This window comes from Pseudomonas sp. ICMP 8385 (assembly GCF_002699915.1).
GTDB classification, from domain to species: domain Bacteria; phylum Pseudomonadota; class Gammaproteobacteria; order Pseudomonadales; family Pseudomonadaceae; genus Aquipseudomonas; species Aquipseudomonas gessardii.
Genome location: NZ_LKBY01000104.1, coordinates 1 through 57,671, shown reverse-complemented (window position 1 = coordinate 57,671; position 57,671 = coordinate 1). Strand labels below are relative to the sequence as shown.

Annotated in this window: 44 protein-coding genes, 1 other RNA gene and 1 pseudogene (1 of these 46 running past the window's edge); 25 read left to right on the top strand and 21 right to left on the bottom strand. The window is 58.0% G+C overall.

The window, feature by feature from the left end; genetic code table 11:
* The 4 genes from glmM to rlmE form a co-directional block, all read right to left on the bottom strand.
* Positions 1–617, bottom strand: the beginning of a protein-coding gene (gene glmM / locus AO268_RS17745; RefSeq protein WP_076962743.1) for a phosphoglucosamine mutase. 721 nt of this gene lie to the left of the window's left edge; the window shows 617 of its 1,338 coding nt (coding positions 1–617); its start codon is at positions 615–617; its stop codon lies off the left edge, out of view.
* A 16-nt stretch (positions 618–633) separates the two neighbouring features.
* Positions 634–1,485: a dihydropteroate synthase gene (gene folP, locus AO268_RS17740; protein WP_099169415.1), complete on the bottom strand. Its 852-nt coding sequence runs from the start codon at positions 1,483–1,485 to the stop codon at positions 634–636.
* A gap of 8 nt (positions 1,486–1,493) precedes the next feature.
* Positions 1,494–3,404, bottom strand: a complete 1,911-nt coding sequence (gene ftsH, locus AO268_RS17735) for an ATP-dependent zinc metalloprotease FtsH (RefSeq protein WP_076962741.1) — start codon at positions 3,402–3,404, stop codon at positions 1,494–1,496.
* Positions 3,405–3,604: 200 nt separating this feature from the next.
* Positions 3,605–4,255: a 23S rRNA (uridine(2552)-2'-O)-methyltransferase RlmE gene (gene rlmE / locus AO268_RS17730; RefSeq protein WP_032862906.1), complete on the bottom strand. Its 651-nt coding sequence runs from the start codon at positions 4,253–4,255 to the stop codon at positions 3,605–3,607.
* Positions 4,256–4,360: 105 nt separating this feature from the next.
* On the opposite strand from rlmE, the gene AO268_RS17725 reads away from it, so the two are divergent.
* Complete coding sequence (locus AO268_RS17725) at positions 4,361–4,669, top strand: YhbY family RNA-binding protein (protein ID WP_029298992.1); 309 nt, start codon at positions 4,361–4,363, stop codon at positions 4,667–4,669.
* Positions 4,670–4,677: 8 nt separating this feature from the next.
* Here the strand turns inward: AO268_RS17725 and AO268_RS17720 are convergent, their stop codons facing one another.
* The 8 genes from AO268_RS17720 to grpE all read right to left on the bottom strand — a co-directional run bounded on the left by AO268_RS17720 (position 4,678) and on the right by grpE (position 15,154).
* Complete coding sequence (locus tag AO268_RS17720) at positions 4,678–5,082, bottom strand: MFS transporter (RefSeq protein ID WP_099169419.1); 405 nt, start codon at positions 5,080–5,082, stop codon at positions 4,678–4,680.
* A gap of 28 nt (positions 5,083–5,110) precedes the next feature.
* Positions 5,111–5,587: a transcription elongation factor GreA gene (gene greA / locus AO268_RS17715; RefSeq protein ID WP_032862903.1), complete on the bottom strand. Its 477-nt coding sequence runs from the start codon at positions 5,585–5,587 to the stop codon at positions 5,111–5,113.
* On the bottom strand, positions 5,584–8,805 hold the full coding sequence (gene carB, locus AO268_RS17710; protein ID WP_099169414.1) for a carbamoyl-phosphate synthase large subunit: 3,222 nt from the start codon (positions 8,803–8,805) through the stop codon (positions 5,584–5,586). The genes greA and carB overlap by 4 nt, the downstream gene beginning before the upstream one ends.
* A gap of 105 nt (positions 8,806–8,910) precedes the next feature.
* A complete protein-coding gene (gene carA / locus AO268_RS17705) occupies positions 8,911–10,047 on the bottom strand; it encodes a glutamine-hydrolyzing carbamoyl-phosphate synthase small subunit (protein ID WP_076962739.1) in 1,137 nt (378 codons plus the stop codon).
* 259 nt (positions 10,048–10,306) lie between these two features.
* Positions 10,307–11,113: a 4-hydroxy-tetrahydrodipicolinate reductase gene (gene dapB / locus AO268_RS17700; RefSeq protein WP_099169413.1), complete on the bottom strand. Its 807-nt coding sequence runs from the start codon at positions 11,111–11,113 to the stop codon at positions 10,307–10,309.
* A 10-nt stretch (positions 11,114–11,123) separates the two neighbouring features.
* A complete protein-coding gene (dnaJ, locus tag AO268_RS17695; RefSeq protein WP_076962737.1) occupies positions 11,124–12,248 on the bottom strand; it encodes a molecular chaperone DnaJ in 1,125 nt (374 codons plus the stop codon).
* A gap of 316 nt (positions 12,249–12,564) precedes the next feature.
* Positions 12,565–14,481, bottom strand: a complete 1,917-nt coding sequence (dnaK, locus tag AO268_RS17690; protein ID WP_099169412.1) for a molecular chaperone DnaK — start codon at positions 14,479–14,481, stop codon at positions 12,565–12,567.
* A 103-nt stretch (positions 14,482–14,584) separates the two neighbouring features.
* On the bottom strand, positions 14,585–15,154 hold the full coding sequence (grpE, locus tag AO268_RS17685) for a nucleotide exchange factor GrpE (RefSeq protein ID WP_038445951.1): 570 nt from the start codon (positions 15,152–15,154) through the stop codon (positions 14,585–14,587).
* 232 nt (positions 15,155–15,386) lie between these two features.
* Between grpE and recN the strand changes: the two genes are divergently transcribed.
* A complete protein-coding gene (gene recN, locus AO268_RS17680; protein ID WP_099169411.1) occupies positions 15,387–17,060 on the top strand; it encodes a DNA repair protein RecN in 1,674 nt (557 codons plus the stop codon).
* Positions 17,061–17,155: 95 nt separating this feature from the next.
* Here the strand turns inward: recN and fur are convergent, their stop codons facing one another.
* Complete coding sequence (fur, locus tag AO268_RS17675) at positions 17,156–17,560, bottom strand: ferric iron uptake transcriptional regulator (RefSeq protein WP_010562662.1); 405 nt, start codon at positions 17,558–17,560, stop codon at positions 17,156–17,158.
* Positions 17,561–17,658: 98 nt separating this feature from the next.
* Between fur and AO268_RS17670 the strand changes: the two genes are divergently transcribed.
* The gene (locus tag AO268_RS17670; protein ID WP_076962734.1) at positions 17,659–18,186 is read left to right on the top strand and encodes an outer membrane protein assembly factor BamE; all 528 of its coding nucleotides are present in this window, start codon (positions 17,659–17,661) and stop codon (positions 18,184–18,186) included.
* A 61-nt stretch (positions 18,187–18,247) separates the two neighbouring features.
* Here the strand turns inward: AO268_RS17670 and AO268_RS17665 are convergent, their stop codons facing one another.
* Positions 18,248–18,562: an RnfH family protein gene (locus AO268_RS17665; protein WP_176561389.1), complete on the bottom strand. Its 315-nt coding sequence runs from the start codon at positions 18,560–18,562 to the stop codon at positions 18,248–18,250.
* A complete protein-coding gene (locus AO268_RS17660) occupies positions 18,555–18,989 on the bottom strand; it encodes a type II toxin-antitoxin system RatA family toxin (RefSeq protein WP_032862891.1) in 435 nt (144 codons plus the stop codon). The genes AO268_RS17665 and AO268_RS17660 overlap by 8 nt, the downstream gene beginning before the upstream one ends.
* Before the next feature lie 168 nt (positions 18,990–19,157).
* On the opposite strand from AO268_RS17660, the gene smpB reads away from it, so the two are divergent.
* Positions 19,158–19,640 carry an SsrA-binding protein SmpB gene (gene smpB / locus AO268_RS17655; RefSeq protein WP_029299012.1) on the top strand — a complete coding sequence of 161 codons (483 nt, stop codon included), beginning with the start codon at positions 19,158–19,160 and terminating at the stop codon, positions 19,638–19,640.
* A gap of 64 nt (positions 19,641–19,704) precedes the next feature.
* Here smpB and AO268_RS17650 read toward each other — a convergent pair whose 3' ends face one another.
* Complete coding sequence (locus AO268_RS17650; RefSeq protein ID WP_076962733.1) at positions 19,705–20,472, bottom strand: FCD domain-containing protein; 768 nt, start codon at positions 20,470–20,472, stop codon at positions 19,705–19,707.
* A gap of 260 nt (positions 20,473–20,732) precedes the next feature.
* Between AO268_RS17650 and AO268_RS17645 the strand changes: the two genes are divergently transcribed.
* The 5 genes from AO268_RS17645 to AO268_RS17625 all read left to right on the top strand — a co-directional run bounded on the left by AO268_RS17645 (position 20,733) and on the right by AO268_RS17625 (position 27,714).
* Positions 20,733–22,427: a lactate permease LctP family transporter gene (locus AO268_RS17645; protein ID WP_099169410.1), complete on the top strand. Its 1,695-nt coding sequence runs from the start codon at positions 20,733–20,735 to the stop codon at positions 22,425–22,427.
* Between the two features lie 126 nt (positions 22,428–22,553).
* Positions 22,554–25,388 carry an FAD-binding and (Fe-S)-binding domain-containing protein gene (locus tag AO268_RS17640; RefSeq protein WP_099169409.1) on the top strand — a complete coding sequence of 945 codons (2,835 nt, stop codon included), beginning with the start codon at positions 22,554–22,556 and terminating at the stop codon, positions 25,386–25,388.
* Positions 25,389–25,489: 101 nt separating this feature from the next.
* Positions 25,490–25,774, top strand: coding sequence for a hypothetical protein (locus AO268_RS17635; protein WP_099169408.1), 285 nt, complete (start codon positions 25,490–25,492; stop codon positions 25,772–25,774).
* 102 nt (positions 25,775–25,876) lie between these two features.
* Positions 25,877–26,270: a transfer-messenger RNA gene (gene ssrA / locus AO268_RS17630) on the top strand.
* A 187-nt stretch (positions 26,271–26,457) separates the two neighbouring features.
* Positions 26,458–27,714 (top strand): integrase domain-containing protein, encoded by a 1,257-nt coding sequence (locus AO268_RS17625; protein WP_099169407.1) that lies wholly within the window; start codon positions 26,458–26,460, stop codon positions 27,712–27,714.
* A 174-nt stretch (positions 27,715–27,888) separates the two neighbouring features.
* On the opposite strand, the gene AO268_RS33235 is transcribed toward AO268_RS17625, so the two are convergent.
* The 5 genes from AO268_RS33235 to AO268_RS17600 all read right to left on the bottom strand — a co-directional run bounded on the left by AO268_RS33235 (position 27,889) and on the right by AO268_RS17600 (position 32,472).
* Positions 27,889–28,158: a hypothetical protein gene (locus tag AO268_RS33235; RefSeq protein WP_054896120.1), complete on the bottom strand. Its 270-nt coding sequence runs from the start codon at positions 28,156–28,158 to the stop codon at positions 27,889–27,891.
* Entirely contained in the window at positions 28,155–29,135 is a 981-nt protein-coding gene (locus AO268_RS17615; RefSeq protein WP_099169406.1) for an integrase domain-containing protein, read from the bottom strand. The genes AO268_RS33235 and AO268_RS17615 overlap by 4 nt, the downstream gene beginning before the upstream one ends.
* A complete protein-coding gene (locus AO268_RS17610; RefSeq protein ID WP_099169405.1) occupies positions 29,119–29,472 on the bottom strand; it encodes a hypothetical protein in 354 nt (117 codons plus the stop codon). Before AO268_RS17610 ends, AO268_RS17615 begins: the two co-directional genes overlap by 17 nt.
* On the bottom strand, positions 29,459–30,865 hold the full coding sequence (locus AO268_RS17605) for a YfjI family protein (protein WP_099169404.1): 1,407 nt from the start codon (positions 30,863–30,865) through the stop codon (positions 29,459–29,461). The genes AO268_RS17610 and AO268_RS17605 overlap by 14 nt, the downstream gene beginning before the upstream one ends.
* Positions 30,866–31,935: 1,070 nt before the next feature.
* Entirely contained in the window at positions 31,936–32,472 is a 537-nt protein-coding gene (locus AO268_RS17600; protein ID WP_099169403.1) for a LasR-specific antiactivator QslA, read from the bottom strand.
* Between the two features lie 530 nt (positions 32,473–33,002).
* On the opposite strand from AO268_RS17600, the gene AO268_RS17595 reads away from it, so the two are divergent.
* The 16 genes and pseudogenes from AO268_RS17595 to AO268_RS17520 all read left to right on the top strand — a co-directional run.
* Positions 33,003–33,335, top strand: a complete 333-nt coding sequence (locus AO268_RS17595; RefSeq protein ID WP_099169402.1) for a hypothetical protein — start codon at positions 33,003–33,005, stop codon at positions 33,333–33,335.
* 569 nt (positions 33,336–33,904) lie between these two features.
* The gene (locus AO268_RS17590; protein WP_099169401.1) at positions 33,905–34,288 is read left to right on the top strand and encodes a hypothetical protein; all 384 of its coding nucleotides are present in this window, start codon (positions 33,905–33,907) and stop codon (positions 34,286–34,288) included.
* Between the two features lie 59 nt (positions 34,289–34,347).
* The gene (locus AO268_RS32435; RefSeq protein ID WP_141562826.1) at positions 34,348–35,844 is read left to right on the top strand and encodes a hypothetical protein; all 1,497 of its coding nucleotides are present in this window, start codon (positions 34,348–34,350) and stop codon (positions 35,842–35,844) included.
* A gap of 677 nt (positions 35,845–36,521) precedes the next feature.
* A complete protein-coding gene (locus tag AO268_RS17580) occupies positions 36,522–39,017 on the top strand; it encodes a type I restriction-modification system subunit M (RefSeq protein WP_099169399.1) in 2,496 nt (831 codons plus the stop codon).
* A complete protein-coding gene (locus tag AO268_RS17575; RefSeq protein ID WP_099169398.1) occupies positions 39,010–40,296 on the top strand; it encodes a restriction endonuclease subunit S in 1,287 nt (428 codons plus the stop codon). Before AO268_RS17580 ends, AO268_RS17575 begins: the two co-directional genes overlap by 8 nt.
* 1 nt (position 40,297) lies before the next feature.
* A complete protein-coding gene (locus tag AO268_RS17570) occupies positions 40,298–41,950 on the top strand; it encodes an ATP-binding protein (protein WP_099169397.1) in 1,653 nt (550 codons plus the stop codon).
* A 77-nt stretch (positions 41,951–42,027) separates the two neighbouring features.
* Positions 42,028–45,354 (top strand): type I restriction endonuclease subunit R, encoded by a 3,327-nt coding sequence (locus AO268_RS17565; RefSeq protein WP_099169396.1) that lies wholly within the window; start codon positions 42,028–42,030, stop codon positions 45,352–45,354.
* Complete coding sequence (locus AO268_RS17560; protein ID WP_099169395.1) at positions 45,351–46,052, top strand: M48 family metallopeptidase; 702 nt, start codon at positions 45,351–45,353, stop codon at positions 46,050–46,052. The genes AO268_RS17565 and AO268_RS17560 overlap by 4 nt, the downstream gene beginning before the upstream one ends.
* A gap of 5 nt (positions 46,053–46,057) precedes the next feature.
* Positions 46,058–48,436, top strand: coding sequence for an McrB family protein (locus AO268_RS17555; RefSeq protein ID WP_099169394.1), 2,379 nt, complete (start codon positions 46,058–46,060; stop codon positions 48,434–48,436).
* Between the two features lie 13 nt (positions 48,437–48,449).
* Positions 48,450–49,781, top strand: a complete 1,332-nt coding sequence (locus AO268_RS17550) for an McrC family protein (RefSeq protein WP_099169393.1) — start codon at positions 48,450–48,452, stop codon at positions 49,779–49,781.
* A 456-nt stretch (positions 49,782–50,237) separates the two neighbouring features.
* Positions 50,238–50,756: an RNA polymerase sigma factor gene (locus AO268_RS17545; RefSeq protein ID WP_099169392.1), complete on the top strand. Its 519-nt coding sequence runs from the start codon at positions 50,238–50,240 to the stop codon at positions 50,754–50,756.
* Positions 50,753–51,724, top strand: coding sequence for a FecR family protein (locus AO268_RS17540; protein ID WP_099169391.1), 972 nt, complete (start codon positions 50,753–50,755; stop codon positions 51,722–51,724). The genes AO268_RS17545 and AO268_RS17540 overlap by 4 nt, the downstream gene beginning before the upstream one ends.
* 104 nt (positions 51,725–51,828) lie before the next feature.
* Positions 51,829–54,261 (top strand): TonB-dependent siderophore receptor, encoded by a 2,433-nt coding sequence (locus AO268_RS17535; RefSeq protein WP_099169390.1) that lies wholly within the window; start codon positions 51,829–51,831, stop codon positions 54,259–54,261.
* A 136-nt stretch (positions 54,262–54,397) separates the two neighbouring features.
* Positions 54,398–55,741, top strand: a complete 1,344-nt coding sequence (locus AO268_RS17530) for a GntT/GntP/DsdX family permease (protein ID WP_076962711.1) — start codon at positions 54,398–54,400, stop codon at positions 55,739–55,741.
* Between the two features lie 26 nt (positions 55,742–55,767).
* Positions 55,768–57,123 (top strand): D-serine ammonia-lyase, encoded by a 1,356-nt coding sequence (locus tag AO268_RS17525; RefSeq protein ID WP_099169389.1) that lies wholly within the window; start codon positions 55,768–55,770, stop codon positions 57,121–57,123.
* Positions 57,124–57,156: 33 nt separating this feature from the next.
* Positions 57,157–57,579: pseudogene (locus tag AO268_RS17520) on the top strand (LysR family transcriptional regulator); the annotation flags it as partial.
* Positions 57,580–57,671: the final 92 nt, after the last annotated feature.

Below are 57,671 nucleotides of genomic sequence, written 5' to 3'. Positions count from 1 at the left end.
TGGGCCGACAGCACGGTCACCTCGGCGCCCAGTTCCTTGAACACGCTGGGGGCAACCTTGTAGGTCGCGCCGTGGGCACAGTCGATGACCACCTTGAGCCCGGCAAAATTGGTGCTGGTAGGCACGCTGCTTTTGCAAAACTCGATATAACGCCCCGAAGCGTCGTTGATCCGCGAAACCTTGCCCAGCTTGCTCGACTCGACGACCGTCATCGGCGCATCCAGCAGCTCTTCGATCATGTGTTCGATCGCGTCCGGCAGCTTGGTGCCCTGGCCCGAGAAGAACTTGATGCCATTGTCATCATGGGGATTGTGCGAAGCGCTGATCACAATACCGGCTTCAGCGTGAAAGGTACGCGTCAGGTAAGCGATCGCCGGCGTCGGCATCGGCCCCAGCAACATCACATCCGCCCCGGCAGCGGAAAGGCCCGCCTCCAGCGCAGACTCGAACATATAGCCTGAAATCCGCGTGTCCTTGCCGACCAGGATGCGGCATGCACCCATACTGCGGAAGGCCATGCCGGCCGCCCAGCCCAGCTTGAGCATAAAATCCGGAGTGATCGGGAACTCGCCGACCCGACCACGAATACCGTCGGTGCCAAAATATTTTTTAGTCATAAGTGCTCCATCATTCTTATTCGGCTGATTCTACCGCTTCGATCATCCGTACGACGTCAACCGTCTCGGCCACATCATGCACCCGCAGAATGCGCGCGCCCTTGGCAACGGCCAGCGCCGCCAGGGCCAGGCCGCCATGCAGGCGCTCACCCACGGGACGATTCAGGGCCATGCCTATCATGCTCTTGCGCGACACCCCAACCAACAGGGGGCGACCAAGGGCATGCAGCGATTCCATATGTTTGAACAGGCTCAGGTTGTGCTGCAGGGTCTTGGCAAAACCAAACCCCGGATCCAGGATGATCCGCTCAGGCGCGATTCCCGCCGCGGCGCATTGGGCCATGCGCCCTGCAAGAAATTCCGTCACGTCTTCAACCAGGTTGTCGTAGTGCGGAGCGTCCTGCATCGTCCCCGGCTCGCCGAGCATATGCATCAGGCACACAGGCAACCCGGTGGCCGCGGCAGCATCCAGCGCACCGTCGCGCTGCAGTGAGCGCACGTCATTGATCAACCCGGCCCCAAGCCGCGCTGTTTCGCGCATGACAGCCGGCGTCGAGGTGTCTACCGAAATGATGACATCCAGCTCACGGTGGATCCGCTCGACAATCGGTGCAACACGCTCCATCTCCTCCAACGGGGAAACAGCACGCGCGCCAGGCCGGGTCGATTCGCCACCGACATCGATGATGGTCGCACCCGCAGCCACCATCGCTTGGGCATGGCGCATGGCCGCATCCCGCTGGCTGAAGCGACCACCGTCAGAAAAGGAGTCAGGGGTAATATTAAGAATGCCCATAACGTGAGTACGGGCCAAATCAAGAACCCGGCTGCCGCAAGGCAACCGGGTAGAGGGCAACACAGAAGTCATTTCAAGCCTTAAAGGTCGGCAGCCGGGCCGCCGATTGGGGTTTCCGGGCGTTCGTTCTGTACCACAGGCGGCGTGCCTGAAGTACCCGAACCGCCTTCCCAATCACGAGGCTCGCGAGGCGTACGGCCAGCCATGATGTCGTCGATCTGCTCGGCATCGATGGTCTCGTACTTCATCAAGGCGTCAGCCATGGCGTCGAGCTTGTCACGGTTATCGGTAAGGATCTGCTTAGCCGTGCCGTAGCACTGGTCAATGATGCTGCGCACTTCAGAGTCGATCAGCTTGGCCGTCTCGCCAGAGAAGCTGGCACCTTGACCGCCACCGCCACGCCCCAGGAACACTTCGCCTTCTTCCTCGGCATACATCAGCGGCCCGAGCTTTTCCGACAGCCCCCACTTGGTGACCATATTCCGGGCAATCTGGCTGGCACGCATGATGTCGTTGGAAGCACCGGTGGTCACACCGTCAAAGCCCAGGGTCATCTCTTCAGCGATACGGCCGCCGTACAGCGAGCAGATCTGGCTGATCAGGGCGCGCTTGGAGAGGCTGTAGCGATCCTCTTCCGGCAGGAACATGGTGACACCCAGCGCCCGGCCACGCGGAATGATCGACACCTTGTAGACCGGGTCATGCTCAGGCACGACGCGACCGACAATGGCATGACCAGCTTCGTGGTAAGCGGTGTTCTGCTTCTCTTTCTCGGACATAACCATGGATTTGCGCTCGGCGCCCATCATGATCTTGTCCTTGGCCAGCTCGAATTCCTTCATCTCGACAATACGCTTACCGGTACGGGCCGCGAACAGCGAGGCCTCGTTCACCAGGTTGGCCAGGTCGGCACCGGAGAACCCAGGGGTCCCACGGGCAATCACGCCTGGAGCCACGTCATCGCCCATTGGCACTTTGCGCATATGGACCTTGAGAATCTGCTCACGGCCACGAATATCTGGCAAGCCCACCACCACCTGGCGGTCGAAACGACCCGGACGCAGCAGCGCCGGGTCAAGTACGTCAGGACGGTTGGTGGCGGCAATCACGATGATGCCGTCGTTCATTTCAAAGCCGTCCATCTCCACCAGCAACTGGTTGAGAGTCTGCTCACGCTCGTCGTGACCACCGCCCATGCCAGCACCACGATGGCGACCAACGGCGTCGATTTCGTCGATAAAGATGATGCACGGCGCGTGCTTCTTGGCCTGCTCGAACATGTCACGCACACGGCTGGCACCCACGCCGACGAACATCTCGACGAAGTCGGAACCGGAAATGGTGAAGAACGGCACCTTGGCTTCGCCGGCAATCGCCTTGGCCAGCAAGGTTTTACCAGTACCCGGAGGACCAACCATCAGTACACCGCGAGGAATACGACCACCCAGGCGCTGGAACTTGCCCGGATCACGCAGGAACTCGACCAGTTCGCCGACTTCTTCCTTGGCTTCGTCGCAACCGGCAACGTCAGCCAGGGTGGTCTTGACCTGATCTTCGGAAAGCAGGCGTGCCTTGCTCTTGCCGAAGCTCATCGGCCCGCCCTTGCCCCCCGCACCGCCTTGCATCTGGCGCATGAAGAACATGAACACGGCAATAATCACCAGGATCGGGAAACTGGCCACCAGGAGCTGGGTCCAGATGCTCTGTTGCTCAGGCTGCTTGCCCTCGACGACCACCTTGTTGTCCACCAGGTCGCCGATCAGACCGTTGTCCTGGATCGCCGGACGAATGGTCTTGAAGCTGTCGCCATCAGTGCGCTTGCCGGTGATCACGTAGCCATCAACCGCCACGCGCTCGACCTTGCCATCCTTAACTTGCTGGATGAAGTCGGAATAGTTGAGGGTCTGCGGCTCGTTAGGGCTGGAGAAGTTGTTCATCACCGTCACCAGGACAGCCGCGATGATCAACCACAGGATCAGATTCTTTGCCATATCGTTCAATTAACTACCCTCTGAAGCAAGCTCCGCTACTGGCGCGCGCTTCGCATGATATTCACCGGCCTAACTTACTACATTACCTACAACTCTGGCAGGCGCCGTCTGTAACCCTTTGTGAAACTTTGACTACACAATATTCGTAAAGCTTCGTGACGAAAGCGATTTAAAAAAACCTATCGCCTACCTCGAATTTCTCAAAAACGCTCTTCGCTCGCAGCGCCCTCGACACCGCGGAAGCCGCGGCACAACAAATACTGCTCCCTGGATCTGTCCCGGGAGGAGTCAGGCTTGCGCGTCTGCACCTTGTCGAACAACTTGCGAATGTTCTTGTGGTACTCGTCAAAACCTTCGCCCTGGAAGACCTTCACAAGGAAATCTCCACCCGGACGCAAAACCCGACCTGCCAAATCCAGCGCCAATTCACAGAGGAACATCGCGCGCGGCATATCAACGGCCGGTAATCCACTCATATTGGGGGCCATGTCGGAAATCACAAGGTCTACTTGCGAATTTCCTACCGCCTCAAGGATCTGCGCAAGTACGGCGTCCTGGGTGAAGTCACCATGAACAAAGGTCACATCCGGGATACTGTCCATTTCCAGGATGTCGGACGCGATCAGACGCCCCTGCCCACCAATCAGACGACTGGTCACCTGGGACCAACCACCCGGGGCGGCACCCAGGTCAATAACGCTCATGCCCGGGCGGATCAACTTGTCCTTGTCCTGGATCTCCAGCAGCTTATAACTGGCCCGTGAACGATAGCCGTCCTTCTGCGCCTTTTTGACGTAAGGATCGTTGAAATGCTCTTGCAGCCACTTAAGGCTAGTTTTGGAACGGGCCACAGGCCACCTCGAAAATAAAACGGGTCGTGATTAACTGGGCGGTCCCGGACTCGCTCGGGTAAACTGGCCGCCGCTTTTTACAAGATCAGACGCAGGGGTCAGATTATGCCGCTCACTCAAGAGCAGAAGAAACAGTACAAATCCATTGGCCACCATCTGAAACCAGTTCTGATTGTGGCAGACAACGGTTTGACTGAAGGTGTGTTAGCCGAACTTGAACGCGCATTAGGCGATCACGAGCTGATCAAGATCAAGGTCAACATCCTTGATCGCGAAGCACGCCTGGCCGCCATTGCAGAACTGTGCAAGGTGGGCAAGGCGGACCTGGTTCAGGTCATCGGCAAGATGGCGCTGCTGTATCGCAAGAATTTCAGCGCCAACAAGCAACTGTCGAACGTTCATCGCTTCAAATGATTCAAGGGTCACGGGCGTGCTTCGCGCGCCCCGCCACTCCATCCCGGCGCCGGCTGTACCACCAGCACCAAGCCAGAAAACCCTAGCACAAGATAGCTGAACAGCTGCCAGCGCAACGCTTCCGGCAGCAGCATGCGCACCACGCAATACATTGCGCACGCATACAGCGCCATCAACAGCAGTTGCCCACGCATATCCCGCCGCAAACTTCCCAAGCCTTCGGCCTTGACCAGCACCAATGCCTGGAGCGTCACGCACGCCGCCGCAAATCCCACCAGCAGCGCACTCAATAATCCGCCGATCTCATCGATCAGCAACGGGGCCAGGCCAATCATGCCCAGCACCGGCAATACACCCAGATGCAACAGCCACAGCCCGCCGACCCAGAGCATCTGGGCCAGCTGCCAAAGCACGGCGCCCACGCGAAGCGGGCGCCGCCGTTCAGATGTGACGAACTTCGACAATCTCGTACTCGATCACGCCACCCGGCGTCTTGACGGCCACCACATCCCCTTCTTCCTTGGCGATCAAGGCGCGGGCCAGCGGCGAACCGACGGAGATCTTGCCGAGCTTGAAGTCAGCCTCGTCCTCACCCACGATGTGGTAAGTCACGCTTTCATCCGTCTCGACGTTGGCGATTTCCACCGTCGTGCCGAAAATCACCTTGCCGGTCTTGGGGATGGTCGTGACATCGATGATCACCGCATTCTGCATGCGCCCCTCGATATCACGGATCCGCGCCTCGACCATACCCTGCTGCTCACGGGCAGCGTGGTATTCGGCGTTTTCCTTCAAGTCACCCAACTCACGGGCCGTACCGATGTCCTGGCTCAGCTTTGGACGTACGACCTTGGTCAGGTGAGCGTGCTCCTCTTCCAGGGCCTTGGCGCCCTGGACAGTCATAGGGTATTTGATCATGCCTTCAATCCTGCGTGTAGATCCTGCAAGCGACGCACGGTCTTTTCCGGACCGAACTTGAGCGCTTCACAGATGGCTTCGCCAGCAGCAATGGTGGTGGTGCAGTAGATCTTGTGCTGCAAAGCGTTACGACGAATGGAGTAGGAGTCCGCGATCGACTGACGACCTTCAGTGGTGTTGATGATCAGGGTGACTTCGTCATTCTTGATCATATCGACCACGTGTGGACGGCCTTCCGTTACCTTGTTCACGCGACGCACTTTCAGGCCAGCCGCTTCAATCAGCTTGGCGGTCCCGGCAGTGGCCACGACTTCAAAGCCCAAGTTGATCAGATCACGGGCCACACCTGCAACCAGCGGCTTGTCATCATCACGCACGCTGATAAACGCAGTACCGCCGGTCGGCAGCACTTCGCTGGCGCCCATCTGGGCCTTGGCGAATGCTTCGCCGAAGGTATCGCCCACACCCATCACTTCACCGGTGGACTTCATCTCCGGGCCCAGGATCGGGTCCACGCCAGGGAATTTGGCGAATGGGAACACCGCCTCTTTCACACTGTAGAAGTTCGGAATGATTTCCTTGGTGAAGCCGATTTCCTTCAAGGTCTTACCGGCCATCACGCGGGCGGCAATCATCGCCAGGGACACGCCGATGCACTTGGAAACAAACGGTACGGTACGCGAAGCACGTGGGTTAACTTCGATGACGTAGATGTCTTCGCCTTGCAGCGCCAACTGTACGTTCATCAGGCCGACCACACCCAGTTCCAGGGCCATTTTCTTGACCTGCTCGCGCATCTCGTCCTGGATGTGCAGCGGCAGCGAGTACGGCGGCAGGGAGCACGCGGAGTCACCGGAGTGAACACCCGCCTGCTCGATGTGCTGCATGATCGCGCCGATCACCACGTCGGTGCCGTCGCAGACCGCATCCACGTCCATCTCGATGGCGCAGTTGAGGAAGTGATCCAGCAGCACCGGGCTGTCGTTGGACACTTTCACCGCATCACGCAGGTAGCGCTTGAGTTCGTCTTCTTCGTAGACGATCTCCATCGCCCGGCCGCCCAGCACGTAGGACGGACGCACCACCAGCGGGTAGCCGATTTTGCTGGCTGCACGGATGGCTTCGTCTTCGCTGCGCACGGTAGCGTTTGGCGGCTGGCGCAGGTTCAGGCGCTCGACCATTTGCTGGAAGCGCTCACGGTCTTCGGCACGGTCGATGGCGTCAGGGCTGGTACCGATGATCGGCACGCCGGCCGCTTCCAGGGCACGCGCCAGTTTCAGCGGGGTTTGCCCACCGTACTGCACGATCACGCCTTTGGGCTTCTCGACGCGACAGATTTCCAGCACGTCTTCCAGGGTTACCGGCTCGAAGTACAGGCGGTCGGAGGTGTCGTAGTCAGTGGAAACAGTTTCCGGGTTGCAGTTGACCATGATGGTCTCGTACCCGTCTTCGCGCAGGGCGAGGGCGGCGTGTACGCAGCAGTAGTCGAACTCGATACCCTGGCCGATACGGTTTGGACCACCGCCGAGGATGATGATCTTGTCGCGGCCCGACGGCGCGGCTTCGCACTCTTGCTCGTAGGTGGAATACAGGTACGCGGTGTCGGTGGCGAACTCTGCGGCACACGTGTCAACGCGCTTGTAGACCGGGAAGATATCCAGCTTGTGGCGGTGGGTGCGCAGGTTCTTCTCGGTCACGCCCAGCAGCTTGGCCAGACGCTGGTCGGAGAAGCCTTTGCGCTTGAGGCGGAACATCAGGTCGCGGTCGATCGAGGAAAGACCCAGGGTCTTGACCTTCTCTTCTTCCTTGATCAGATCTTCGATCTGCACCAGGAACCACGGATCAATCATGTTCATGCCGAAGATGTCTTCGACGGTCATGCCCGCGCGGAAGGCATCAGCCACGTACCAGATACGCTCGGCGCCCGGCACCGTCAGCTCGCGCTTGAGGATGCTCATGCTTTCCGGGCTGCTCAGGTCGAGTTTCTCGTCCAGGCCGCAAACGCCCACTTCCAGGCCGCGCAGGGCTTTCTGCAGGGACTCCTGGAAGGTCCGGCCGATGGCCATGACTTCACCGACCGACTTCATCTGAGTGGTCAGGCGGGCGTCGGCTTTCGGGAACTTCTCGAAAGCGAAGCGTGGCAGCTTAGTGACGACGTAGTCGATCGACGGCTCGAAGGACGCCGGCGTAGCACCGCCAGTGATTTCGTTTTGCAGCTCGTCCAAGGTGTAACCGATCGCCAGCTTGGCAGCGATGCGTGCAATCGGGAAGCCGGTAGCTTTTGATGCCAGCGCCGAAGAACGCGATACACGCGGATTCATCTCGATCACGACCATGCGGCCGGTGTCCGGGCAGATACCGAACTGAACGTTGGAACCGCCGGTTTCAACGCCGATCTCACGCAGTACCGCCAACGAGGCGTTACGCATGATCTGGTATTCCTTGTCCGTCAGGGTTTGCGCAGGAGCCACGGTGATCGAGTCACCGGTGTGCACACCCATCGGGTCGAAGTTTTCGATCGAGCAGACGATGATGCAGTTGTCCTTTTTATCGCGGACAACTTCCATCTCGTACTCTTTCCAGCCGATCAGGGATTCGTCGATCAGCAGCTCTTTGGTCGGCGACAGATCCAGACCGCGCGCGCAGATTTCCTCGAACTCTTCACGGTTGTAAGCGATACCACCGCCGGTGCCGCCCATGGTGAAGGACGGACGGATAATGCACGGGAAGCCCAGTTTTTCGAGAACCGCGTTGGCCTCTTCCATACTGTGGGCGATACCCGAGCGCGGGCAATCGAGGCCGATCGACTTCATGGCCTTGTCGAAACGCGAACGGTCTTCAGCCTTGTCGATGGTGTCGGCATTGGCGCCGATCATTTCTACGCCAAACTTTTCCAGGACGCCTTCGCGCTCCAGGTCCAGGGCGCAGTTCAATGCAGTCTGGCCACCCATGGTCGGCAGCAGTGCGTCTGGACGCTCTTTCTCGATGATCTTGGCAACGGTCTGCCATTTGATCGGTTCGATGTAGGTGGCGTCGGCCATGTCCGGGTCGGTCATGATGGTGGCCGGGTTGGAGTTCACCAGGATGACGCGGTAACCCTCTTCGCGCAGGGCCTTGCAGGCCTGGGCGCCGGAGTAGTCGAATTCGCAGGCCTGGCCGATAACGATCGGGCCAGCGCCGAGAATCAGGATGCTTTTTATGTCTGTACGTTTTGGCATGGGTTTGTCACTCAAATCCGCAGGTCAGTCGGCAAGCCGTCTTGAACAATCCTTGAAGAGCCTGCGGGGGCCACCGAGATTCGGGGCCGCCCGCAAGCCACTCAGTCAGCGTCGCTTGGCCATCTCATTGATGAAGCGGTCGAACAGCGGCGCTACGTCGTTCGGGCCCGGGCTCGCTTCAGGGTGGCCCTGGAAGCTGAACGCGCTCTTGTCGGTGCGCTCGATACCCTGCAGGGAACCGTCGAACAGCGATTTGTGAATGGCGCGCACGTTGGCCGGCAAGGTGGCTTCATCCACCGCAAAACCGTGGTTCTGGCTGGTGATCATCACCACGCCCGTGTCCAGGTCTTGTACCGGGTGGTTGGCACCGTGATGGCCATGACCCATTTTCAGGGTCTTGGCGCCGGAGGCCAGGGCCAGCAGTTGGTGACCGAGGCAGATACCGAACACCGGGATCTCGGTGTCCAGCACGTCCTTGATGGCTTTGATCGCGTAGTCGCATGGCTCAGGGTCACCCGGGCCGTTGGACAGGAACACACCATCCGGTTGCAGGGCAAGTACGTCGGCGGCCGGAGTTTGCGCCGGCACCACGGTCACGCGGCAACCGCGCTCGACCAGCATACGCAGGATGTTGTACTTCACGCCGTAGTCATAAGCGACCACATGGTAAGGCAGCTCACTGGCTTCAATAGTCGCGTGGCTGTCGGTCTTCAAGTCCCAGACAGTGGAGCGCCATTCGTACTGTTCTTTGGTGCTGACGACTTTAGCCAGGTCCATGCCTTTCAGGCCGGGGAAGCCCTGCGCTGCAGCAATCGCCGCGTCTTCGCTAATATTGTCACCCACCATGATGCAGCCGTTCTGCGAGCCTTTTTCCCGCAGGATGCGCGTGAGGCGGCGCGTATCGATACCGGCAATCGCCACCACATTGTTGGCTTTCAGGTAATCGGACAGCGACATCGTGTTACGCCAGTTGCTCGCAACCAGTGGCAGGTCACGAATCACCAGACCGGCCGACCAGACACGATCAGACTCGACGTCTTCCGGCGTAGTACCGGTGTTGCCGATGTGCGGATAGGTCAGGGTAACGATCTGCTGGGCGTAGGAAGGATCGGTAAGGATTTCCTGATAGCCGGTCATGGCGGTGTTGAACACCACCTCTCCAACGGTCTGACCGTCGGCTCCAATGGCTTCGCCGCGAAAAATGCTGCCATCAGCAAGGGCGAGTATGGCTGGCTTAGTCAAGAAGACCTCCCGTAAATAAAGCCTGAAAGGGCGATCGCAGGTTGTAAAAAAGCGGAGTGACGTATGGACACGTCACCCCGCTTCTTCACTGAATTATTCTGCGCGCTTTTAGTGGACACACTAAAGCTGTAGCTTACAGAAAAAGGCTATTTTGGTCCACCGCTAAAGAGCCTAAAAGGCAGGAGAATGCGACAGGACGTCGCTTAGCGGGTAAAAACGGGGCCCTAGAGTAATACCCAGGGCCCGTTTTTGCTACTGATTAACGCAGATCCAGCACGTCTTGCATGTCATAGAGGCCCGCTTCGCGGCCCTCCAGCCACAATGCGGCGCGCACTGCGCCCTTGGCGAAGGTCATGCGGCTGGAGGCCTTGTGGGTAATCTCCAGGCGCTCACCTTCGGCAGCAAACAGCACCGTGTGGTCTCCCACCACGTCACCGCCGCGCACGGTAGCAAAGCCAATGGTTTCACGCTCGCGCGCGCCGGTATGACCTTCGCGGCCATACACCGCGACTTTCGACAGGTCGCGCCCCAAGGCATCGGCAATCACTTCACCCATACGCATGGCCGTCCCCGATGGCGCATCGACCTTGTGCCGGTGATGGGCCTCGATGATCTCGATATCCGCCTCATCACCCAGCACCCGCGCCGCCATGTCGAGCAACTTCAGCGACAGGTTGACGCCCACACTGAAGTTGGCGGCAAACACGATAGGAATATCCTGGCCCGCCGCGACGAGCAATTGCTTCTGCTCGGCACTCAGGCCGGTGGTGCCAATCACCATGGCCTTGCCCGCCTTGCGGCAGAACGCCAAGTTTTTCAGCATCACGTCTGGCAGGGTGAAGTCGATCAACACATCGAACTCTTCAACCACTTGCTCCAGGCTGCCGGACAACGCCACACCGATGCGCCCCAACGAGGCCAACTCACCCACATCGGCGCCGATCAGCGTACTGCCCGGGCGTACGATCGCCGCCGTCAGGCCCGACAGAGGCGAGCGCTGCTGCACCGCCTCCACCAGGTTCTTGCCCATGCGCCCGGCGGCGCCCATCACTGCTATACGTCGCATATCCAGGTCCTTACAGGTCGCCGAAGAAGCGCTTCACGCCTTCAAACCAACCAGCGGTCTTGGGTGAATGGGAGCCATCACCGTCCAGCGAACTGCGCAACTCTTCGAGCAACTCACGCTGGCGACGATCCAGGTTGACCGGGGTCTCGACGGCCACACGGCACATCAAGTCGCCCGCACCGCCGCCACGCACCGGTGCAACACCTTTGCCACGGATCCGGAACTGCTTGCCGGTCTGCGTCCCCTCAGGGATCTTCAGCTTGACCCGACCATCGAGAGTCGGAATCTCCAACTCGCCGCCCAGGGCCGCATCGACAAAGCTGATCGGCACTTCGCAGAACAGGTGCTTGCCGTCGCGCTGGAAGATCGAGTGCTCGCGCACATTGATCACCACGTACAGGTCGCCCGTCGGGCCACCCTGCGTACCCGCCTCGCCCTCGCCCGACAACCGGATGCGGTCGCCGGTATCGACACCCGCCGGCACTTTCACCGACAAGGTCTTGTACTCTTCGACACGCCCCTCGCCATGGCAGGAATCGCACGGATCGGAAATGATCTTGCCCTGGCCATGGCAACGCGGGCAGGTCTGCTGCACCGAGAAGAAGCCCTGCTGCATGCGCACCTGGCCGATACCGCCACAGGTCGGGCAAGTGATCGGCGAAGAGCCCTTCTTGGCACCCGAACCGTCGCAAGGCTTGCAGTTGACCAGCGTCGGCACGCGGATATTGACGCTGGTGCCGCGCACGGCTTCTTCCAGGTTCAGCTCCAGGGTGTAGCGCAAGTCGCTGCCACGCTGGGCACCGCCGCGCTGACCGCCGCGACCGCCACCAAAGAAGTCGCTGAATACATCGCCGAAGATATCGGAGAAATTCTGCCCGCCAAAGCCGGCACCGCCACCCCCCATGCTCGGATCGACACCGGCATGGCCATACTGGTCGTAGGCTGCACGCTTGTTCGGGTCACACAAGCATTCGTAGGCCTCATTGGCCTCTTTGAACATTTCCTCGGATTCTTTGTTATCCGGGTTACGGTCCGGGTGGTGCTTCATCGCCAGGCGACGGTAGGCCTTCTTCAGGTCCGCCTCGCTGGAGCCGCGCTCCACACCCAACACTTCGTAATAGTCACGCTTTGCCATAAGTCTTTGCACTCTTAAGGACGTCCGGCAAAACCCTCCTGAGCCTGCCAAACTCGTTGAGCCCCAATACAGGCCCGGACCCAACTCACGTCAAATTCAACGATCCTGGTCTTTACTGCTTTCAGCCGAGACCCAGCTAAAAACGCGGTGACTGTCGATCGCAAAGCAGGAGCATTCCCGATCACACCGCCAGCATCCGAACCTTGTCGCATGCTGTAAAAATTCCCGTACCCCAGACACGCCAACGCGGGAGCAAGCTCCCGCGCGGCGACATCCTACCAGTCACCGCTTGATAGCGGTCAACCGGGCGACCAACTTACTTCTTGTCTGTAACGTCTTCAAACTCGGCATCGACAACGTCGTCGTGCTTGGCTTCAGGTTCTGCCTGTTGCGCAGCACCGTCAGCTGGCTGGCCTTGCTCGGCGTACATTTTCTGAGCCACTGGCGCGGAGACTTTCGACAGCTCCTCAACCTTGGCTTCGATGGTGGCCTTGTCATCGCCTTTAACGGCGGCTTCCAGGGCAACCACGGCGGCTTCGATTGCGGCCTTCTCTTCAGCCGTCACTTTATCGCCAGCATCCGCGATCATTTTGCGTGTCGAGTGAACCAGTGCATCACCCTGGTTGCGGGCAGCGGCCAGTTCTTCAAACTTGCGATCTTCCTCGGCGTTCTTTTCAGCATCGTTGATCATCTGCTGAATTTCTTCCTCGGACAGGCCGGAGTTGGCCTTGATCACGATCGACTGGGTCTTGCCGGTGGCCTTGTCCTTGGCGCCTACGTGCAGAATGCCGTTGGCGTCGATGTCGAAGGTCACTTCAATCTGTGGCACGCCACGTGGTGCTGGTGGAATCTCGGCCAGGTCGAACTTGCCCAAAGACTTGTTCTGCGCAGCCTGCTTACGCTCACCCTGCAGCACGTGAATGGTCACTGCGCCCTGGTTGTCATCGGCAGTCGAGAACACTTGCGATTTCTTGGTAGGAATCGTGGTGTTTTTCTCGATCAGCGCAGTCATCACGCCGCCCATGGTTTCGATACCCAGGGTCAGCGGGCTGACGTCCAGCAGCAGCACGTCTTTCACGTCGCCGGCCAATACCGCACCCTGGATGGCAGCACCCATGGCAACCGCTTCGTCCGGGTTCACATCTTTACGCGCTTCTTTACCGAAGAACTCGGTGACCTTCTGCTGCACCAGCGGCATACGGGTCTGACCGCCCACCAGGATCACGTCGTTGATCGCGCTAACGTCGATACCCGAATCTTTCAGAGCAATGCGGCAAGGTTCGATGGTGCGTTGAACCAGGTCTTCAACCAGCGATTCCAGCTTGGCGCGCGAGATTTTCACGTTCAAGTGCTTGGGACCGGTGGCATCTGCGGTGATGTACGGCAGGTTCACGTCGGTCGAATTGCTCGAAGACAGTTCGATCTTGGCTTTTTCAGCGGCTTCTTTCAGGCGCTGCATCGCCAGCGGGTCACCCTTGAGGTTCATGCCGCTTTCTTTCTTGAATTCGTCAACGAGGTAGTCGATCAGACGAATGTCAAAGTCTTCACCGCCCAGGAACGTGTCGCCGTTGGTCGCCAACACTTCAAACTGGTGCTCGCCATCGACTTCAGCGATTTCGATCACGGAAACGTCGAAAGTACCGCCACCCAGGTCATAAACGATCACGGTGTGGTCGCCCTTGGCCTTGTCCATGCCGTAGGCCAGAGCCGCCGCAGTAGGTTCGTTGATGATGCGTTTTACGTCCAGGCCCGCAATGCGGCCGGCGTCTTTGGTCGCCTGGCGCTGGCTGTCGTTGAAGTAGGCCGGAACGGTGATCACCGCTTCAGTCACAGCTTCACCAAGGTAGTCTTCGGCAGTCTTCTTCATCTTTTTCAAGATTTCAGCCGAGATTTGCGGCGGCGACATTTTCTGGCCGTTCACTTCAACCCAGGCGTCACCGTTGTCGGCCTTGGCGATTTTGTACGGCACCATCTTGATGTCTTTCTGTACGACTTCTTCGTCGAACTTACGACCGATCAAACGCTTCACCGCGTACAGGGTGTTGTGCGGATTGGTCACAGCCTGACGCTTGGCGGACTGGCCTACCAGGATTTCGCCATCATTGGCGTAAGCCACGATGGAAGGGGTAGTACGTGCGCCTTCGGCGTTCTCAATCACCTTGGAAACGCCGTTTTCCAGCACGGAGACGCAGGAGTTGGTAGTCCCCAGGTCGATACCGATAATTTTGCCCATGATTCACTCTCCCGAAACTTTGGATTTGGTTGCCGCAGCAGTGGTGGCTAACTGCGGTAGCACTTAAACGCTTGACTTATAAATGGGGTCGTTACGAACGATTTCAAGCCTGCTCGTCAATCGACGGCGAAACCGGTGCGGGAGCCTTGCTCACCACCACCATCGCCGGGCGCAACAGGCGACCGTTGAGCTGGTAGCCCTTCTGGAACACTTTCAACACGCTATTGGGCTCAAGGTCAGCATTTTCCTGCATGGCCATGGCCTGGTGATGCTCCGCGTTGAACGGCTCGCCGCCTTGTGGATCGATGGCTTCCAGCTGATAACGCTTGAGGGTGTCCTGGAACATTTTCAGGGTCAGCTCGATCCCTTCGCGCATGGCACGGATGTTTTCGTCGTCCGGGCTGGACAGCTCCAGGCCGCGTTCCAGGCTGTCGATGATCGGCAACAGATCACCGGCAAACTTCTCCAGCGCAAACTTGTGGGCCTTTTCTACATCCTGCTCGGCGCGGCGGCGGACGTTCTGCAGATCGGCAGCAACACGCAAAGCCTGATCCTGAGCGCCTGCCAGTTGCTCTTCGAGCACCTGCACACGAGCCGCCAGGTCTTCACCCGCTGCCTGCGAGGCCTGGTTGGCGTCTGGGTTTTGCGTATCCAGCGTCTGTTCGTCAGCCATAATTTTCTCCTTTCGAAATCCTGCGCGAACTCAACTCGCGCTTCTGTTCCGGTATATGGGGCCACAATTTCCAGGTTCAAGGGCCGACATACCTCGACTCACACTTTCCCGCACATTCCCCATCGCACTAAAAAAAGCCGTTATCCAAGCAAATTGAGCTAAGTCACAGGATTGTCAGCGCCAAACAAAACACTGTATAAATAACCAGACCTAAAGCCTGGGAGCAGCCGTCATGCTGGTTCACCTGTCCGTACATAACTACGCCATTGTCGAGCACCTGGATCTTGAACTGGATCGCGGGATGAGCGTAATCACAGGCGAAACCGGCGCCGGCAAGTCGATCATGCTCGACGCCCTGGGCCTGACCCTGGGTGATCGCGCCGACAGCGGCGTGGTTCGCCCCGGTGCAGACAAGGCCGATATCCTGGCGACCTTTGACCTGGCAGATATCCCGGAAGCCAGCGCCTGGCTCGCCGAGCGCGACCTGGATAACGACGGCCCGTGCATCCTGCGCCGCGTAATCACTGCCGAAGGTCGCTCCCGGGGCTATATCAATGGCACGCCCTGCCCCCTCGGCGACCTGAAAGCCCTTGGCGAGCTGCTGATCGACATCCACAGCCAGCACGAACATCAATCCCTGCTGAAAACCGACACCCACCGCCGCCTCCTGGATGAATACGCCGGTGCCACCGACCTGGCGCGCCAGGTGCAATTGGCTGCACAGCGCTGGCGCCAGACCCGCCAGGAGCTGGAGCGCCTGTCCAATTCCGGCGATGAACAGCGCGCTCGCCACCAACTCCTCAGCTATCAGTTGGAAGAACTGGAAAGCCTGGGCCTGGGCGAAACCGAGCTGGAACAGCTGGAGCAGGAGCACAAGAACCTGACCAATGCCGAAACCCTGCTGGGCATCTGTCGCCAGGTGGTCGAGCAATGCAGCGAAAGTGACTCCGGCAATGTGCTGAATGCGCTGACGGCCAGCCTTAACCGCCTGTCGAGCGTGAACAGCGGCTCGGGGTCACTGAGTGAAGCCACCACCCTGCTGACCAGTGCGCAAATCCAGGTAGAAGAGGCCGTGGGCGAACTGAACCGCTTCCTTGACCACTTCGATGCCGACCCGGCACGCCTGCAAGAGATCGAAGAACGTCTCGACACTATTTATACCCTGGCGCGCAAACATCGGATCCAGCCAACCGAAGTGGCGGCCATGCAGCAAAAGCTGCTGGACGAGATCGAAACCCTGAATGCCAATGATGAATCCATCGAACGCCTGGGCGACGAACTCGCCTCTTTTGCCCGGCATTACCAGGAAAAGGCCCGGGAACTGAGCGACCTGCGGCACCAAGCTGCAACCGGGCTGGCTTGCGCCGTGGAGCAGGAAATCCAACGCCTGGGCATGCCGGGCGGGCGCTTCACCATCGAGTTGCACGCCAATAGCGGCAATGAACTGCAGCCCAACGGCCTGGAGCAGGTCGAACTGCTAGTGAGCGCCAACCCCGGCCAACCTCTCAAGGCACTGGCCAAAGTGGCGTCTGGTGGCGAACTGTCACGGATCAGCCTGGCAATCCAGGTCATTACCGCCCAGACCTCCCGCGTACCGACCCTGGTATTCGACGAAGTGGACGTGGGGATCGGCGGGCCGACCGCAGAAATTGTCGGCCAATTGTTGCGCCGCCTGGGTGAGCGCGGGCAAGTACTGACCGTTACCCACTTGCCACAGGTGGCAGCACAGGGGCACCAACATCTGTTTGTACATAAGGTACGGGGCAGCGACGCGACGCGTACAGCCGTGTCCAAGCTGAACAAGACCGAGCGGGTGGAAGAAGTCGCACGCATGCTCGGCGGCATCGACCTGACCAAAGAGTCCCTGGCCCACGCGAAAAAAATGGTGGTGACGGCGAAGGCCTGAGCCCTTTCCACCCCGTTTTTTCCATCGGCAGAAAGCACGAAGGCGACCCTAGGGTCGCCTTCGATCGTTTCGCAGAACGAATCTGCGTAGCTTTCTTACTTTTTCTTACGTATGTACAGAACCAGATTGTGGTCCACCAAATCGAATCCATGCTCCTCAGCGATCTCATGCTGGAGCTTCTCGATTGCAGGACTGGTGAACTCGATAACCTCATTGGTATCCAGATCAACCATGTGGTCGTGATGACCACCGTCAGCCAGCTCGAAAACCGCATGACCGCCGTCGAAATTATGACGAACCACCAGCCCTGCGGCTTCAAACTGGGTCAGTACACGGTAAACCGTGGCCAGGCCGACGTCCTCGTTAGACTCCATCAGCGCCTTGTAGACATCCTCGGCACTCATGTGGCGCTGCTCGGCGGAATCGAGCATTTGTAGAATCTTGACTCGTGGCAGAGTCACTTTAAGACCGGCTTTGCGTAGTTCGCTATTTTCAACCATGGTTAGCTTTCTCGCGGATGCTGCTTCGCAGCTTCTCTTAATACGGGTATGATCGGCGTTTACGTTGTCCCAGCCAAGATAGTGGAAGTCGCCCACCGATGCAAAACACCAAGCTCTTGCTAACCAGTTTCACCCTTGTGGGACTGCTCGCACTCGCCGGTTGTTCATTCCCCGGGGTTTACAAAATCGACATCCAGCAGGGCAATGTCGTCACGCAGGACATGATAGACCAGTTACGCCCGGGAATGACCCGACGGCAAGTACGGTTTATCATGGGCAATCCCCTGCTGACCGACACATTCCATGCCGATCGCTGGGATTATCTCTATAGCCTGCAGCCTGGAGGCGGGGAACGCCAACAGGAGCGCGTCAGTGTCATCTTCAATGGCAACGACCAGCTCGTCAGCCTTTCCGGTGACTTCATGCCTGGCGTAAGCCGCGATGAAGCCCTGCTGGGCAAGGACAGCGGGACCAGCGTCACTGCGCCAGCGCAGAATGCTGAAAAGCCCAAGTCCGAGGTGCCGGCCAAGCCAGGCTCCTTGCTGGACACGATCCAGAAAGACATCGACAGTGTGGAAACCGTTCCGGTGCCGACGCCAGAACCCCTGGATACAAGCCCGCAATAATTTTCATCGTTCTACAAAAAGCCCGGCATGCCGGGCTTTTTGTTGCCTGCTATTTCACAGGCTAGGGGAGTTGCCGCCGAGCTCCGGCTGCTTTTGCCGCTCGCAGGCGCCTCACCTCTTTGGGATCCGCCAACAAGGGCCGATAAATTTCGATGCGATCGCCGACCTGCACGCTACGGGTTTCAGCATCCGCCACGACGCTGCCGAAAATCCCCAATGGGCAACGGGCGATATCCACATCGGGAAACTGCGCCGCAATGCCTGAAGCCAGCACCGCAGCCCTCAGGCTCGTACCCGGCGCAACCGCCAGGCTCAACAACCGTTGACGGTCTACCGCGGCGTAAACCACCTCAATCTCGATCAGTGACTCAGCCATGCAGTTGCTTGGCCCGCTGGCAAAACGCATCCACCAGGGTATTCGCGGCCTGATTGAACAGCGGCCCCAAGGTCGCCCGCACAATGGAACCGGCATAATCAAACGTCAGGTCCAGGCTGATCTTGCACGCCTTCTCCCCCAACGGCTTGAAGACCCAGACACCGTGCAGTTGAGTGAACGGCCCTTCTTCCAGATTCATCTCGATCGACCGCCCAGGGACCAGGACATTGCTCGTCACAAACTTCTGGCCAAGCCCCCCCTTGGACACCTCAAGACTCGCACGCATATGCTCATCGCTGCTCTCCAGCACCGTGGATGAAGAGCACCAGGGCAGGAAATCCGGGTAGCTCGCCACGTCGTTGACCAGGTCATAGAGCGCTTGCGCCGGGTAAGGCAGCAGGGCCGAGCGTTGAATATGCGTCGTCATGGGAGCGTTATTTCCGAAGCTGAGCGGCAAACATCGCGAAAAGACAGGCCGATTCGCGAGAGAAAAAAACCAGAAAACTGACGGTATTGTCCGGGATTCATCCAACACGCTCAAGCACACAGGTTGACCGTAGCCGACACGCTCGCAACTGCCTATAATGCCGCCCCTATGGCTAAACAAAAGAAACACCCAACAGGGACCATCGCGCAGAACAAAAAGGCGCGACACGATTACTTCATCGAACATCGGTTCGAGGCTGGTCTGGTCCTGGCCGGCTGGGAAGTAAAAAGTCTGCGTGCCAGCAAGTTGCAACTGGTCGACAGTTACGTGCTGCTCAAGGATGGCGAGGCCTGGCTGCTCGGCAGTCATATCACGCCGTTGATGACCGCCAGCACCCACGTAATTGCCGATCCGGTGCGTACGCGCAAGCTGCTGCTCAATGCCCGCGAACTGGAAAAGCTCGCCGCTGCCGTACAGCAGAAGGGCTACGCCTGCGTCTGCCTGTCGTGGTACTGGAGCAAGCACCTGGTCAAATGCGAGATCGCACTGGGCAAGGGCAAGAAGGAATACGACAAGCGTGATACCGAGCGCGAGCGCGACTCCAATCGGGAATTGCAGCGTGCCGTGCGCAACAAGGGCAAGGAAGACTGATCTTCCCCGCCCTTGATGCGGCCCGTGAGGCCAGGGAGCCTGCTCCCTGCGCCGCAATGCCCGGCTACATCCCCTTGCGGCGCTCCGCCCGGGCCATGCGCTGCACTTCCTGACGCACCTCTTCCAACACTTCCTGCACATACAGCAGGTGACGTGTTGAAACCTCGCGCGCCTGCTCTGCCCGCCCTTCGATAATCGCCAGGTACAGATCCCGATGCTGGCTGATCAGCATGTCCCGGGTTTCGGTACGCTGCTGGTACATGCCGCCGATATTGGTCACCACGTTACGCTTGAGCAAATCAAACAAGCCGCGAATGGTGTGCAGCAATACCGCGTTATGGCTGGCCTCGGCGATAGCCAAGTGAAACCGGGCATCGGCCGCACCTTCTTCAATACGGCTCACCTCATCATCACGCGTGTAACAATCCTGCAGCGCATCAAAGGCAGCAGTCAGCCGTTCGCGGTCCACCTCCGTGGCGCGCAACGCAGCGTAATAAGCACAAGACGCTTCCAGCGTCTGGCGAAACTCCAGCAGATCACGCTGGGCTTCAGGGTTGTTTTCCAGCAGATGCAGCAACGGATCACTGAAGGTTGAACCCAGCGTCTCCACCACATAATTGCCGCCGCCCTGACGACTGACCAGCAAGCCCTTGGCCGCCAGTTTCTGGATCGCCTCACGCAAAGATGGGCGCGATACACCGAACTGTTCAGCCAGTGCGCGCTCGGCTGGCAATCGCTCGCCCGACTTCAACGTGCCCTCAAGGATCATCCCCTCAAGCTGCTCGACAATATCGTCGGACAAACGGCGCTGACGCACCTGATCAAACGCCATAACTGACTCTCCACGATCCCGGCCACTCGCCGGGCCCTCTATTCTGGCCTATTGGCGCGCCATCGGCACCTATCAGAACCCCTTTGATTACACCGATCAGACCCCACGCCCAGCGCTATGCGACCAAAGTTTCTCAGGCGGCAAATTGACACACCACCCCGAAGGCTCTTAACCTAGCCAACAGCGATTGTAAATTGGTATTACCAATTATCCAAATCAGCTAACTATGCATGACCAACAACAATTAGGGGCCACCCCATATGCAAACCTGGCAACAGCTTTACAGCCCACTCGGCAGCCTTGGCCTGTCCGCACTGGCCGCCGTTATTCCCATCGTCTTTTTCTTCCTGGCCCTGGCGGTGTTTCGCCTTAAAGGTCATGTTGCCGGGAGCATCACCCTGGCGCTGTCGATCCTGGTGGCGATCTTTGCCTTCCAGATGCCGGTCGATATGGCATTCGCCGCTGCCGGCTACGGCTTTGCCTACGGCTTGTGGCCAATCGCCTGGATCATCGTCGCCGCGGTATTCCTCTACAAACTGACGGTCAAGAGTGGCCAGTTTGAAGTGATCCGCAGCTCGGTGCTGTCGATTACCGATGACCAGCGCCTGCAAGTGCTGCTGATCGGCTTCTGCTTCGGCGCATTCCTGGAAGGTGCTGCCGGTTTCGGTGCACCCGTGGCGATTACTGCCGCGCTGCTGGTCGGCCTGGGCTTCAACCCACTGTACGCCGCCGGCCTGTGCCTGATTGCCAATACCGCGCCAGTGGCGTTCGGCGCCCTGGGGATCCCGATCATCGTGGCCGGCCAGGTCACCGGCATCGATGCATTCAAGATCGGCGCCATGACTGGCCGCCAGTTGCCGCTGCTGTCGCTGTTCGTGCCGTTCTGGCTGGTGTTCATGATGGACGGTATACGCGGCGTCAAGGAAACCTGGCCCGCCGCACTGGTGGCCGGTTTGAGCTTTGCCATCACCCAGTACTTCACCTCCAACTTTATTGGCCCGGAACTGCCTGACATCACCTCGGCCCTGGCCAGCCTGATCTCCCTGACCCTGTTCCTGAAAGTCTGGCAGCCCAAGCGCACTGCGGGCGCACAGATTGCTGGCGCCACCTCCAGCGTTTCGATCACTGGCAGCGTCGGCGGTTTCGGCCAACCGCGCACATCTGTGGCTTCGCCTTACAGCCTGATGGAAATTTTCAAAGCCTGGTCGCCGTTCCTGATCCTCACCGTACTGGTCACCATCTGGACCCTCAAGCCGTTCAAGGCGATGTTCGCCGCCGGCGGGTCGATGTACAGCTGGGTGTTCAACTTTGCGATTCCGCACCTGGACCAGATGGTGGTCAAGGTTGCACCCATCGTCACCAACCCGACGGCCATTCCAGCCGTATTCAAGCTGGACCCGATTTCCGCCACCGGCACGGCGATTTTCTTCTCGGCACTGATCTCCATGCTGGTGCTGAAAATCAATTTCAAAACTGGTCTGACCACTTTGAAAGAGACTTTCTACGAGCTGCGCTGGCCGATCCTGTCCATCGGCATGGTGTTGGCGTTCGCATTCGTGACCAACTACTCCGGCATGTCTTCGACCATGGCCCTGGTCTTGGCCGGCACCGGCGCGGCATTCCCGTTCTTCTCGCCGTTCCTTGGCTGGCTGGGCGTGTTCCTCACCGGTTCCGATACCTCGTCCAACGCCCTGTTCAGCTCCCTGCAAGCCACCACCGCCCACCAGATCGGCGTCAGCGACACCTTGCTGGTAGCGGCGAACACCAGTGGCGGCGTAACCGGCAAGATGATCTCTCCACAATCGATCGCCGTGGCCTGCGCCGCGACCGGCCTGGTGGGCAAGGAATCCGACCTGTTCCGCTTTACCCTCAAGCACAGCCTGTTTTTCGCCACGATTGTCGGCCTGATCACCTACGCCCAGGCGTACTGGTTCACCGGCATGCTGGTGCACTAAGACCACAGGCAATACCGTAAGAACCGACGCCGCAGCCACCGTGCGGCGTCAGCTATTCACAACCCAGTCTGCTGGCCCCTGGCGCCAAGGCTCCCCAGACTGGGTGCTGCTGACCCTGGAGGCCCCATGAGTCTGCCCGTCGCGTTCCTTGATGCTGTCGCACGACTGATCCCGAAAGATCGACGCTTTGACGACCCTCTTTCCACCCTGGCTTTCGGCACCGATGCCAGTTTTTACCGACTAATCCCACAACTGGTGGTCCGCGTCGAATCGGAAGATGAGGTGGTCGAACTGCTGCAACTGGCACAACGCGACCGCGTGCCAGTGACCTTTCGTGCCGCCGGCACCAGCCTTTCCGGCCAGGCCATCAGCGATTCGGTACTGATCGTGCTCGGCGATAACTGGAACGGGCGCGAGATTCGTGGCCAAGGTACGCAAATCCGCCTGCAACCCGGGGTGATCGGGGCCCAGGCCAACGCCTGGCTCGCGCCGTTCGGGCGCAAGATCGGCCCGGATCCGGCGTCGATCAATGCCTGCAAGATCGGCGGAATCGTCGCCAACAATGCCAGCGGCATGTGCTGCGGCACCGCCCAGAACACCTACCACACCCTGGCCGGGATTCGCCTGGTGCTGGCCGACGGCAGCCGTCTCGACACCGAGGATGCCGCCAGCGTCGCCGCGTTCCGCGAGCAACATAGCCAGTTACTTGAGCGCTTGGCCACCCTGGGCCGCGAGACTCGGGCCAATTCTGAATTGGCTGCAAAAATTCGCCATAAATACCGTCTGAAAAACACCACCGGCCTGTCACTCAACGCCCTGGTGGACTTCGACGAGCCACTGGACATCCTCAGCCATTTGCTCGTGGGTTCCGAAGGCACCCTGGGCTTTATCAGCGCCGTGACCTACGACACGGTGATCGATCACCCGAACAAGGCATCGGCCCTGATCGTATTCCCCGATGTAGAAACCTGCTGCAACGCCGTGACCGTGCTGAAAACCCAGCCCGTGTCGGCGGTCGAGTTACTGGACCGGCGCAGCATGCGCTCGGTGCAAGACAAACCCGGGATGCCCGCGTTCGTACAACAGCTATCGGAAGGTGCCTGCGCACTCTTGATCGAATCCCGCGCAGCCTCGTCCACACTGCTGCATGAGCAACTGGCGCTGATCATGGCCTCGCTGGCCGAGTTCCCGGTCGAGCAGCAAGTCGACTTCACCGAAGACCCCGTGGAAAACGCGCGCCTGTGGGCCATCCGCAAGAACACCTTCCCCGCCGTCGGCGCCGTACGCAAAACCGGCACCACGGTGATCATCGAAGACGTGACCTTCCCGGTAGAGCAACTGGCCATTGGCGTGAATCGCTTGATCGAGTTGTTCGACAAACATCACTACGACGAAGCCATCCTTTTCGGACATGCCCTGGAAGGCAATCTGCACTTTGTGTTCACCCAAGGCTTCAACAGCGCGGAAGAAGTCACACGCTACCAGGCGTTCATGGATGACGTGGCGCAACTGGTGGCCGTGGAGTTCGGCGGTTCGCTGAAAGCCGAGCACGGCACCGGGCGCAATATGGCGCCCTTCGTCGAACTGGAATGGGGCAGCGATGCCTATCAATTGATGTGGCAACTCAAGCGCCTGCTCGACCCCAACGGCATTCTCAACCCGGACGTGGTGCTCAGCGAAGACCCGCAAATTCACCTTAAAAACCTCAAGCCCCTGCCGGCCGCCGATGAGATTGTGGATAAGTGCATCGAGTGCGGTTTCTGCGAGCCGGTGTGCCCCTCCAAGGGCCTGACCCTGAGCCCGCGCCAGCGCATTGTGATCTGGCGCGATATCCAGGCACGCAAACGCGCCGGCATCGACACCACCGAATTGGAAGCGGCGTATTACTATCAAGGCATCGACACCTGTGCCGCCACCGGCTTGTGCGCCCAGCGCTGCCCGGTAGGCATCAATACCGGCGACCTGGTGAAAAAACTGCGCAGCCGCGAAGCAGGCAGTACGAAAACTGCCGAGTGGCTGGCCAGCCATTTCTCCACTGCGCTGCAAGGTGCCCGTTTCACCCTGCATGTGGCCAACGGCGCACGCATGCTGCTCGGCGCTCCCCGCCTGGCGAAACTCTCAGCCTCCGTGACCAAGCTGTCCAAGGGACAAATCCCGCAGTGGACCAGCGCTATGCCACAGCCAGAAAAAGCCATCCGCTTCAGCCCTGCCGTCACCGATGAACGCCCGCGGGTGGTCTACCTCGCGGCCTGTGTCTCGCGGGCAATGGGCCCGGCAGCCGGCGACAAAGAGCAAATGTCGCTGTACGACAAAACCCGCGGCCTGCTGGAAAAAGCCGGCTACCAGGTAGTCATTCCGGACAACCCCGACAGCCTGTGCTGCGGCCAGCCCTTTGCCTCCAAAGGCTACGCCGAACAGGCCGAGCACAAACGCCAGGAACTGATCGGCGCCCTGCTCCACGCCAGCCGTGGCGGCCTCGACCCGATCTACTGCGACACCAGCCCCTGTACCCTGCGCCTGGTCCAGGACCTGGGGCAAACACGCCTGGACCTCTACGACCCGGTCCGTTTTATCCGCACCCACCTGATGGACCGCCTGGACTTCACACCCCAGGACGCGCCGATTGCCGTGCACGTCACCTGCAGCACCCAGCATCTGGGCGAAAGCCAGGCCCTGATCGACTTGGCCCGGCGTTGCAGCAACAATGTGGTCATCCCCGAAGGCATCCACTGCTGCGGGTTTGCCGGCGACAAAGGCTTCACTACGCCGGAACTCAACGCCCACTCCCTGCGCTCCCTCAAGGACGCCGTGCAGTACTGCAGCGAAGGCATCTCCACCAGCCGCACCTGTGAGATCGGCCTGACCCAGCACGGAGGGATCGATTACCACGGCCTGGTCTACCTGGTCGACCGGGTGACCCAGGCCCGCGCAATAAAAACGAACCCCAGCGCACTGGCGTAGTCACTTGCTTAAGCCCCGGGCAACCGGGGCCGATCAATGACCTCGCCGGCTGCCCGCACATACCGCGCAGCATCGAGACCTCTTTGCACAAGGAGATACCTATGAAGCGTTCCGTACTGGCGGGTGTATTCGTTACCGCTGCGATGCTGACTTCCCCCGTATTTGCCGCAGGCAATGAAGCAGACTTGTGTCAGATCAATCTGGACAAGATCAACAACGGCAAGGCGCTGCTCGCCACCGACACCAGTGGCAAACGCGGCGAAATCGACACTGCCGCCTCCCAAGCCAAGGCAGCCCACGCGTCCGGCGATGAAAAGAAGTGTATCGAAATCACCACCAAGGCCCTGCAAGACTTGCAGAACCTGGACAAAGGCGGCAACCCATAACCCGCCAACCGCTCAAGCCCCACCTTTCGGGTTGGCCTTCTGTGACCGTTTGACGTACACTGCACAGGCTTGTCACTCACGATTACACCGAGTAACAAGCACGGGGCCGTTTAGGATTCGACGCCGGTTGCGAACCTTTAGGTGCATGCCGAGTTGGTAACAGAACTCGTAAATCCACTGTTGCAACTTTCTATAGTTGCCAATGACGAAACCTACGGGGAATACGCTCTCGCTGCGTAAGCAGCCTTAGCCCTTCCCTCCTGGTACCTTCGGGTCCAGCAATCATCAGGGGATGTCTGTAAACCCAAAGTGATTGTCATATAGAACAGAATCGCCGTGCAGTACGTTGTGGACGAAGCGGCTAAAACTTACACAACTCGCCCAAAGCACCCTGCCCTTCGGGTCGCTGAGGGTTAACTTAATAGAAACGGCTAAGCATGTAGTACCGACAGCAGAGTACTGGCGGACGGGGGTTCAAATCCCCCCGGCTCCACCACTTGATCATCTAAAGACGTCCACGGACGTCTTTTTTTGTGCCTGAAACCCAGTAAATACAGGACTTTAGCGGCTATTGATGTCTCTCTAGCTTTTGGGAGTTCCAGAAGTTCTGGTATTCCAAACGGTATTCCAGCCCATCCGGTGGTAACCTCTGGAATACCAAATCAGTGTCTGAGGTAAATCTCATGCCTGCTCAAACCCTACGTCTCTCCGATCGACAGCTTAAGGGAGTCAAACCCGCGTCCAAGGACTACGTCCTCACCGACGGGGACGGTTTGCAACTCCGAGTACGCAGCAACGGCTCTCTGCTGTGGAATTTCAACTACCGTGAACCGGTGACTAAAAACCGAATTAACATGGGCTTGGGTACCTACCCAGAGCTTTCGCTGGCGAACGCCCGAAAGATGGCAGTGCAAGCCCGCGAGCTGCTCGCCCAAGGCATCGATCCGAAAGTGCAGCGCGATACGCTAAATGAGGCCAAGCGCGCAGAAACGGAACACACTTTCGAGAACGTAGCCACTGCCTGGTTCGAGCTTAAGAAAGACTCGGTCACGCCGGCCTACGCCGAGGATATTTGGCGGTCGCTCACGCTGCATGTGTTCCCCGATTTGAGGACGACGCCACTCGCGAAAATCACCGCGCCGATGGTGATCGAGCTGCTTCGTCCAATCGAAGCGAAAGGCAGCCTAGAGACGGTTAAGCGCCTTAGTCAGCGGCTTAACGAGATCATGACCTACGGCGTAAACTCCGGCCTGATCTTCGCCAACCCACTCAGTGGCATCCGGGCGGTATTCAAGAAACCCAAGAAAGAAAACATGGCTGCGCTCCCGCCCGAAGAGCTACCCGAGCTCATGCTGGAACTCGCAAACGCCAGTATCAAACGCACGACCCGCTGCCTGATCGAATGGCAGTTGCATACCATGACTCGCCCTGCAGAAGCAGCGACCACTCGCTGGGCAGACATAGATTTTGAAAGACGTGTCTGGACCATCCCTCCGGAGCGGATGAAAAAGCGCCGTCCTCACAGCATCCCGTTAAGCGATCAAGCCATGGCATTGCTGGAGATACTCAAGTCCCATAGCGGTCATCGAGAGTATGTCTTCCCGGCAGACCGAAACCCACGTACTCACGCCAATAGCCAGACTGCCAACATGGCGTTGAAGCGCATGGGCTTTCAGGACCGCTTGGTCAGCCACGGCATGCGCTCAATGGCCAGCACCATCCTAAACGAGCATGGGTGGGATCCGGAACTGATCGAAGTCGCGCTGGCGCATGTCGATAAAGACGAGGTTCGAAGCGCCTACAACCGGGCAGATTACATCGAACGCCGGCGTCCGATGATGGCCTGGTGGAGTGAACATATCCAGAAGGCGGCCACCGGCAGCCTGTCGGCAGCCGCGATCAATCACACCAGAGACCTCAACGTCGTGCCGATACGCTGAGCATCCAGGGACTGGTGGTGCCGGCGAAAAACCCTGTAACCGAGTCGTGCAGCATGGCGACAGACTTCACGACTATCACCAGATTTCTCGCAAGCCTGCGCTCCTAAGTCAAAGTCCCTGAGTATGGGAAGGCTCTGCATTCCCATACTCAGGGACTCACGCTTAAATGATCTATCAGCCAGCCACGATTTGCGCCTTTCTGCGACGGATCAATTCTGCCGTTAACTCGTAGTAGTAGACGGTCGCAGGCGCTGAACAACGCAGAGAGTGTTCCAAAAACCATCTCACGTGCTTTTCCTTCCAGGACCAAGGAGTCGCGCAACCCCAGCGCTCACGAATCGCCTCTTGCATCTTTTCCGCCTGCCTGATGTGCCGCTGCCGAGTGGAATGCGCGCCTTTGAGCACCGGAGTCAGAAACAACGCCATATCGAACTCGGACCTCATCGCCGACCACCGATGTAGGCATTCACCACATCGATGCGACTATGTCCCAACTCATGGCTGATTTGCTGGCGGGCTCGTCGATCAAGCTCTCGATCTTCTCGATGGCCACGACCGCCATTGACGGGGGCAGGGAAACCGGTCAGTTGCTCATAACGCTCACAGGCGTACGCAGCCCGCAGTTCATGAAAGCCTTTCAATCCATGCTCATGCAGAATGTCCCGCGCAGGACGCACTACTGTCTGTAAGAAAACCTTGTAGCTTTCGTCGAGCGCTAATAGATTGCGGCTGCCCTTGGGTGAGGCCTCGTTCGCTCTATAGAGAGCATCGCGAACTTGATCCGTGACCGCAATCCAACGCGGCGCGGATGCGCCTGCTCGGCCGCCCTTGGTGCCGTCCTGGATGTTGATTTTGCCCAGTTTACGGGCCTCGCGTTGCAGTCGGGGCAGGTCCGCCAGGATCGCTTCACGCAGGCGCATACCGGTCTCCCGGGCCAGATGCACAATTGCGCTTACTCGCTGCTGGCCGTGCTCTGACAGCTTCTGTGCGATCTGCTCGACCTGTACACGGTCTTGGCCTTGCGGTGCCTCATTACGCGCGCTTGACCGCTGCAGGCCCAGCGCCTTACTCGGGCTTGGGATTTTGACGTAGTGATCACCGCGCAGCGCGGCAATCGTTCGGTTGACGCTGGACAGGCGGTTCTGCGCGGTGGCAATGCCGACGTTGCCCTGATCAACCTGCTCACGCACGTGGGCGGCGTACCGCATGAGGATCTCGCGATCAATCTGTCGCGCATCATTGAGCATCGGACCTTCCTCCGATCGACACCAACGCACGAATGCCTGCCAGCGATCGCTATGGGCTTTGACGGTCGCAAAATGGCCGTCACCAAATAGATCTTTCAGGGCTTGCGGTCCGGCATAGCTGAGCTGGCGACCGAAGCCGAAATTACGCCCCGCTCGCTTACCGACCCGAGCCATTTTTCTGCTCCTGATCGGCTGCAGCAAGCTCATACAAAAGGGCTCTCCAGTTCGCACTCACGACGTCTAGCTGGCCCCAATCAGTTGGGCGAAAGCACAGCGTGTTGTCGGTGACGTAGAGATACGCGCCCTCCTCTTTCAACCATTGGATAATGGCCGTTGTCGCGGTGATGGTTTTACGGAGTGTGGCGACTTCGGCGACAGCGGCGACAACCTTTGTTCTGCCAGGCTTTGAGCCTGGCGACAAAGTGGCGACACTGGCGGCGACAAACCGCGCTTTGGGCTCTTTTTGGCGTTGAGCCAGGTGATTGCGCAGTGCTTCATCAAGATTGAACATGGCGCACCTCGAAGTTCTGGCCATCAGTGATCAGCCATTGATGATCAATCAACTCGACCAACAGCTTGGTGGCATGACGGCTGCTCTTACGGGCAAAGCGGGGGCCGTTGCGATTTAGCTCTCGAACACTGAAACGCTTCCAACCCTTGAACTGTAGCCAGCGCAGCAACCGATCCGCCTCTTCCTTTACCCGACACACCGGCTCCTGCTCGGTCAGGCGCTGAATTTCGGTGAGGTAGTAGCCCACCAAGGTCGAGGCCCGTTGAATATGGTCGACCTCAACGACACTGCTCTCCTCCACCACGGCTAAAATACCGGCGATGCGCAACAGGTTGTCGGCAGCTTTTGATCCACTGGGCCGTACATTGGCTAGCTCGCCAAACTCTCCCAACTGGGCCTCGATGGCGTCATGCAGATCAATCCAACGGCGGCGCGCCAAAGGACTGAGGTTCAGCGGTGAGAGGCGCAAAGCACCGTCAGCGGCAAGTGACCAAGGCTGATGAAAAAGAGCCGAAAGACGGTGGTAATAGCGCTTCAGGGCGGGATCTTTGGACAAGTCGATAGCCTGGTAGCTACGTTGCCCGGCTAGACTGGTGGGCCAGGTCATCAAGCAGCGCCCTAGTATGCCTTGCCCCTGCAGCAATGGGTCACTGAGTAACTGCATGGCTAGATACGGTTGCAGCATCAGGTGCAGGCTTAAGCGTCGATCGTAAGCTCGCAAGCTTTCACCCGCCATAGACCGCGCGCGATCTATCGGACTGCCGTCCCAGAGTGACGACAAGGTCGTAACCGCTTTCAAACGGTTATCTCGACTCATGGTGCTGCTACCGAGGAATTGCCCCCCCTCGTCACAGAACAGGCCCATGCTCGGCAAGTCATGGCAGAGTCCCTTGATCAAGGCCTCGATCGTCGGGTCTGTGGTGATCAGCCGAGGGGCCGAAGGCTCCGCTTCAAGCGGTACGCCGTTTGTGGGGGCGGGATCGGCAGGATTGATACGCTGCGCTTGTCGCTGTGCGGCACGGTACCGAAAGAGCTGCTCACGATAGTGTTGCCACTGTTCACGCTCCCATTGGCGCGCTGGCAGCAGTACGGATCGGTCTGCCGCTGTCTTGCGATCACCGGACGCTGCCACCGTGATCAGGTACAGCGACAGCGGATAACTGCGCCCGTCCAGCTGTAAGCCCGCATGACCTTGGGTAGCGAGCGCCGAAGCAGCCAACACCGATTGCGCGGCCAGCGCCTGGGGTACGCCGATGACCTCGGCCATGCGCTGCACCGCGGGCCCAAGAATCCCACCCAGTGCCTGCACCGGATAAGTCTGGGCCACAGGATTCGACTCAATCAGCGGTCGAGGTGGTTGTGGTAGTTCAAGCTTCGGATCTAACTGCTGCATGGGCCCTCTCCTCGTCATTGCTGGTTGTCCTCACGTAGTCCCGCCACGGCTGTTGAGTGTTATCAGGGATCAAGGCCCCTGCGGCCTGTGAGGTGTTCACTGACGCGGAACGCACGGCTCCTTACGACCGGGAGCGAGGGCATGAACCCATGAATCTGACCTCCTTAGACGCATCCGAAGATGCGGGCGGGTGGAGGCTGTGCCGACTGACGAGTTCGGCACCTGGAGATCCTGGGGGGGGAGAAGGCAACGACCTGGACACCTGGGGCATGCCTGACTGTCAGTCAGGTACAGCCCTTCCATGGGCTGCGGCACCGGTGCCTGTGTCGTTGCGGATGGCGACGAATCGGATTTGTCAGGCCGATTGTCACGAGGAGAGTTGCGGCAATGCCTTGTAAGACGTGGCTTGCAGCAGCGGTACGACCGCCCGTCTCTTTCCAGGAGAAAGAGACGGGCGCAATCTGGCGCAGCGACGTGTGCAGAGAGGTGAAGTTGCTGCAGCGCAGCGAGGTAGGTCCATCGTCTGCCGTAGTGGACAGATCAGTCGAGTAGGCATCCATCACTCTTGGGGAGTGACCGTGCGAGCCGCCGGACGCTAATCGCACTTGGGGAAGAACCACCACGCGAGGGGCGTAGCCTTAAAGGTTCTGGCAACCTGGGCAGGTGCTGTCAACGACAGCGATCCGTGCACCAATTTTTATACCCACTCGAAAAGGAGGTCAAGCGTCACAGCCAATGTGCTGAGAAAGTGGCGACTGTCGCCACTTCTGTCGCCATGCTCCAGACCACGTTATACGTGGGTTGTCGCCGCCGTCGCCGCTGTCGCCACACCTACATCCATGCCCAACGAAAAGATTCGGACACACGCACTGAATAAAGTTGCGCTCGATGGAAATCGTGGGGAATTACTGATCGTGAAAGTAGGCGTGGTATGAATTAAATTTGAGCATGACGGGTGGAACGCGGCGGCTCCGAGAAAAAGCGAGTGAACCCTCCGATCGACGCGATCAAAGATCGCTTGATCGGAGGGTTTGGCGGGAAAAGCAAAGTCTCAAACGTCAATTACAAACTCAGGCATCGAAGCTGGTTGATTGGGAAGTGACTGCCTCACGTCGTATGATCAGCGTCTGCTGCAACCGCAGCAGAAAGCCAGCCTCAAATGCTTCCTGATAGTCACCTGGACGATGACGCTTTCGGTTCTGAGACAGCGCCCACCATAACGGTAATGATGAGCCCTCAAGCCAAGTCTCTGCGCAACGAACGCCCTCCTTGATTACCGGAGCGAACTCATCGCCCCAAGGAGTTTGGATCGCGGGAGCCCCTTCAACTGACGGGACAGAGACATATTCATGGATCTGTTGATGGACGCTTTGAGCTGGGATGCCAGTCAGATTCCGGAACGCCCTGTCGTACAACACCGCGGCGTCATCCAGCAGCTCTACTGCCAGCTCAACGTCTTGCGGAAAATGAAGCAGAATACTCTGGGCTCCGTTAAGCCGGAGGGTGGCAGCCTGCCGCAGTTTAATCGCTGCATCTTCAGGGGTAAGCACTGAAGTATCGATGCTGTTGGGCTTGGGGAGACCGATGAGAAGCGAAAGATCAAACATCACGGAATCCTCCGAGATAGTTTGCAGCCTGAACCATTTGGCCGAGGTGGCGCACGAGCTTAAAAGGGGGACATGTCATTTTCCTTATCTCCTTGGTTTGATTTAAGGAATGCCATCCACCGTTGCGACACGAATGGGTGGCACACCGTACAGGGGTCGCAAACCGGAAACCAAGGAACCCGGCCAGGCCGAAGCCTGCCCTGCACGGTGCGCCATAGAAAAGCAGCAGCTAGCACTTGAAGTGCTGACTGTGCGATATGGCACATACCGCGCCTTGGTTTCGATTCAGGTTGCGACACCCGGTCGCGGGATTGACCGCGACGGAGCAAAGCGTAAATGTGAAGCGGCGACAACACAAGCATGAGTGTCAATAAGGCTGCATTCGAACAAACGCTCTGGGCAGAAACTCACGCACGTTCGGATTTAGTGGCGATGGCAAGTCAGATACCACGTCAAGCCTTTTTATTTCCGACGCTGTCCGCAGTGATAGAATCGAAAACGCTATACACGCCCCCCTCTCGAGAAATGGTATGACTACAGAGCTGACGGAAGAAGAAATGCGTCGGGCGCTATTCGGTGCGCCAGAGGCCCCTGCATCAGTAATCGACACCCATGAGCAAGACACTGCACCGGAAATCGTGATCGCTAAGCAGACAAAGCTAGTGAAGAAAAAGAAACTTTCAAAATCATTTACTCCCAGATTGAAAGTCACACTGAGGGTGGGGAATGAATTCGAAGGCAAGATGCACGAGATCGTACATGAAGCCGATACGCTCAGCTCTCTAGTTGCAGAGCAAGAAGCTACAAAGTTAGCCAAGAAAAAATTCAGATTCGTGGAAGTTATCTCGGTCAAGTCGATGTAAGCGGGCACGCTAACGTCCGATTAAAGCGCATTTCATACCTGCGGCCCGACCGACCAACTCGTGTGAAGCGAGGGTCTTAACCTCGATTACCGTAGCCGTTCGCAGGCTTCAAAGCTAACGGTCAATTCAACGTTTCGAGGCGTAACTGAACACCAGCCATCCCCTTCAGACCTCAGTGGTAAGGGGCAGAAATCGGCCAGAAGCGGACATGGATACCGACCAAACCTGATTGTCGCTTGGGAGCAAGAAACGCCTCGAACTCGCCACTGCACGCTAAAACCCGGATTGCAACTCAATCTTGGACGCCGGTGCATAGCCGGGAGCCCCAGCCCCGCACGCTTGTAGGGCAGTGCGGGCATCCTGAGCAGGCGACATTTGAAAGGAAGAAAAATAGAGCTTCAGTATTCCTTGAAAATCTGTGAACTAAGTTCGAAAGATAGGGAATATTGCGGCTGACCAACGAATCATAAACCCCGACGGGCGTCGTTCCAGTCGAAATCCCGCTTGACCTCTCTCTGGAAAATCAATCTGATAGTGTCGACCTCGATCCCCGCGTGCCAGGTGTAAACGTGGACGTATCTAATGAACAAGACATAGCAGACCTCCAAGAGATCATTGATCGTCTCTTGGAGAGCTTTGGGTCAGTAGATGACCAAATGCCGGATTTTTTTGGCGAAGGCGGAGTAGGCTTCAAAGGCTATTCCGAATACCTCCACGCCTTGGTTGAGAACGCTCAAGAAAGCGCGCGACGTTTCAAAGCTCATGCCGCCAAGTTTTTCAAACAACTCGAGCTGACTCAGTGCGCTAACTTCATTCTTTCTAAACTATCGTGCATCGACTCTCACGCCTTGGTGGCACGAATCCGTTTATATTTCTCTCGGCTGGCCTGCATCCGAGCTCCTCTCTTCGAATACGGGCCAGAGCTCGCAGGTTATCGTCACCGTTTCCGCTGATCCTTCAATGGCTTGAACCTGTTTATCCCATTGATCGATTTATATTGTGGACTTTTAAGATGATTACAAACCTTAATGAATTGCCAGAATTTCTTGCTAAAGCTGTTGTCGCCAAGGGAGGCATTCACGAATGCGCATCCCCAAATCTTCAGTTCGATGAGCATTTATTCAAAAACGCTATAATAATTTTCGAACAGCTTACAGAGCAAGCCAATCACCGCTATTTTTATAACGCTGGCAGGGAACTAAAATTTGGCATTATTAAATCAGATTATGTTGGTGCTTTTGCTTCCGCAGGAAAAGGTGACGTAGATTTTATAGGTGTTAACTATGGAACAATCCATTTGCTCTCATCCTTATTTAGTCGGCTTCTAAGCAGTGAATTAATATTTCCCGATGTCGGAATGTCAAACACTGAAACGAGAGAAGGATATTCATTTTACATTCCCAGAATTGCAGATTCGGGAAAATTTGAGGCGCGCCGTCCTAATTGCTCTGTTAGACTCGCATTTGCCAAGCATATGGCATTAACGGCGTTAACTTTTATTTACTCTCATGAAATATCTCACATTACCAAAGGGCACTCACGAGTAAAAAACTCAATCAAAGACGGCTTCCGACCACCGTTAAGCGTATTAGAAAACCAAGCTCTTGAACTGGATGCAGATCTCGGAGCTATCGAACTCACGTATGATTACATGCAATTCATGAAGGCCGTTGAAGAGCGCTTGAACCTTGATTCAGATGCTGCGATCAAGGAATCTTGGCTCAATTTTTATAAAAGTCCAATCCACAATATCAGATTCGTATTTTTTGCAAGCTACCTACCATTTAGAATTCATTGCGATAATCACTGGGATCCCGAGACTCAGGCCAAGAATGGTCAGCCTCAACCTCCGTTCAGGATGGGGATGCTCATGAAGTCATTCGCAACTGTTCTTCAAGAAGCTTGCGGGCTTTCTGAAGAGAAAAGTAAGGAGCTAGTATATCGATTCAGCCTCGAGTCGGAAAAGGCATACGCAGATATCCAGGCAGAATCAGGCGAAGGCGAATTAGATCTGAAAGCAATCGATGCCTTCTTTGAGAACGTTGGTGAATATGGCATAACCGTTGTTGAAGCATTTGAGAAAATTGAGGACGAACTGAAATCGGGCGCTCTTATTGAAAAGCTATGCCCTTCACCAGATGAAGCCCAAAAAACTAGCTATGTGGCGATCGCTGGAGCGAAACTGGTTTCCCCTTACTATGCAATCATTGAGTCAAGACGCTGTGAAAAAATAGAGAATACGCTTCAAATCCAATGTTTCAGTGTCAACAGAGTCGGTGAGAAGCCGCTCCAATTCTCAATCGCTATATCACCGAATTTCGAAGGCAATCCCGTCACAGATTTACTAAAGACTGAAGCTTTAGAAATACTCAAAGAGCTCGAGGAGATTGATTTCTTTGAGCCCATAGAGTTAGCAGCTCTAAAAGAGCAAGATGCACTCATTGAATGGGCTTTCGGCTCCAGTAACTCTGTAAATCTAAAGTTAGACATTAAAAGCATGATGGAGTAGTAAGGACTCAGTCTTCGGTACGACATATTTCTTGACGTTGGTCTGTCCCGGAACTGGTGATCCGGTAGTTAAAAGCAACTGCTCGCATTTTCTGCTCAAATTCCATTGAGCTTGTGGCAGACCAGATTATTACTCGGCGAATGTCCGCGCTGGCTATCAGTTGCCCCTTGCGACTGGCGGCTTTTGGCCGGTTTCTGCCATTCACCACTTTCAACCTCTTATCAAGCGTAACCTGTGTCCTGAGAGCCGCAGGAAGATCCTCCCAGATCATAGATGAGAAGCAAGGCTGTAAAATCGATTACAAGCGACGTTCCAGAACATAAATATGCTCATGAGGCATTCCAATCACAATAAAAAATTTAGCGCTATAAATCAATAACATAGAAGGTAGATTCAGATTACCTCGGTCGGTGGAGCAAGTAGCCCTGCAAGCCGTACGCGACTGAGAGATACAGCGAGTAGGTCATTTTTGGGGAACAGCTCAATGCTCACCGCGCTGCAATGAGCATCAGCGCGAATCACCGACATGAAAAAGTCAGTACAGCTAGCGCTAGACACCCAACCGGGCCCGTGTAACCGAGACTGCTCAGTGCCGCGCTCGGATTGAGATACAATCCCGGCATTTTATACCATGGGGACCGGCATCCGCTCCCTGGGTGCCCACAAGAGATTCCGCAATGCCCCTCACGCTGCAACAACTGGAACGCCATCTGTTCAAGGCTGCCGATATTCTTCGCGGCAAGATGGACGCCTCGGAGTTCAAGGAATACATTTTTGGCATGCTGTTCCTCAAGCGCTGCTCCGACGTATTCGAGGAGCGCTATGAGCAGGTCGTTTCCGATGAAATAAACGCCAGCAGGAGCAAGGCCGAGGCCTTTGTCTCGGCGGAAAATCCGCGCTGGTACAAGCGTGACGGTAATTTTTGGGTGCCCAGCCATTCGCGCTTCCACTATTTACTCAACGAAGCACACATCAATGTTGGCAACTTGCTTAACAAGGCGCTGGGCGGCATTGAGGAAAATAACGTATCCCTGGAAGGAGTGCTGGAGCACATTGACTTCACTCGCAAGGTCGGCCAGAGCAAGATTCCCGATCAGAAGCTGCGCCAACTCATTACCCACTTCGGTGAGGTGCGTCTGCGCAATAGTGACTTCGAATTCCCCGATCTGCTTGGGGCAGCCTACGAATACCTGATCGCCGAGTTCGCCGACTCAGCCGGCAAGAAAGGCGGTGAGTTCTATACACCGCGCTCTGTTGTGCGCCTGATGGTTCATCTGCTCAAGCCGACTCTGGCTCACGATGTCTACGACCCCTGCTGCGGCTCGGGCGGCATGTTGATTGCTGCCAAGGAATATATCGACGAGCACGGTGAGGACGGCCGCAAGGCCAACCTATTCGGCCAGGAATTCAACGGTACCGTTTGGTCCATCGCGCAGATGAATATGCTGCTGCACGGCATCAGCAACGCCTGGCTGGAGAACGAAGACACCCTAGCCGACCCTCGGCATATCGAGGGGGGCGAACTGCGCCGCTTCGACCGAATCCTCACCAACCCGCCTTTCTCCATCAACTGGGGCCATACCGAGAAAAGTCCGGATGGCAGCCTGGCCTGGAACCCGACATTCCGCGAGCAGCGCTTCCGCTTCGGCGAGGTGCCACTGGGCTCAAAAAAGGCCGACTTGATGTTCCTGCAGCACATGCTTGCCGTCACCCGTGACGAAGGCATGATCGCCACCGTACTGCCCCATGGCGTGCTGTTCCGGGGCGGAGAGGAACGCGGCATTCGCGCTGGCATTATCGAAAACGACCTGCTCGAAGCCGTGCTCGGCCTGCCGGCCAACCTGTTCTATGGCACCGGTATTCCCGCCTGCATCCTGATCCTGCGCCAACAAAAGCAGGAAGGCGCCAACCGTGTCAGCGCCAAGCCTGCCGAGCGCCAGGGCAAGGTGCTGTTTATCAACGCCGACCGCGAGTACTTCGAGGGCCGTGCGCAGAACCACCTGCTGCCCGAGCACATTGAGAAAATCACCACTGCCTTCGACGAATTTCGCCGGATCGACGGCCTTAGCGACGTGGTGGATATCGCCACATTGCGCGACAACGACTACAACCTGAATATCCGCCGTTACGTGGATAACGCACCACCACCCGAGCCGCATGACGTGCGTGCTCACCTGCTGGGTGGTTTGCCCAAGACCGAAGTCGAAGCGAAAACGCCGCTGTTCGCCGCCCACGGCCTCGACCCTCATGACCTATTCATCACACGCGATGCGCAGTATTTCGACTTTCGCGGCGAGCTGACCTGCCGCGCCGACCTCAAGCCAGCCATCGAAAGCAACCCCGGCCTACAGGCGAAGGAAGCCGCCCTGCGTGATGCCTTCGAAACCTGGTGGCACGTACACAGCCCGCGGATCACCACCCTGGCTGGGAAGCTGGATAATAGCGCTGCCCTGGTCGAATTGCGCGGCGAGCTACTGGCCAGTTTTAGCCAGACGCTGGAAGGCATCGGCCTGCTCGACCCTTTCCAAGTCAGGGGCATCGTCGCGGGCTTTTGGTACCAGAGCAAATATGACTTCCTTGGCTTGATGGCCCGCGGTTGCCGGGGCGTAATCGACGCTTGGCGCATCAGCATCATCACCGCTCTGGAAGACAAGGCCAGCAAGCAAAGCCCGTTGGAGCACAAGCTGGTGAAATTCCTGCTAGGTGATTTTGTTGCCGAGTTGGCCGAGCTGGAAGCAAAAAAGACCGAACTGGATAGTCAGCTCAAGGCCGCATCCCCACCCAAGGGGGAAGAGGCTGACGAGGCCGACAGCTCGACGGATACCGATGACGAAGAAAACACCGTTGACGAAGCCCAGCTCAAGGCCTGGAAAGCCGAGTTCACCAAGGTGAAGAAACAGCTCAAAAACCGGCAGGAGAACTTCGCCAGCCACCTGAGTCAGGCCGTCGACAGGCTGGACGAGCAGCAAGCCGCCGAACTGCTGTTGACCATCCTGCACAACGATATGCAGGCCATCGTCGAGCGCTATATCGCCGCCCAGCGCAAGCAGATAGTCGCCGCCATGGAGAACTGGTGGGACAAGTATCGGGTGACGTTGAATGAGATCGAGCATAAGCGCGATAAGGCGGCGAGGGCATTGCAGGGATTCTTTAAAGGACTGGGATATGTCTGATCAGTGGCAGCAACGCAGCCTAGCCTCACTTGGAAGCTACGAGAACGGTTTCGCATTCAATGATTTGCATTGGTCTGAGCACGGTCTGCCAATCATCCGAATAGCTCAAATTACCGGTAGCCAAGGCATTGTTGATCGCTTTCCCGGCCTGTTACCGAACAGCTACCGAATTGACGACGGTGATCTGATCTTTTCTTGGAGCGGAACACTCGCAGTCGTGCGTTGGGCTGGTGGCTCAGCGTGGCTGAACCAACATCTCTTTAAAGTTGGGCCTGCTGAAGGGATTGATCGCTCATTCCTGTTTCATGTGCTGCAAGCGTCTGTTGCTGAAATGGGCAAGCGGACACATGGCAGTACGATGAAACACATCAAGCGCGGAGAGCTTCGAGAGTTTTTTGTTGAAATACCGCGCATCGAGAGTGAACAGAGGAAGATCGCCCAAATCCTCGACACTCTCGACACCGCCATCCGCGAAACCGAAGCGCTGATTGATAAGCTCAAGTCCCTCAAACAGGGTCTGCTGCACGACCTGCTGACCCGCGGCATTGACGCCAACGGCCACCTACGCCCACCACAGAGCGAAGCGCCGCAACTCTACAAGGAGTCAAAGTTGGGGTGGATTCCGAGGCAATGGGAAGTGGTCCCGCTGGGTTGTTGTGCAGATATCGCAAGCGGTATAACCCTTGGCCGCACCTTAAACAGCCCTGTCGCAATTGAGCTTCCATATCTGCGAGTGGCTAATGTCCAAGATGGCTACCTTGCCCTGGGAGAAATAAAGACTGTCTCGATCCTGCCGTCAGAGCTGAACCGCTTTGCTCTGAAAGTAGGTGATGTGCTGATGAACGAGGGTGGAGACTTCGACAAGTTGGGTCGGGGGGCCGTATGGGAGGGGCAGATAGAACCCTGCCTGCACCAGAATCATGTTTTCCGCGTACGCTGTGATGACTCAAAGCTATTGGCTGCATTTTTGGCAGCCTACTCCAGCTCTGTGCGTGGAAAGAGCTACTTTGTCCAAGCATCGAAACAGACAACCAACCTGGCCTCAATCAATTCGACGCAGCTGAAAGCATTTGGCATTTCCTGCCCATCAGTCGCTGAACAGTTGCTTATTACCCAACGCCTGTCGACCTTCGATAAGAAAATGGCAGTCGAGCAGAAGGCACTGGAAAAGTTGCGCCAGCAAAAGATCGGCCTGATGGACGACCTGCTATCCGGCCGCGTCCGAGTCACCCCGCTGCTGGAATCTATGCAACAAGCTGCAGCACAAACGGAAGCCTGATATGCCACAGCGCCTGCCACCTCGCGAATCCCTCACCGTCGAGTTCAAAAGCGATCGCAGCAAGCTTCCCGACCGCGAGCTAATTGAGGCACTTGTCTGCCTGGCCAATGCAGAGGGCGGCGAGCTATGGCTGGGCGTCGAGGACGACGGCACGCCTACCGGCCTGCATTCCGAGCATCGCCTGCTAGAGGGCTTGTCTGGCATGGTTGCAGCGCGCACCTCGCCTTCGCTGAACGTACAGGCCGAGGCGATCGACCTGGATGGCGTGACCGTAGCGCACATCCATGTGCCCAAAGCCCAGAGCGAAGTGGCCACCACCAGCGGCGTCTATCTACGCCGCCGCTTGAAGCACGACGGCACGCCCGAATGCATAGCCATGCTGCCCCATGAGCGCAGCAGCCGCGCAAGCAGCTTTGGCCTGCTCGATGTCTCCGCCCAGCCGGTGGCCGGTGCCACCTTGGCCGACCTCGACCCATTGGAGCGTGAGCGCCTGCGCCAGGCGGTGCAGCAATACGGCGGCGACCGCGTGCTGCTGGAACTGGACGACGAAGCCCTGGACGGCGCACTGCTGCTCACTGCGCGCCAGCCGGACGGTATGCGCGTGCCGACCCTTACCGGCCTGCTACTGATCGGCCGGGAAACCTCCCTGCGCCAACTGGTGCCCACCCACGAGTTCGCTTTCCAGGTGCTGGCCCAGCAGGCAGTGCGCCTCAATGAGTTTCGCCGCTTCCCATTGCTCAAGGCACTGGACTGGCTGGAAACCAACTTCCGTCCCTACAACCCCGAGGAAGAACTGCAGGTCGGCCTGTTCCGCGTGCCGGTGCCTAAGGTGGACCTCGGCGCCTTCCGAGAAGCCGTGGCCAATGCCCTGGTCCACCGTGACTACCACGGCCTGGGCGCGGTGCATGTGCGTCTTGAAGACGATGCCCTGGTGGTCAGCAACCCCGGTGGCTTAGTCGATGGCGTGACCCTGGCCAACCTGCTGGTGACCGAACCGCGCCCGCGCAACCCGGCCCTGGCCGACGCCATGAAGCGCGTCGGCGTAGTCGAACGCTCCGGCCGAGGCGTGGACAAGATTTTCCGCGGCATGCTCAAATTCGGCCGGCCGGCCCCGGACTACAGTTACACCACCGCCCAGAGCGTGGTGCTGCGCTTACCCACCGTAGAGGCCGACCTTGACTTCCGCCGCCTAGTAGTCGAGCACGAGCGCGCCACCAACGCCGAGCTGCCCATCGACAGCCTGATCGCCCTGGCCGCCCTGCGTGAGACCAAGCGCGTCACGGCCGACGAACTGGCCGTACAGATCCAGCGCGACACCGCCAGTGCCAAACGCACCCTGGAAGCCCTGACCGAAGCCGGCTTGGTCGAGGCCCACGGTTCTACCCGAGGGCGCAGCTACACTCTGTCAGCCAGTCTGTACCAGGCCGTGGGCGACAAGGCCGGTTATACCCGCCAGGCAGGCTTCACATCCATTCAACATGAGCAGATGGTGTTGAACTACGTGCAGCAGCATGGGCAGATTCAGCGCGCTGAAGTAATGGATCTTTGTCGGCTCTCGCCTGATCAAGCGGCAAAACTGCTCAAGCGCATGAAAGACAAGGGCACACTGATACAGCAAGGTGAACGACGCTGGTCGGTCTATAAGCTCGGCTAAAAATTCTATGAGCCGCTATGAGCCGCTATGAGCCTGTATGAGCCCATACACGCCTGAACTGGATTAAAGGAGTAACCGTGGGCTGGGAATTGGATGACGTCGAAAAACCCTTTGTGGCTCAGTTACAGGGGCTGAACTGGAAGCATATCGAGGGCAGCCTCGACGACCCGGCCATCACTGGTCGCAGCAGTTTCAGTGAAGTGATTCAGCGAGCTGCACTGGCCGAGCGCTTGCTTGCCATCAACCTGCGCGACGGTCAGCCCTGGCTGGATGAGCAGCGCATTGCCGAAGCACTGGCGGCCATTACCCGCGTGGGCGTCGGCAAGCTGATGGAAGCCAACCAGACAGTCACTGAGCTGCTGCTCAAAGGCATCACGGTCGATGGCCTTCAGGGCTGGGAAGGCGGACGTGGTCAGACCATCCAGTACATCGATTGGGCCAACCCGGCCAATAACCACTTCCGCGTGATCAACCAGTTCCGAGTGGATTGCCCACCGGGGTACAACAGCGGCAAGAAATTTATCGTCCCGGATCTGGTGTTGCTGGTGAACGGCATCCCGCTGGTGGTGGTGGAATGCAAGAGCCCATCCATCCCAGAACCGCTGGCCGAAGCTGTCGATCAATTGCGCCGCTACAGCAACCAGCGCAAGGCGGCCTTCGAAGTCGAGGACAACGAGGGCAACGAAACACTGTTCGCTAGCGTGCAGCTGTTGGTCGCCAGTAGCTACGACGAAGCACGGGTGGGCTGCATTGGGGCCGGCTTCGGGCATTTCTCACAATGGAAAACCGTGGTTGGCCCGGAGGGTAGCGGCAGCGAGCAGTCAGTAGCCGAGCAGTTGGGCAAAGCCAAACTGTCCGAGCAGGAGCGCCTGGTGGCAGGCATGCTGACGCCGGCCCACCTGCTCGATCTGATCCGGCATTTCATGCTGTTCATGCCGGTTGGCGGGCAGACCATCAAGACGGTCTGCCGCTACCAGCAGTACCGCGCGGTGAACCGCACGGTGAACCGCATGAAACGCGGGCAGACACGCCTTGAGCACGGCGAGAGCGACCAGCGCGGCGGCATCGTTTGGCACACTCAAGGCTCAGGCAAGAGCCTGACCATGGTATTTCTGGTGCGCAAGATGCGCACGGATACACAACTGCGCCGCTTCAAAATCATCGTGGTCACTGACCGTAAAGACCTGCAAAACCAGCTCTCCGCCACCGCCACGCTGAGCGGTGAACTGCCGGAGGTGGCCTCCAATATCGAGGGTGTTAAAGCCTTGGCACGTCGCCAGGGCCCCGGCTTGGTATTCGCCACCATCCAGAAGTATCGCAATCCCGAACAGGAAGAAGATGGGGAGGCGTCGATCCCTACGCAAGCTACTGCCCCCCTCAAAGCCGCAGAAAAGCGTGCGCCCTACCTGGTAAGCAAACCATTCGAGGTGCTCAACCACGACGAGAGCATTCTGGTATTGATCGATGAGGCGCACCGCACCCAGGCCGGCGATCTGCAGGCAAACCTGCTGGCGGGCCTACCCAACTGCGTGCGTATCGGCTTTACCGGTACACCGATCATAATGGGCGATAAGAAACGCACCCACGAAATTTTCGGCGCGTTCATCGACAAATACACCATCAAGGAAGCCGAGGCAGATGGCGCTACAGTGCCGGTGCTTTACGAAGGACGCACTGCCCAGGGCGCATTAAAAGATGGAGCGAGCCTGGATGAACTGTTCGAGGATTTGTTCCGCGAGCACAGTCAGGACGAGCTGGAGCTGATCAAGAAAAAATACGCCACCAAAGGCCATATCTTTGATGCCCCCGCGCTGATTGCAGATAAGGCGCGCGACATCCTCAGACATTACGTCACCAATATCCTGCCCAATGGCTACAAGGCGCAGGTGGTAGCCTATAGCCGGATTGCGGCAATCCGCTATTTCCACGCACTGCAGGTCGCCCGCGATCAGTTGTTGGCCGAGGCCGAAGCGTTGCCAGCAGCCGACAAGGACCTCGACGATGAAGCACTGTGCCAGCGTCCACCCAAGCTGCAGGCGCGCGTGCAGGCGTGGCGCTATCGCGACAGGCTACGCAGCCTGGAATTCGCACCGATTATTTCCGGCTCAAATAACGATCCGGCCGAGTGGAAAACCTGGACGGATGGCAGCAAGCACGAGCTGCTGATCCAGCGTTTCAAGAAGCCCCTGAATCATGAGCAGCCAGGCAAGACCGACCCATTGGCTTTCCTGATTGTTAAGTCTATGTTGCTCACCGGCTTTGACGCCCCCATCGAAGGGGTCATGTACCTTGACCGGCCAATCAAGGAAGCCGAGCTGCTGCAAGCCATTGCGCGGGTCAACCGTACTGGTTTCGGCAAGCGCTGCGGTATCGTGGTCGATTACTACGGGGTCGCCAACCACCTGCGCGAAGCGCTGGCAGCCTATGCCGACGAGGATATCGAAGGTGCGCTGAGCAGCATCAAGGACGAGGTGCCGGTGCTGCGCGATCGTCATCTTCGTGTAGTGGATGTGCTGCGTCGCCAGGGCATCGAGTCGCTGGAAGATGCCGAAACCTGCATTGCCGCACTGGAGTCGGAAAAGGTGCGCGCCGAATTTGCGGTAAAACTCAAAGCGTTCCTCAACTCATTGGACACCGTGCTGCCACGCCCCGAGGGCCTGCCCTTCGTCAAGGATGCCAAGCGCCTGGCCTATATCCACGCGCGAGCACGTGGGCGCTACAAGGACCTGCCGCAATTGGGCAAGGATGTCGGTGCCAAGGTGCGCAAACTGATCGACGATCATGTTATCTCACTGGGCATCGACCCGAAGATTCCGCCGATCCAGCTCACCGATGCAGACTTCGAGAAACAGTTGTCGCGAAGCGTCAACGACCGCGCCAAGGCATCAGAGATGGAGCACGCCATTCGCTCGCATGTGCGCAAGCACACTGATGAAGATCCGGTGCTCTATCGCAAGCTGTCCGAACGCCTGAACGAGCTGCTCAAGTCGCTGGGCGAGCAGTGGGATCAGTTGGTTGAACAGATGCAGAAGATCATCAACGAGCTGCGCAGCGGTCAAATGAGCGATGGCTACAGCCCCCTGGATTTGCCCGAACACTATGCCCCCTTCCTGCGCACCCTGCTGGATGTGGTGTGTGCCGACGCCAATCCGCAGCCCGCCGAGCTGCTGCGTTTGAAGGATGTGACAGTGGAACTGGTCGATCTGTTGGTGGGCGAACTCCAAAGCCACCGCGATATCTGGAGCCCGCGCAAGCGAGCGGCACAGGAGGAGCTGGCCGGGCAGCTATTTGATTACCTGATGCGACTGCGTCCGCCCTTGGTGGATAGCGATACGGCGGGGGTGCTGTCTGACCGCCTGATGGATCAAGCGAGAGCCAGCCATGAACGGTTGATGCAGCTGTGAGCAGTCAAACCCTCACCGTAAACGATCTGCAACTGACGCTACGCCGCAGCGCGCGGCGCAAGACGTTACAGATCACCGTCGAACGTGACGGCGCACTTATCCTGTTTGCCCCGCCAGAGGTTGAGGAGCAAGCGCTGCGGCAATTCGTAGCGGAAAAAAGCTTCTGGATTTACTCGCGTCTTGCCGAAAAGGAACGCCTGCAGCGCTCAATCCCCACTAAGGAATACGTGGACGGAGAGGGGTTTCTATATCTGGGGCGAAGTTACCGCCTCAAACTGGTTGATGAGCAGGATGTGCCGCTTAAACTCTCTGCCGGTCGCTTCCGCCTGCTGCGTAGCGAATTGCCACGGGCCCGCGAACACTTTATCCGCTGGTACAGCGAACATGCCCGCAACTGGCTGGCCTTGCGCGTCAAGAACCACCAAGCCCGCATGGACCTGATCCCCAGCGGTGTGCGTGTGCAGGATCTGGGCTATCGCTGGGGCTCCTGTGGCAAAGGCGCACAGCTCTACTTTCACTGGAAAACAATCCTGCTGCCCAAGCCCATTGCGGAATATGTGGTGGTGCATGAGATGGTGCACCTACAAGAGCCACATCACACCCCAGAATTTTGGCTCCGCCTGGAGCGCGTCATGCCTGACTACGCACAGCGCAAGACATGGTTGGCAGAACACGGAATTGATGTTGAAGGAATCTGAGTACCATGGCGGACTATTTTACCAGTGACCATTTCGAGCTGTTGAGCAAGTGGGCAGGACACAAGCGTGACGAGTCCAAACCCGAGCAAAACCAAGCTTACGATGATCTGAAAAAGGCCTATGCAGTCACACAGGCATGGGCTAACAAACTCAAGACCACGCTGTTTCCTGTAGGGCGCGTCGAAATTCGCAAGCGGCCTACCAACCAGGGTAATCATTTCTCTGGCTACAACTGGGCGAAAATTTACCCCTCACCGGAAGCGCCTAAGGAACTGGCCTTTACCGTAGGAATCGATGCCGACGACGGCTTTGTGGTCAAGATCGATACCGTTGGGTTGGGCGAGTCTAGTAAAACGCGCAAAACCTATTTAGCCCTACGAGGCGACTATCACAACGCTCCCTTTGTAACAACAATGTCCGCTGGCGATGGTTTGGAAAAGTCGCTAGACCAGCTCACTGCATGGAGCGTTGAAGCCATCCGCAACTTCGAGCTGCGTTACGAAGAGGTAGTAGCCAAAATGAACCTGAGTAAGTCACTGGGCGACGACGACCTGCTCCAACACTTCGATAGCAAACCTGCATTCCAAACTTTCCGCGCCTCATGGTCGCCAGAGGACAAAGCGATGTTCTGTCGGTTGGCACGGGCTGTTCATATGGCCGGCTTGGACTGGTGGCACTCGGGCAGAGATATCCAGGTGCGATTTGGCCGCAAGAACCCCGGAAGCGAACGCGCGATTGGCGTACTTGGCATTGTGCGGGGCACGCGAGTGCGGAAGCTCTCTTGGAAGCGTGAGGTTGGCGCTCTCCCCATCATCCACCGTGAGCCGCTAACTGACGAACTGCTCACGAAGATTGAAGCATCCCTTGCTGACAAGCATGACTTACTCAACGACTGGCTATTACTTGAAGCCGAACGACCTGGACTATGGCCGGATCAACTGCGGGACGATCCAGTGGAGGACAGCGAGGAGCCTGACGAAGAAGACACTGCTGATTCTGATGCAGTAAGGCTTCCCCTCAATCGTATCTACTACGGCCCACCCGGCACGGGCAAAACTTACGAATTGTCGAAGCTAATGAAGCGAGAGTATGAGCAAGTTACGACCTCAGTATCTAAGGAAGAATGGCAAAATCAGTTTGTGAGCGAAAGGATCGCCAGCCTTACCTGGTGGGAGGCGACCGCTGCAACCCTTTACCACCTGGGCGGGAAAGCAAGTGTCGATGAGTTACTTGATCACCCATTCATGCAATCGATTGCCGCCGCCAAAAGCGCGAACAAGAGTGTGCGGAACACCGTTTGGGGCGCTCTCCAGTACCATGCAATCGAGTCCTCCGAAACCATCAAGATGAGCAAGCGAATGGCACCGGCTGTCTTCGACAAGCTATCGGACTCATCATGGATACTAACTGGAGACTGGGCGGACGCAGCTGCCGATCTGAAGCGGCTGGTAGACGAGTACAATGCAGGCCCTCCCTCAGCCGAATACATCAAGCGCTACAGTTTCGTCACCTTCCATCAATCGTACGGGTACGAGGAATTCGTGGAGGGTCTGCGTCCGGTTCTCGAGGGCGACGCGGAATCCGGTGAAGTCCAATACGAGATCCGCGCAGGTGTCTTCAAGGACTTGTGCCGCAAAGCACGTATGGCGCCAGATCAGCAGTTTGCGATGGTGATCGACGAGATCAACCGGGGAAACATCAGCAAGATCTTTGGCGAACTGATCACCTTGATCGAATCTGATAAACGCGAAGGAGCTAAAAACGCCATCTCGGTGACTTTGCCATATTCCGGAGAGAGTTTTTCGGTACCAGCCAATGTCGACATTATCGGCACTATGAACACGGCAGACCGATCCCTTGCGTTGCTGGACACCGCCTTGCGTCGCCGATTCGAGTTTGTGCCGTTAATGCCGGACGCTCGCGACGAGCCAGGAGCGCCGCTTGCAAACCTTCGGGTCAGTCTGGGGGAGCAAGTGGTGGATGTGCCTCGTATGCTTGATGCAATAAACCAGCGCATTGAGGTGCTCTACGACCGCGACCATTGCATCGGCCATGCATACTTCACAGCATTAGCACAGGTGCCTGATGGGGATGAACGATTTGTAGCCCTGCAACAGGTGTTCAGCACACGTATTCTGCCCCTGCTCGAAGAGTACTTTTTCGAAGACTGGCAAAAGATCCGCCTTGTGTTAGCAGACAATCAGAAATCCCAAGCCGCACGCTTTATCGTTGAGGGTGAAGATCAGGAGGACGATCTGGCTCGCCTGTTCGGCAGCGATCATGGCATGGACAGCTATTCCACTAAGCGCCACTACGCTCTGCAGAAGGCTGCGCTCTCTAATCCGGATGCCTACATTGGCATATACAAGACGCTGTCGACCTGAAAGGCGGAGGCACGTGAGCGGAATATCGATTTACGAATTTGACGTGTTGATGGCTGCGACTTCGACTGGCTCGTTGTCTGAGGGTACGCACATTATCCCGGACACGGTCTACGAATGGCTTGAGCGCCAGTGCCTGCTGGCCTCCAACGACAGTAGGCCAGCGTGGCTGCGCCTGACTCAACGGCGCGGGCATCGAGCCGTTCAGGTAACTAGTTTTGTTGGAGTGGTACGTGCACCAGACGGTTACCAAATCGAGGTGCTGCCGAAAGTTGGAAAAGTAATAGGTGCAGGCGCATTGAAGGCTCGTCAGCTGTTGATCGAAATGCTCTGCTGCCTTCAAGAGTTCCGCCACCTTCAAACTGACACCGCCAAGCTCGCGGCGGCACGAATGCCCTTGCTGGAAGTTTTTATTGCCGAGTTCCTACGCACCGTCGGGCATATCATCAAACAAGGACTGCGCAGCACCTATACCACTCAGCAAGGCAACCTGTTTGCCCTTCGCGGCAAACTGATGATGGAATCCCATCTGCGGCAAAACCTTTATAGGGCGGACCGATTCTTTACAGAGCACGACGAGTTCTCGATTAATCGTCCGGAAAACCGTTTACTACACACCGCATTGCAACGAATCCTGCAACTGACGGCATCTCAGGCCCATCAGCAACTGGCCCGAGAACTTAAATTTGTCTTCGCAGAGGTCCCGATTTCAGCGGACCCTAATATGGACTTCCAGCGGGTACGCCTTGAGCGGGGAATGGGTTACTACGAAGAAGCACTCGCTTGGTCAAAGTTGATTCTAGAACAGCAATCACCCATGACAGGCCGCGGAGGCAATCATGCTCCGTCGCTGCTGTTCCCAATGGAGGCAGTATTCGAAGCGTTCGTCTCCAAGCATCTCGCGAAGCAACTGGCGAGGCCGCTTCATCTGAAAACCCAAGCACGCAGCCATCACTTGGTTCGCCATCAAGAACAGCATTGGTTTTGTCTAAAGCCAGACCTGTTGATCAAGGATGCCAAGAAAGATCTGCTGGTTCTCGATACAAAGTGGAAACTGCTAGATGGTCTCAAGGCAAATGGGACGAATAAATACGGCCTCGCACAGGGTGACTTCTATCAGTTGCAGGCCTATGGGCAAAGCTATCTGAATGGGTCGGGAGATGTGGTGCTGATTTACCCCAGGACTGGGGCATTTGATCGACCGCTGCCAGTATTCGAGTTCCCCAAGACAGGCGGACTGCGGCTATGGGTACTGCCTTTTTGCTTGAAGTCACGCCAGCTGATGGTCCCAGGCGATGCGCCGTTCAAAACGGTGTTCAAAGACTCGTGTGGCGGGTTACCTGAGTAGCGGGCTGAGCTGGGTTTGGCAAACCCGCGACAGATGGCCTAGTTAGCTTGGCCGCTTTCGGATAAACAGATGATCTTTTCGGCCATGCCTGCAGAACGGTAATGAGACATTTCGCTAGATTCAGCTCTCTTGGTATTCCAGCCGGTATTCCAAAGAATTTTACGGAATCACATTAGTCAGATAGATCAAATGCCTAAGTAACGAATTCAAATTCCCCCGGCCCACCACTTCATCATCTAAAGACGTCCACGAACGTCTTTTTTTGTGCCTGAAATCCTATAACCCACAAGCTACGAAGGCTTTCGAGTTCCAGGCGATTTCGTGCCCCAATGAAACTCTCGCCTTTCCGCCCCCCCGCTCCAGGCAGGTCATGCTACAGACCTTTTAAATGAGATGACTTCTCATTATAGTGTGCCACTATTCGCGCAATCGCTCAGCACCAAGGTAGCAGGGGCAATGGAGATGCAAGGCGATCAAAAGAAACTCAGCGCGCTTTTTATCGGCCAGCGCAGTGCGTTAATCCGTATGTTGTCGCGGGTGGTCGGCTGTGCAAGTCAGGCGGAGGATCTCGCCCAGGAGACCTACCTCAAGGTGGCAAAAGCGTTGTATAGCCGACCGATTGAACACCTGCATCCGTTCCTCTATCAGACCGCTCAGTATCTAGCCTTTGACCACCTGCGCAGCATGCGCAGTAAAAGGCGTTTCGAGTGTCAGCTAGCTCAAAGCGTGGTGGTCGAGGTGCCGACTTCGGCACCGGGCCCGGAATGTCAGGCCCATGGCCAGCAGCAACTGCAACAGTTTCAGCAGGTGCTGGGGACCTTGCCCACGCGCCAGCAACAAATCCTGGTTCTGCATAAACTGCACGGTTTGTCTCAGGGCGATATTGCACAACGGCTGCAGGTATCTTTGAGTACAGTGGAAAAAGACCTGCGCAATGCGCTCAATGCCTGTGCCAAAGCTATCGACTTACCATGACTGAACCGACTCAAAACGTTATCCCCAACGATGCTGCCAGAGAGCAGGCGACCCGTTGGTTTACCCAGCGTGATGAGATTGCGCGCAACCCCACCACGGGCCAACGCTTTGCCAGGTGGCGTGACGCCGACCCACAGCATGCGGCTGCGTATGCGCATTTAGAGGCGTTGTGGGAGGCTCAGTCATTCCAGCAAGCCTTGCAAAACCTGGCCGTCGACCTGGAGTTGCCACCGGCCCCATCATCGGCCTCAACGTGGCGCAGCAAGACTCGACTCTTTGCCAGTGCGGCCGTGTTGCTGGTCGCCCTCGGCGCCGGCTGGATGGCCGATGTGCCCATGCGCCTGCAAGCCGATCACATGACCGATATCGCCCAGGTCAAACCCTTTGACCTGGAAGACGGCTCGCACATTGTGCTGGGCAGCCACAGTGCGATCAGCACCGAGTTCGACGCGGCTCAACGCCGCATCCGCCTCCTGCGCGGCGAGCTCTATGTCGATGCCGCTCACGATGCCAAGCGTCCGCTGAGTATCGAGACGACGGACGCCACCATTACCGTGGTCGGCACTCAGTTCAGTGTCAGCAAGCGCGGCAACGACGTTGTCGTCGCCGTGCGCCAGGGCCTGGTGCGTTTTGCCAATCGCGAGGGCAAACAGAGCCTGTTGCAAGTCGGTAACTGGCAGCAACTCCATGACGGCCATTTGCAACCCTTATCCCTGGAAGGCGCTGAACGGAAGATGGCCTGGCTCAATGGCCGCCTGTCCTTCCAGGACACCCCCCTGGCGCAAGTCCTTGACGAAGTGCAGCGCTACTACCCGGCGCCGATCTTTGTCCTGAACGCCGCCGCTGCGGGTGAGCGTGTCAGCGGCAACTACCAACTGGATGATCCGATGGCGATCGTGCAAGCACTGAGCAAAGTGACGGCCACCCAGCTTTATCGTCTGCCGGGCGGGTCGTTGGTCATCCGCTAAAAGCAGTGGCCGATCCTGCACGAAAAAAGTTTTACGGTTTTTGGGGCTTCAACCCGTCAAGGATTTTGCTTTTGCAAATAATTCTTATTCATGACGGAGCCCGCATGCCTTTCCCAGCACTCACTTCGACTCACGCCCGGAGCATACTTGCGCTCGCCATTTGCCTGGCCTGCAGTCACGCTGTTGCCGTCGAGCGCGCCGACACAGCGGCCAGCCGCGAGGTGCCAACCACCCATAGCTTCGCCATTGCACGGCAGTCGCTGGTCAACGCACTCGATCAGTTGAGTGTGCAGAGCGGGCTGCAAATTGCGTATTCCTCGGACATGGCCCAGGGCGTCGAATCCTCGGGCGTCAGTGGCCAAATGACCGCCCAACAGGCGTTGGCTCAACTGCTGAAGGGCACGCGGCTGGACTTTGAACAGAACGGCGCAAACGCAGTGCTGCTCAAACCTCGCCCCCAAGCGTCGGGCCCGCTGGAGCTTGGCACCACCAATGTGATCAGCAACCAACTGGGCACCGTTACCGAGGGCTCCGGCTCCTACACGCCGGGCACCATCGCCACCGCCACCAAATTGGTACTGACGCCACGGGAGACACCGCAGTCGATCTCCGTGGTGACCCGCCAGGCCATGGACGACTTCAGCCTCAAGTCAATCGACGACGTGATGCGCCATACCCCTGGCATCACCGTGGCCGCTTATGACAGTGAACGTACCTCGTATTACTCGCGCGGGTTTGCCATTCGCAACTTCCAGTACGACGGCATTCCGATCCTGCAAGATGCGCAATATTCTTCCGGCCACACCCTCACAGACACCGTGATCTACGACCGTGTCGAAGTCCTCAAGGGGGCCACCGGCTTGCTCACCGGCGCTGGCGGCCCAGGCGGCACCATCAACATGGTGCGCAAGAAGCCAACCGCCGAATTCAAGGGCTACATCGACCTGGGCGCGGGTTCCTGGGACAACTATCGCTCCGAAGTGGATGTCAGCGGCCCGCTGACCGAGTCCGGCAACGTCCGTGGGCGGGCCGTTGCGGCCTATCAGGATAAACACTCATTCCTCGACCACTACCAGCGCCAGACCGCCGTGTACTACGGCATCCTGGAGTTCGACCTGGCACCCGACACCCTGCTGACGGTCGGCGCCGACTACCAGGACAGCGATCCCCAGGGCTCCAGCTGGTCGGGCTCGGCCTCGCTGTATGACTCGGCGGGCAATCGCATCAGCACACCGCGCGGCTTCAACAACGGGGCCAAGTACAGCAAGTGGGCACAGTACACGCGCACCGGCTTCGCGACGCTGGAACACACCTTCGACAATGGCTGGGTGGGCAAAGCCCAGTACAACCACCAGATCAACGGCTACGACGCACCGCTTTCTGCCCTGCTGAACCCGAACGCAACCACCGGCAAAGCCATGCTGCTGACCCGTGCCTACGACGGTGAAACCACCAGCGACACCGGCGACCTGTACGCCACCGGCCCGTTCAGCCTATTCGGCCGCGAACATGAGCTGGTGGTCGGTACGTCGGTATCGCGCTCGCGCTGGATCGGCCGCAACTACACCAGCGCCATCTACACCGATGGCAATAGCCACGACTACTTCAACTGGGACGGCGATGCCACTAAGCCAGGCCGGGGCCCGGAAACCAGCTACAACGACGAGACCACCCGCCAGAGCGCCGGCTACATGACCGCCCGTTTCAGCGTGACGGATGACCTGCACCTGATGCTCGGCACCCGGGTCAATAACTTTGAAGTGACCGGCACCAGCCAGGTCAAGGACACCGGCAAGGTCATGCCTTACGCCGGCATCACCTACGACCTCAACGAAAACTTCTCGGCATACGCCAGCTACACCGATATCTACCTGCCGCAGCGCGAATACCGCGATATCAATGACAAGCCGGTGGAGCCGGACGAAGGTAAAAACTACGAAATCGGGCTCAAGGGTGAGTTCTTTGATGGCCGCCTGAACTCCAGCCTCGCGTACTTTGAGGTTCACGAAGACAATCGCGCAGTCACCGACGACAGCTACGTAAACGGAAGCATCCCCGGGCTTGATGGTGCCTACAAGGGGGTTGAATCCAAGACCAAGGGCTACGAAGCGGAAATTTCCGGGGAGCTTGCACCCGGCTGGCAATTACAGGCGGGCTACACCCACAAGATCATGCGCGACAAGCAGGGGGCGAAGCTGTCCACCTGGGAACCGGAAGACCAGGTCAATATCTACACCACCTACAAGCTGACCGGCCCGCTGGACAAACTCACCGTGGGCAGCGGCGTGCGCTGGCAGGGTACGGGTTGGAAGCTACTGACGAACAACTACACGACGGGCACCCAGGATAACTTCTCCCAGTCTCCACTCTGGGTAGTCGACGCGATGGCCCGCTATCAAGTTACCGACAACGTCTCGGCCGCCCTCAACATCAACAACGTCTTCGACAAGAAGTACTACACCAACATTGGCTTCTACAACTCGGTTTACTACGGCGACCCGCGCAACGTCATGCTGTCGACGCGCTGGGACTTCTGAGAACGTACAGCGCCCCTGGCCATAAGTGAACAGGCCTCAGCTAGCGCCTGACGAATCATCGTTTGTCCCCGCCATAGGCCTGAAATCTAATCCATCGCAAACAACTAACAATAACTGCGATGGAGCAGACCCACCCATGTCCCCTACCTTTTCTCTATTGATCCTTGGCGCGTCGATCCTATTGATTGTCGTGCTGATCGGTAAATGCCGTGTCCATCCGTTCCTGGCCCTGATCGCCGCCAGCCTGCTGGTGGGGGTCGGTACGGGCATGACCCCCACCGCGATTGTCTCGGCATTTGAGAAGGGCATGGGCAGTACGCTCGGGTTCCTTGCCGGGATCATTGGCTTGGGCAGCATCCTCGGCAAGTTGCTGGAAGAGTCTGGCGGCGCCAAGCGCATTGCGACCACGCTGCTGCGCCTGCTGGGCGAGCAGAACGCCGCGTGGGCGATGATGCTGGTGGGCTTTATTGCCGGGATTCCGGTGTTCTTCGAGGTGGGATTTGTGCTGCTGATCCCGCTGATTTATGTGGTTGCCCGGCAGACCCGGATCAACCTGTTGTACCTGGGCGTGCCGCTGGCGACCTCGCTGATGGTAGTGCACTGCATCCTGCCGCCGCACCCCGCCGCCACGGCCATTACCGGCATGCTCAATGCCGATATCGGCAAGGTGATTCTGTACGGGCTGATCGTCGGGTTGCCCACGGCGGTGATTGCCGGGCCGATCTGGGTCAAGCTGACCTGCGCGCGGCAGGCCCCGGCCGGCCAGGCTCAGTTTCTGGCTGAGCGTGGCGAGGGGAGCATCGATGACAGCCAGGCCCCCAGTTTCGCCATGGCGATGATCACGGTGCTGCTGCCCTTGGCGTTGATGGTCGGCAAAACCCTGGCAACACCTTTACTGAGCAAAGGCTCGATGGCGTTTGAATGGGTGTCCTTCATGGGCAACCCGCTGATTGCCCTGGCGCTGTCGATTTGCTTTGCCTACTGGTCCCTGGGCCTGCGCCGTGGGCTGGGCATGGGCGATCTGCTTGAGCTGACCCACCGCTGCTTCCCGCCACTGGCCGGCATTCTGCTGGTGATCGGCGCCGGTGGCGCGTTCAACGACATGCTGGTCGGCAGCGGTATCGGCAAGGTCCTGGCGGATGTGCTGGGCCAGTCCAGCATCAACCCGATCCTCCTCGCGTGGTTGATCGCCGGGCTGATGCACTTCGCCGTCGGCTCGGCCACCGTGGCCATGATCAGCACCGCCGGCATGGTCCTGCCGATCCTCGGGCAAAACCCGCAATACAGCCCCGAGATCCTGGTGATCGCCATCGGTGCCGGTGCCATCGGCTGGACCCACGTGACGGACTCGGCGTTCTGGGTCGTAAAAGAGTACCTGGGGATTTCCCTCTCCGAAGCCCTCAAGAAATTCACCGGCGCCACCGTGCTCGCTTCGGTGGCGGCCCTGATCTTTACCCTCATCCTTTCCCGGTTTGTATGATGAACCCCACTTCAAAGGCAGTGCCCATGATTCAAGGTAAAACGCTCGACGCCTGGTATGAAAGCCACCCGGTCATCAAGGCGCTGGTCGCACTTGAGCAGGTCAGTTGGTTCAACCCCGCGATCGCCCCGACCGCTGTGGCCCTTGGGGATGTCGGCCTGAGCCTGGACGATGTAAAAGACGCCAGCGCGCGCCTGCTTCGCTTCGCGCCCTATCTCGCCAAGGTGTTCCCGGAGACGGCGGCGGCGGGCGGTATCATCGAATCGGCGATCCAACCGCTGAAGGCCATGCAGCACGCGCTGTTGAGCGAAGCCGCCCTCCCCGACTGCGGCGCGCTGTGGCTGAAAAAAGACAACGACTTGCCCATCTCCGGCTCGATCAAGGCCCGTGGCGGTATCCATGAAGTGCTCAAGCACGCTGAAGACCTGGCCCTGCAGGCCGGCTTGATCAGCCTCGACGATAATTACGCGGCCTTGGCCGGCGAGCATGCACGGGCGTTCTTCAACCAGTACAAAATCGCCGTGGGCTCCACCGGCAACCTGGGCCTGTCCATCGGCATCATCAGCGCCACGCTGGGGTTCCAGGCGACGGTGCATATGTCATCGGATGCACGCCAATGGAAGAAGGACAAACTGCGCGCCAACGGCGTGACGGTGGTGGAGTACGCATCCGACTACAGCGTTGCCGTGGAAAACGGCCGCCAGCAGGCGCAAAACGATCCGGCCTGCTATTTCATCGACGATGAAAACTCGCCCCACCTGTTCCTCGGCTATGCCGTGGCCGCCGAGCGCCTGGCCCGGCAGTTTGAAGTGGCCGGGGTGCGGGTGGACACCGAGCATCCGCTGTTCGTGTACTTGCCCTGCGGAGTTGGCGGCGGCCCTGGTGGCGTGGCGTTTGGCTTGAAGCTGGCGTTTGGCGATGCGGTGCACTGCGTGTTTGCCGAACCGACCCACTCCCCCTGCATGCTGCTCGGTGTGTATACCGGGCTGCATGACCAGGTGAGCGTGCAGGACTTCGGCATCGATAACCTCACTGCGGCTGACGGCCTGGCAGTGGGCCGTCCCTCTGGCTTCGTCGGCAAGGCGATGCAGCGCCTGATCGATGGCTACTACACCGTCACCGACGAAGAACTCTACCGCCTGATGTTCCTCGCCCATGAGCTTGAAGGGGTAAAACTCGAACCTTCGGCCCTGGCCGGCGCGCCAGGCATTGTGCGGGTGCTCAAGGACGCGCAGTATTTGCAACGCATTGGCGTCGGGGCCACGCAGTTGGCCAACGCCACGCACTTGATCTGGGGAACCGGCGGCAGCATGGTCCCCGCTGAAGAGTTCGCCACCTACCTGGATAAGGGGCGCGCTCTGCAAACGACCACCCATCGCTGATCGCCGGCGGTTGACGCGAAGAGGGATACCCACATGGCAGCACCTGGCCTGAGCAAAGCGCCCAAGCTCAACGGCGCCCACCTGTCCAACCTGCATACGTTCCTGGTCGCCGCCCGCCACCTCAGCTTCGCCCGCGCCGCTGACGAGCTGTGCCTGACCGCCAGTGCGGTCAGCCACCGCATAGCGCGCCTGGAAGAAGAACTGTCGCTCAAGCTGTTCCATCGCTTGCCGCGCAAGGTCGACCTGACCGATGACGGCGAGCGGATTTTCAAGGTCATGCAGCACACCATGGACACCCTGTCCGAGGCTGTGCAGGAGCGTTCCGATACGCAGATCGAAGGCCAGCTGTGCTTCTACGCCAGGCCTTCCGTCGCGCAATGCTGGCTGGTGCCAAGGCTGGCCGATTTCACCGCCCGCTACCCCGGGATTCAACTGGATGTGCGGGTCGGCAACGAACCGATGTAAGCGCGCGCCGGATTTGGCACCGCGTTGCGCGATGATTGGCACGGCCCATTAGGCTTCAACTTGCAGAGTTAGGCGCGATGATT

Coding starts and splice junctions, on each gene's coding strand:
- AO268_RS17570 (WP_099169397.1), top strand. CDS start 40,298: ATGCCACAGCGCCTGCCACCTCGCGAATCCCTCACCGTCGAGTTCAAA.
- AO268_RS17615 (WP_099169406.1), bottom strand. CDS start 29,135: ATGGCTCGGGTCGGTAAGCGAGCGGGGCGTAATTTCGGCTTCGGTCGC.
- fur (WP_010562662.1), bottom strand. CDS start 17,560: ATGGTTGAAAATAGCGAACTACGCAAAGCCGGTCTTAAAGTGACTCTG.
- AO268_RS17545 (WP_099169392.1), top strand. CDS start 50,238: ATGGAGATGCAAGGCGATCAAAAGAAACTCAGCGCGCTTTTTATCGGC.
- AO268_RS17665 (WP_176561389.1), bottom strand. CDS start 18,562: ATGGCTGAGTCACTGATCGAGATTGAGGTGGTTTACGCCGCGGTAGAC.
- AO268_RS17635 (WP_099169408.1), top strand. CDS start 25,490: ATGAAGCGTTCCGTACTGGCGGGTGTATTCGTTACCGCTGCGATGCTG.
- AO268_RS33235 (WP_054896120.1), bottom strand. CDS start 28,158: ATGAGGTCCGAGTTCGATATGGCGTTGTTTCTGACTCCGGTGCTCAAA.
- AO268_RS17575 (WP_099169398.1), top strand. CDS start 39,010: ATGTCTGATCAGTGGCAGCAACGCAGCCTAGCCTCACTTGGAAGCTAC.
- dapB (WP_099169413.1), bottom strand. CDS start 11,113: ATGCGACGTATAGCAGTGATGGGCGCCGCCGGGCGCATGGGCAAGAAC.
- AO268_RS17660 (WP_032862891.1), bottom strand. CDS start 18,989: ATGACGACGCATATTCAACGCTCGGCCCTGCTGCCTTACCCGGCGCAA.
- AO268_RS17625 (WP_099169407.1), top strand. CDS start 26,458: ATGCCTGCTCAAACCCTACGTCTCTCCGATCGACAGCTTAAGGGAGTC.
- AO268_RS17580 (WP_099169399.1), top strand. CDS start 36,522: ATGCCCCTCACGCTGCAACAACTGGAACGCCATCTGTTCAAGGCTGCC.
- ftsH (WP_076962741.1), bottom strand. CDS start 3,404: ATGGCAAAGAATCTGATCCTGTGGTTGATCATCGCGGCTGTCCTGGTG.
- AO268_RS17670 (WP_076962734.1), top strand. CDS start 17,659: ATGCAAAACACCAAGCTCTTGCTAACCAGTTTCACCCTTGTGGGACTG.
- AO268_RS17650 (WP_076962733.1), bottom strand. CDS start 20,472: ATGGCGTTTGATCAGGTGCGTCAGCGCCGTTTGTCCGACGATATTGTC.
- dnaJ (WP_076962737.1), bottom strand. CDS start 12,248: ATGGCAAAGCGTGACTATTACGAAGTGTTGGGTGTGGAGCGCGGCTCC.
- grpE (WP_038445951.1), bottom strand. CDS start 15,154: ATGGCTGACGAACAGACGCTGGATACGCAAAACCCAGACGCCAACCAG.
- greA (WP_032862903.1), bottom strand. CDS start 5,587: ATGATCAAATACCCTATGACTGTCCAGGGCGCCAAGGCCCTGGAAGAG.
- AO268_RS17555 (WP_099169394.1), top strand. CDS start 46,058: ATGGCGGACTATTTTACCAGTGACCATTTCGAGCTGTTGAGCAAGTGG.
- AO268_RS17600 (WP_099169403.1), bottom strand. CDS start 32,472: ATGTTTGATCTTTCGCTTCTCATCGGTCTCCCCAAGCCCAACAGCATC.
- smpB (WP_029299012.1), top strand. CDS start 19,158: ATGGCTAAACAAAAGAAACACCCAACAGGGACCATCGCGCAGAACAAA.
- AO268_RS17640 (WP_099169409.1), top strand. CDS start 22,554: ATGAGTCTGCCCGTCGCGTTCCTTGATGCTGTCGCACGACTGATCCCG.
- AO268_RS17725 (WP_029298992.1), top strand. CDS start 4,361: ATGCCGCTCACTCAAGAGCAGAAGAAACAGTACAAATCCATTGGCCAC.
- AO268_RS32435 (WP_141562826.1), top strand. CDS start 34,348: ATGATTACAAACCTTAATGAATTGCCAGAATTTCTTGCTAAAGCTGTT.
- folP (WP_099169415.1), bottom strand. CDS start 1,485: ATGACTTCTGTGTTGCCCTCTACCCGGTTGCCTTGCGGCAGCCGGGTT.
- AO268_RS17645 (WP_099169410.1), top strand. CDS start 20,733: ATGCAAACCTGGCAACAGCTTTACAGCCCACTCGGCAGCCTTGGCCTG.
- carB (WP_099169414.1), bottom strand. CDS start 8,805: ATGCCAAAACGTACAGACATAAAAAGCATCCTGATTCTCGGCGCTGGC.
- AO268_RS17535 (WP_099169390.1), top strand. CDS start 51,829: ATGCCTTTCCCAGCACTCACTTCGACTCACGCCCGGAGCATACTTGCG.
- AO268_RS17595 (WP_099169402.1), top strand. CDS start 33,003: ATGACTACAGAGCTGACGGAAGAAGAAATGCGTCGGGCGCTATTCGGT.
- AO268_RS17610 (WP_099169405.1), bottom strand. CDS start 29,472: ATGTTCAATCTTGATGAAGCACTGCGCAATCACCTGGCTCAACGCCAA.
- recN (WP_099169411.1), top strand. CDS start 15,387: ATGCTGGTTCACCTGTCCGTACATAACTACGCCATTGTCGAGCACCTG.
- dnaK (WP_099169412.1), bottom strand. CDS start 14,481: ATGGGCAAAATTATCGGTATCGACCTGGGGACTACCAACTCCTGCGTC.
- AO268_RS17540 (WP_099169391.1), top strand. CDS start 50,753: ATGACTGAACCGACTCAAAACGTTATCCCCAACGATGCTGCCAGAGAG.
- AO268_RS17530 (WP_076962711.1), top strand. CDS start 54,398: ATGTCCCCTACCTTTTCTCTATTGATCCTTGGCGCGTCGATCCTATTG.
- AO268_RS17605 (WP_099169404.1), bottom strand. CDS start 30,865: ATGCAGCAGTTAGATCCGAAGCTTGAACTACCACAACCACCTCGACCG.
- AO268_RS17525 (WP_099169389.1), top strand. CDS start 55,768: ATGATTCAAGGTAAAACGCTCGACGCCTGGTATGAAAGCCACCCGGTC.